Below are 55900 nucleotides of genomic sequence, written 5' to 3'. Positions count from 1 at the left end.
GGCGATGCCCGCGACCGGTTCGCCGTTGCGGAGCATCCGCTCGGCCTGCGCCATCCGGACCCGGGTCACATACCGGGCCGGGGTGTCGCCGACCGTCTCGCGGAACTGCTCGGAGAACTGCGAGCGGGACGCGCGCGCGACGCGGGCGAGGGCGGCGACCGTCCACCGCGACCCGGGGCTCTCGTGGATCGCGGCGAGGGCGTCGCCGACGTTCGGATCCTGCGCCGCGGCCAGCCAGGCGCGCGCCGTGCCGCAGCCGTGTTCGAGCCAGAAGCGCACCGCCGCGGAGATGACCACGTCGGTGAGCCCGGCCAGCACGGTGCCCGAGCCCGGACGGGCGTCGGATGCCTCGCGGTGCATCGTATCGAGCAGGCTCGAGAACCCGGGCTCAGTCCGACCGAACCCACGAGCGGCCAGCACGGGTGGCATCGCCCGGGTCATGGTCGGGTGGGGAACCACCAGCTCGATCGTCGCGCTGAGCAGGCGAGCGTCGGCGGAGGCGGTCAATCGCGTCGGTCCACCCTGAGGCAGGAGCGCGATGTCCCCGCGGTCGAGGTCGACCACCTCGTCTCCCCGCTCGAGTTCGACGGTGCCGGAGAGGACGACGTGGAGCCGGGTCGTCTCGTGTCGGTCGCGTCGGGTCGCGCCCGCGGCGAGATCGTGTCGGGTGGTCTCGATCACCGACCACCTGAGGTGCTCGAGGAACCGCCCGATCGTGGCGTCGTCGTCGACCCGGACCATGGCCCGTGGCGACGACGTGATCATGCGCATGTGAGGTGCAATCGCCTCGAGGCGCCGATCATTCCCCGATGACGGCGTGCACGTCAGCCCGCGAGCAGCAACGGCTCGGAGACCAAGCGCTCCCGAGCCTGACGGCGGGCGCCGGCGACGGCCGCCTCACCGCCCTGCTGCGAGGCCATGATCGTGGGGATCGACTCGAGGGCGCCGCCGCCGATGGTCGGCCGGTTGTCGCGGAACGAGGTCTCGATGTCGCCGACCAGTGCCGCCCAGTAGCCGCCGACGACGATGTACGCGGGGTCGAGGGTCGGTGCGACGAGCTGCAGCGACCGACCGATCCAGAGCGCCGCGTCGAGCCATGACCAACGGGCGCGGTCATCGGCGGCGTCGACCAGCACGACGAGCTCGTCGAGTGCGGCGAGACGGCCGTGGGCGGCCGCGAACTCGGTGAGGCCCGCCCGCTCGAGCACGATCTCGGGGGAGGCGACGGTGGCGAGGCATCCGCGCTGCCCGCACGTGCAGCGCACGCCGCCCGGCACGATCGGCAGGTGCGCGAACGTCGCCGCGAGGCCGTGGGCGCCGCGCATCGGCCGACCGCCGATGACGGCGGAGGCGACGATTCCGGTGTCGCCGGCGATGTAGAACAGGTCGCGGGAGGCGGCTCCGGCAAGTTCGACGGATGCCGAGGCCACCGCAGCGGGCACGAGCGTGATCGGCATGGGCAGTGCGGCCTCGACCTCGGCCAGGCCGGGCGTGCGGGCGCGCAGTTCGCCGAGCACGTCGACCGGTTCGATGCCGAGCCGTTCGTCGGTGAGCACGATCGAGGGGGTTCCGGCGACGGCGCCGTCGACGAGCACGGTGACGTCGGCGATCGCCCGCTCCGCCCGTTCGGCGCGGGCGACGGCGCGGCCCAGGACGACGGAGAGGAGTTCGAGCGGGCTCGGAGCGACGTCGGTCTCGCCGTCGGGTGCGGCCTCCTGGCGGAGCGGTGCGGTGAAGCGGGCCAGCTCGACGCCGCCGAGCGTGGCGAGCGTCGCGACCGCGTCGTCGGGTCCGAGGTGGGCGGTGACGAGCACGTGGTCGGCTGCGGCGAGCGTCAGCGGTGCGGTGCGGTGATCGCCCGAGGCATCCGCTGCTTCAGGTCGCAGCACCCCGGCGTCGAGCAGTCGCGAGGTGAGCCCGGCGATGGCGCCGCGACCGAGGCCCGTCGCGGCGGCGAGCTCGCTGCGGGTCGCCGGACCGTGGTCGACCAGGTGGTCGACGAGCCGCGCCGATTGCTCGCGGTGCACCTCGTCGAGCGGGCCGGTCGTGGTGGGAACTGAGGTCTCGCCGGCCGTAGTCATGTGAGAAGCATGCGTGCAACGGGGCCTCCGGGTCACGTACCCCATTCGGGGTACACGACCCGAAGGCCCCGTTCCGGTCCTCGACTCAGATGTCGAGAATCGGACGCACGCTCGCGTAGCCGTCGGTCACGACGGTCGACGGGGTGTCGTAGACCCGCGTCTCGCGCGTGGACTCGGTGTATCGCGGCCAGCCCGGTTCGCCCGTCGTGATGAAGGAGACGGCGCCGCCGTGCACCTCGTCGGCGAGCCGCTGCGGCGGGTTCGGGCCGGCGAGCGGTTCGATCGCGATCGAATCGAGGCAGTCGAAGAAGAACGGTACGTCGAGGCAGTGCTCGGCGAAGCCGAACGTGCCCGACGGCCACGAGAACCGGTACACCCAGGTCGGTGCATCCCCGCGCTGGGCGACGGTCTTCAGCAGCGCGGTGCGGAACATGCGGTCGGTCAGGAACCGGCCGCCGATGCGTGCCGTGCCCTTGGCCGCGACATCGGCGTTCGCCGTGAGGTACGCCTTCATCGTCGCCTTCGGCATGCCGAGCTTCTTCAGGATGACGGACTTCGGGATCCACCGCATCTTCTTCTCGGCGTCGGCGAAGATCATCGAGAACTCGTCGTCGGTCGCGCCGAGCACGAGCGGCTTGTCGGCGCCGACGCCGGCGGCGAACGACTCGTTCGTCGGGCGCAGCAGGAGTTCGCCGTCGATGGTCGGGCCGAGGCCGAGCCCCTCGTCGATGAAGCTCGTGAACGAAGCGGGCGTCATCTCGGTCGCCTTCTTCTGCGCCTCGAGGATCACGTCCTCGCCCAGCGAGCCGAACCCGGCGCGAGTGGGCGCGACGCCGAGCGTCGCGGCCAGCTCCCGACCGAACTTCTCGGCGCGTTCGGGCGTGACATCGGCGGTCGCGCCCGAGATGGAGTAGACCGCGTGGAAGAGGTGCTGCGCCGCCTCCATGCCGAGCAGGGTCTGCACGGCGCCGCCGCCGGCGGACTGGCCGGCGATGGTGACGCGCGAGGGGTCGCCGCCGAACCGGGCGATGTTCTCCTGCACCCACTCGAGCGCGAGCAACCAGTCGCGGATGCCGCGGTTCGACGGTGCGTCCGCGATCCAGCCGAAGCCGTCGAAGCCGAGGCGGTACGAGAGCGTCACGGTCACGACGCCGTCGCGGTTGAAGCGCCCGCCGTCGTACCAGAGGCTCGCGGGGGAGCCGGCGAAGTAGCCTCCGCCGTGGATCCAGACCAGCACCGGCAGCCCGCCCCCGGCGTCCGCCGTCTCGGGCGACGGCGTGAACACGTTGACGTTCAGCGTCGACTCGCCGGGCACGCTCGGCTCGGGGATGAGCGTCACGCCGGGGTCGCCGCGCTGCGCGGTCGCGCCGAACTCGAGTGCGTCGCGCACGCCCTCCCACGGCGCCTTCGGCACCGGGGCGGCGAACCGGAGTTCGCCGACGGGCGCCTCGGCGAAGGGGATGCCGAGGAACGCAGCGGATGCCTCGGCCGTGCCGGGCTCGCCGCGCCACGCGCCGCGGACGCTGCCGGCGCGGGTGGCGACCTCGACGAGGGTGTCGGTACCGGTCTGGGTCATGCTGTTCTCCTAACGAACGCTCTTGATGGGGATGAGGGCGACGCCGGCCAGGATGACGCAGATCATCCCGAAGACGAACAGGGCGGGATAGCCGCCGAGCGACCCGATGAGGATACCGGCGACGGCGGGGCTCATGGCCTGCGGGATGTTGGTCGCGACGTTGAGGATGCCGAGGTCCTTGCCCGCGGCGCTTCCCCCTCCGGGCAGCACCTCGGTCATGAGGGCCGTGTCGCAGGCCATGTAGAGACCGAAGCCGAAGCCGTTGATGAGGCCCATGATGAGCATGCCCGTGACGTTCGGCATGATGAGCGGGAACGCCAGGCCGACGACCATGATCCCGGATGCCGCGTAGATGAAGACCTTGCGACGGCCGAGCCTGTCGCTCAGCCAACCGCTGAACGCGATCGCGATGAGGGTCGTGACAGCGCCGGCGATGCTCAGCAGGACCGTCGTGTCGACGGCTTCCTTCTCGGTGAGCCCGATGTAGTCGGTCAGCAGGTAGAGCTGGAAGGCGAAGATGACGAAGTAGCCGAGGATGAACAGGAACCGGGCCGCGAACGCCCACGCGAAGTCGGGGTGCTTGCGCGGGTTGATCCAGAATCCGGAGAAGAACGCCTTCCAGCTCCACGGCGCCACGACGGCGTCCTTCGACGAGAAGTCGCGGTTGAAGAGCACGAAGAGCAGCGCCACGACGAGCACGGTGATGCCGAAGACGGTGTAGCCGACGCCGACGCTGTCGGCGAACGTGCCGGCGAGGATCACGCCGGCGACGCCGCCGAGCATCGTGCCGATTCCCATCATCGAGGACGCGATGCCGCGGCGGTCGCGGGGGAAGCGATCGGGGACGATCGCCGTGAGCGGCCCCTGCAGTGCGTTGAGCGAGAACTGGATGACGACCCAGAAGATGCAGATCCAGGCGATCGAGGTGAGGCTGCCGAGTCCGGTGAGGAAGATCGCGCCGATCGCGGCGCCGATGATCATCCAGGGGGCGCGCCGACCGAGCTTCGATCGGGTGCGGTCGCTGAACGCCCCCACGAGGGGCTGGGCGAACAGCACGAACACGAAGGACACGGTCGAGACGATCGCGAGGTTGGCGACCTTCGCGTCGGGGTCGATGCGGCCGACCTGCAGCGGGAGCAGGATCGAGATGAGACCCGAGTAGGTCGCGAACAGCACGAGCGACGTGATCGCGATCGAGGGGAGCAGACGACGGGTCGCCGGCGGGCTCTGCGGTGGCTCGCCCGGTACGGGGCCGGTGGCGGAGATCGCGCCGGTGGGTGCGACGAGGATGGCGGGGTCGCCTGCGGCGGGGGGCTGGGTAGACAAGACGGGGCTCCTCTTCATCGAGAACTGCCGGAATGTGGCACTCACTCGCGCGAAAACCGAATGGCGCTCGGCAATGAGTATGCGCCGTTTCGTCGAAGAATTCAACCGTTGAACTCAGTGACCGCCGCGATGGCCGCTGCTGCCGTGCTCGTCCCGGGCCCCGGCGAACATCGCGGTGTCAGAGGCCCAGGCGCTCCGGATCGGCGATGAGGCGGTCGCGAGCCGCCCGGACCGCGCCGAGCAGGGCGGCGTCGTCGCCGAGGCGACCCGCCACGAGCGGGGGGATCGCCATGCCCCCGACGGACGCGGGGATGTTCGGGCGGTTCGCCCGGTACACGACCTCGATCGACGCGGCGTGGCTCGCCCAGAAGCCGCCGATGACGATGAGCTCGGGGTCCGTCGCGAGCGAGAGGATCTGCAGCGTGCGTGCGATCCACGGCAGCGCCTCGCGCCAGGCGCCCGCGGCGAGGGGCTCGCCGGCAGTGATGCGGGCGGAGAGCTCGTCGAGCGCCGCCGAGAGCCCGCGCTCGGCGACGAGGTCGCCGAGGCCGGCGAGGGCGAGCAGGCGGTCGGGGCCCGCGACCGTGACGAGGCATCCGTGCTGTCCGCATTCGCACAGCACTCCGTCGGGCACGACGGGCAGGTGCCCGAGCGAGCCGCCGACGCCGTGCGCGCCCTCGAGCGCGAGGCCGTTCGAGACGATGGCGCCGCCGATGCCCGAGTTGCTCTTCAGGTACAGCAGTGCGTCGGTGCCGGGAACCAGGGCGCGTTCGGCGAGTGCGGCGAGCCAGCCGTCGGAGACGAGGCTCATGGGCACTTCAGCGCCGAGCTGGGGCAGGCGCGCCCGGAGCTCGCCGAGGACGTCGACCACGCCCCAGCCGAGGTCGGTGTCGGCGAGCACGACCGGCGGCTCGCCGCCCACCGGTGCGAACATCACGATGGGCAGCTCGGTGACCCGTCGCCCGACGGCCCGCGCGTGCTCGAGGGCCTCGGCGACGACCAGGGCGAGCACGTCGAGCACGCGCTCGGGGTCGCCCATCGGGCGCCCGTGCTGCTCGACGATGCGGAACAGCTCCTCGCCCGCGACGCTCGTCACGAGCGCGGTCGCCGCGTCGGCGTCGAGCTGCGCGACGACGATGGCGACGGCGGCCGCGTCGAGTTCGAGGCGCGTGACCGGGCGGCCCGCCGCGCCGGGTTCCGGTGCCTGCTCGCGCAGCACGCCGGCTCCGGTGAGTGCGGCGACGAGCGCGGTCACCGCGCCCCGGGTGAGCCCGGTCGCCTCGGCGATCTCGCTGCGAGCGCTCGGCCCGGAACCCACGATGTGCTCGAGCACGAGGCTGAGGTTGTGCCGGCGTACGTCGCCGGAGACGAGCGAGCGGGGCAGGCGCGGCATCCGCTCAGGCCTTGCGCGTCACGAGCTGCCAGAGGTAGGCGACGTGCTCGGCCATGTCGATCGAGGGGTCGAGCATCCACTGGGTCTGCAGGCCGTCGGCGGCGGCGAGGAACAGGTTCCCCACGCGCTCGATGTCGATGTCGGCGGCGATGCGGCCCGCGGCCTGCTCGTCGCGCAGCATGCCGCCGAAGAGTGCCCGGAACTGCACATACCGCTCGACGAAGAACTCGTGGGCCGGGTGCTCGGGGTCGCCGGCCTCGGTCGAGAGCTGGGCGTAGAGCTGTACGAGTCCGGGCACCTCGCTGTTGTGCCGGATCACGCCGAAGAAGGCCTCGATCGGCTGCGCGATCTCGACGTCGAACGCGGCCGAGTCGACCTCGTCGCGCTTGCGGAGGATCTCCTGGAAGAGCTCCTCCTTCGACGAGAAGTAGTGCAGCAGTCCGGCCTGGCTGAGACCGACGGCGTCGGCGAGCTCGCGCACGCTCGTGCGGCGGTAGCCGTTGCGAGCGATCACGTCGAGCGCGGTCGTGAGGATCTCCTCGCGTTTCGCGACGCCCTTCGCGTACGAACCTCTTCGTGCCATATCTGCATGGTAGTCGCTTGCAGATGAAAACCGAGCGATGTATGGTTTTGCCACTCGCCTCGACGACGAGGCCCCGAAAGGATTCCCCCGAGATGACAATGGCGTCGAACCAGCACCCCCCGACCGAGATCCGCGCCGAAGAGCCCGAAGAGGCGCTCGCCTTCTTCGAGGAGGCCGCAGGCAACGAGGATCCGCCCACGCCGATCAAGGGCGTCCGCCGGCTCCTCGGCTGGATCATCCCCGCGAACCTCGGCATCTTCCTCATCTGGGGAGCCGTGCCGGGCATCCTGCTGCCCGCCCAGGTCGCCGCGCAGTTCGGCGAGGCCGACAAGATCGGCAACCTCGCGATCGTCATGACGATCGGCGCGTTCTTCTCGATGATCGCCCAGCCGATCGCCGGCCAGATCTCCGACCGCACGCGTTCGCGGTTCGGCCGTCGAGCACCGTGGATCTTCATGGGCTCGCTCGCAGGAGGCCTCGCCCTCGTCGGCCTCGCCTTCGCGAACAGCCTCGTCGGCGTCGTCATCGCCTGGACGCTCGTGCAGATCACGTACAACTTCGCGCAGGGCCCGCTCAGCGCCGTCATGCCCGATCGCGTACCCGTCAAGCGCCGTGGCACCTTCGCCACGCTCTCGGGCATCGGCCTCATGGTCGGCGCGCTCGGCGGCCAGATCGTCGGTTCGATCTTCTACGGCAGCATCGCCGCCGGGTACGTGACGTTCGCCGCGTTCTCGCTCGTCATGCTCACGCTGTTCATCGTCTTCAACCCCGACTACTCCTCGAAGGACCTCGAGCCCGAGCCGTTCAAGTTCGGCGACTTCCTGCGCACGTTCTGGGTCAGCCCGATCAAGCACCCCGACTTCTTCTGGGCGTTCACCGGCAGGCTCCTCCTCTACACGGGCTACTTCGCCGTCACCGGGTACCAGCTCTACCTCCTCACCGACTACTTCGGTGTCGCGCGGCCGCAGGACGTCATCCCCATGCTCGGGCTCATCAGCCTCGCCGGCATCCTGATCGCGACGATCATCTCCGGGCCGCTCTCCGACAAGCTCGGTCGCCGCAAGATCTTCGTCTTCGTGTCGTCCGCAGTGACCGGATTGGCATTCCTCCTGCCGTGGGTCTGGCCCGACCTCACCGCCTGGATGATCATGACCTTCATCGCCGGTCTCGGCTTCGGCATGTTCCAGGCCGTCGACACCGCACTCATGAGCGAGGTGCTGCCGTCGGCGAAGTCCTTCGCGAAGGACCTCGGCGTCGTGAACATCGCGGCGACCCTGCCGCAGACCCTCGCACCCGGCGTCGCCGGCGCGATCGTCATCGCATTCGGGTTCGAGGGCCTCTTCCCCGTCGCGATCGTGCTCTCGATCCTCGGCGCGTTCGCCGTCTGGCCGATCAAGGCGGTGAAGTGATGTCGGATGCCGCCGCCGCTTCGACCTCGATCGACGCGACCGCTCCCGTGGCGGGCGGGCCGGGGGCATCCGCTGCCCGCAGGCCCCGCTGGCTGCTCGTGACCGGCCTCATCGGCATGGCGCTGTTCGTGATCTTCGGGTTCGCGGTGGCCGCGAACCCCGCGAGCCCGTTCACCCAGGCCGTCGACGACGCCTGGCGCTCCCTCGTCGGGCTCGCGCCCGGCACGGGCGGCGAAGCCTGGGCGCTGCCGATGCTCTTCCAGCACCTCGGCCAGATCCCCGGCGCGGTGCTGACGCTGCTGCTCATCCCGATCTGGCTGTTCGTGATCCGCCGCTGGCGCTCGGCGCTGTTCTTCCTCGCCGCCGAGATCGTCGGCAACTTCGGCGTCTCGCAGCTCACGAAGAACCTCGTCGACCGGCCGCGTCCGGCCGACGACCTCGCGAACGGGCTCTTCGGGCCGCTGTTCGAGGTCGACCACGGCTCGTTCCCCTCGGGGCACGCCGTCAGCACCGGCATCCTGCTCGTCGCGGTCGCGGCCCTGTTCCCGCCCGCGAAGCGACTCGTCTGGTGGATCATCGGCGCGCTGCTCGTGGTCGGCATGATCTGGCAGCGCACCCTCATCAACGCGCACTGGCTCTCGGACGCGCTGTTCGGGATCATCGGCGGGGCCTCCGCGACCCTCATCCTCTGGTGGGCGTTCGCGAACCTGCTGCAGCAGGACTACGGAAAGCCACTCTTCCGGCGGAGTACCGACGCACCGGCAATCGAAGGAGCATCATGACGGACATCCTGAACACCACCGGCATCGGCCTCGAAGCGCCCGCCGCCGACATCGTGGCGGAGCTCACGCTCGACGAGAAGGCGGCGCTCACGAGCGGCGCGAGCTTCTGGACGACGCAGGGCATCGAGCGCGCGGGCATCCCGTCGATCGTGCTCACCGACGGCCCGCACGGCGTGCGCCTGCAGAAGGGCAGCGCCGACCACCTCGGCATCGGCGACAGCGTGCCGGCCACGTGCTTCCCGCCGGCCGTGGCGCTCGGCTCGACCTTCGACCCCGAGCTGCTCGAGCGCGTCGGCACCGCCCTCGGCGAGGAGGCCCGCGCCGAAGGCGTCGGCGTGCTGCTCGGCCCGGGCGTCAACATCAAGCGATCGCCGCTCTGCGGCCGCAACTTCGAATACCTCTCCGAGGACCCGATCGTCTCGGGCGTGCTCGGCGCAGCCCTCGTGAACGGCCTGCAGTCGCAGGGCGTCGGCGGTTCGCTGAAGCACTTCGCAGCGAACAACCAGGAGCACGAGCGCATGTCGTCGTCGAGCGACGTCGACCCGCGACCGCTGCGCGAGATCTACTTGCGCGGCTTCCAGCGCGTCGTCGAAGACGCCCAGCCGTGGACCGTCATGTGCTCGTACAACCGACTGAACGGCGTGTACACGAGCGAGGACCCGTGGCTGCTGAACACCGTGCTGCGCGACGACTGGGGCTTCGAGGGCCTCGTCGTCAGCGACTGGGGAGCCGTCAACGACCGCGTCGTGGGCCTGCCCGCAGGACTCGACCTCGAGATGCCGTCGTCCGACGGCCGCTCGGCCGCGAAGCTCGTCGCCGCCGTCGCCGACGGCTCGCTCGACGAGTCGGCGCTCGACCTCGGCGCACGTCGCGTCGTGGAGCTCGTGCAGAAGGCCGTGGCCGGCGCATCGGGCGCCGGATACGACGTCGACGCGCACCACGCCCTCGCCCGCGAGGCCGCGGGTCGCGGCGCGGTGCTCCTGAAGAACGACGACGCGATCCTGCCGCTCGACGGCGGGGCCTCCGTCGCCGTGATCGGCGCGTTCGCCGAGAAGCCGCGCTACCAGGGCGCCGGTTCCTCGCTCATCAACCCGACGCGGCTCGACAACGCACTCGACGGCATCGTCTCGTATGCGGGCCGGGAGAACGTGGCGTTCGCCGCCGGCTTCACGACCGACGGTTCCGACGGCGGCGACCTCGTCGGCCCCGCAGCCGAGCTCGCCGCGTCGAAGGACGTCGTGGTGCTCTTCCTCGGCCTGCCGGGCTCGTACGAGTCCGAGGGCTTCGACCGCGAGGACCTGCACCTCCCGGCCGAGCAGCTCGCGCTGCTCGAGGCCGTCGTCGCGGCGAACCCGCGCACCGTCGTCGTGCTCGCCAACGGCGGCGTCGTCGAACTGCCGTTCGCCGATGACGTTCCCGCGGTCCTCGAGGGCTGGCTCGGCGGGCAGGCGGGCGGATCGGCCATCGCCGACGTGCTCTACGGCGCCGTCAACCCGTCGGGTCGCCTCGCGGAGACCATCCCCGTGAAGCTCGCGGACACCCCCGCGTACCTGAACTTCCCGGGCGACTTCGGCCACGTGCGCTACGGCGAGGGCCTCTTCGTGGGCTACCGCTGGTACGACGCCCGCGACGCCGAGGTGCGCTATCCGTTCGGACACGGCCTGTCGTACACGACGTTCGAGTACTCCGAGCTGTCGGTGGCAACGGATGGGTCGGGGCTCGCCGTGCGCCTCACGGTGACGAACACCGGCGACCGTGCCGGCCGCGAGGTCGTGCAGGTCTACACGGGCCTCGCCGCCTCGGGCGTGCAGCGCGCGCCACGCGAGATCAAGGCGTTCGCGAACGTCGCCCTCGACGCCGGGGAGTCGCGTGAGGTCGAGATCGCGGTGCGCGGCGAGGACCTCGCGTACTGGGACATCCGCGTCGACCGCTGGGTCGTCGAGCCCGGCGCGTACAGCGTCGAGGTGGGAGCGTCGAGCCGCGACATCCGCCTGGACGCCGTCGTCGAGGTCGAGGGCGAGGCCGTGCGCCTGCCGCTCTCGCTCGAGTCGTCGATCGCCGAGCTCGCTGCGGACCCGATCGCGGGCCCGATCGTGATGCAGGCGATGGGTTCGTTCGCGTCGGGCATGGCCGACACCGACATCTTCGACGAGGGCGGCCTCGACAAGATGATGGCGTCGTTCCCCATCGGCAAGCTCGCGGGCTTCCCGGGCGTGCCCGTGACGCCCGAGCAGATCCAGCAGCTGATCGACCTGTCGAACTCGCAGCGCGCATAGTCGACCGCATCGACCACGAACGGCCGTCCCCTCGGGGCGGCCGTTCGTCGTGTCAGGCGGGCGGCGCGATGGGCGATCGCTCAGGGTCGGCGGCGAGGATGGGCCGATGACCGTGATCGCGCCCCCCGAACCCGCCGCCGGCTCCCCGCGGCCGAGACCCGCGCGGCGTCGCCGGGTCGGGCTCGCTCGGGCCACCGCGATGCTCGGCGCGGCGCTCGCGCTCGTGCTGGTGTTCCACACGATGGTGCCGGATGTCGCGGGCCTCGGCCTCGTCGTCGACACGGCCCTGCCGTGGTTCGGGCTCGCGGTGCCGCTGCTGCTCGTCGGCGCGTTCGTCGCGAGGAGCCGGGCGGCGATCGCCGCCGCCGTGCTCGCGGCGCTCGTCTGGTGCATCATGTTCGTGCCGTCGGTCGTTCCGCTGTCGTGGACGGCGGCGCAGGCATCGGACTCGCAGCTCACCGTGGCGAGCCAGAACGTCGAGGCGGGTTCGGGCACGGCTGCGGACTCCGCTTCGACGCTGGCCGCCACCGGAGCTGAAGTGGTCGCGCTGCAGGAGATGGACGCCGAGTCCCGCGAGGCGGCCGGCTCGGTGCTCGACGAGGTCTACCCGCACCGCTACGGCGTCGGCACGGTCGGCGTCTGGAGCGTCTTCCCGATCGAGAACGCCCAGATGCTCGACCTCGGGCTCGGCTGGAAGCGCGGGCTGGCCGCCGACCTCGAGACGCCGAGCGGGCCCGTGAGCATCTACGTCGTGCACGCGGCATCCGCTCGACCGGCAGCGCACGATGAGCGCGACGCCATGCTCACGAACCTCGCCGACCACCTCGATCGCGACGAGAACGCCCGCGTGGTCGCGATCGGCGACTTCAATGCGGGTTCGTCGGATCGGGCGCTCGGCGACGTCGCCGCGCAGCTCTCGGAGGCGGGCCAGAGCGAGGGCGGATTCGGGTTCACGTGGCCGGCCGCCGCGCCGGTGGTGCGACTCGACCACGTGTTCCAGCGGGGCATGGCGGTGGTGTCGAACACGACCGTGGCTGCCGGGAGCAGCGACCATCTCGCCGTCGTCGCGACGTTGAACCTGCAGTAGCAGGGCGGTGACGGCCTACTCGGTCGGCAGCAGGCCGGCGACGAGCGCGTCGACGACCTCGTCGGTCGAGGTGTCGGGGTCGAGCGGCGTCGTGAGTCGATCGAGCAGCAGGCCGTCGATCGCGTAGTGGAACAGGGCGATCTCGCGTCGGCCGCCGGGCAGGCCCGCTGCCGTGTTGAACGCGACGTCGCCGTCGAATCCCGCGCGCTGCCATGCGCCGAGCACGGCGGCGAGCTCGGGGCGCCGGCTGCTCTCGAGGCGAAGCTCGAAGAGTGCGAGCGTCACCTCGCGTTCGGCGGTGAGTCGTCGCACGATGTCGCGCAGGTAGTCGGCGAAGAGGGCGGGGCTCGGCGTCTCGACGGCTCGCCGTTCGAGGTCGGCCTCGGTGGGGGCGAGGCGCTCGCCGATGCGTTCGACCAGCCCGGCGATGAGCGACTCCCTGCTGCGGAAGTAGTTCGACGTCGTGCCGGTCGGCGCGCCTGCGGCCTCGTCGATCGCCCGATGGGTGAGCCCGCGGGAGCCCTCCCGGGCGAGCACGCCCAAGCCCGCGTCGGCGAGCGATCGTCGTCGTTCATCGTTCTTGGCCATGCTTCATGCTAGCGGAACCACTACAGGTGATGTAGTCTTCCAATCACTACAACCGTTGTGATTGGAGCATCTTGCGAGAACTCGTCTACTACGCCGCCGTCAGCATCGACGGCTACATCGCCGGCCCCGCCGGCGAGTTCGACGCCTTCCCGGTCGAGGGCGATCACATGCATCACCTCAACGCGCGATTCGCCGACGCCGTGCCGACGCACATCGCGGACGCGCTCGGCATCGAACGCGACGGCGCGACCTTCGACACCGTCCTGATGGGCTGGAACACCTATGCGGTGGGCCTGCCGATGGCGCCGAGCCCGTACCGGCACCTGCGGCAGTTCGTGTTCTCGCGAACACGCAGCGAGGCCGACATCCCGGGGGAGCACCCGAGCCTCGCACTCACGGATGAGGACCCGGTCGAGGTCGTGCGCCGACTGAAGGCCGAGCCCGGCGCGTCGATCTGGCTCTGCGGCGGCGGATCGCTCGCCACCGTGCTCGCCGACGAGATCGACCGTCTCGTGCTGAAGCGCAATCCGCTCCTCTTCGGCGACGGCATCCCGCTTTTCGCACCGGGTGCGTACCGCCCGCAGGCCTTCACGGAGGTCGGCACGACGGCGTTCGACTCGGGAGTCGTGGTGTCGGAGTACGTGCGGAACCGCTGACGGGCGCAACCCGTTGACGGGCGGCACCGACGCGCGTAGACCGGTCGTGACGTGGTTCGCCCGGCTCGCTTCGAGGGCGTGCCGGGCGAACACCGGAGGGAGACGACATGACCGGGGGAATCCGCATGAGAGGCGACCGTCGGCGCCGCGCCGCCATGGCGGTCGCGGCGGCGAAGGCGGCCGAGCGCGAGGCGCAGAAGCTCGCGCGGGCGGTCTCGCCCGCGGCGCGCGCAGATCTCCAGGCGGTGGCCGCCTCGGCGCACGAGGCCATTCGCAAGGCGGGTCGTGACGTCGAGCGACGACCCCGTCGAGCGCGGCGGCGCGCGAGACGTGCCGAGGCCCGCCTCGAGCGCGCAGCGCTCGCGATCCCGACCGGGACGCGCAGAGGTGCCGGCGGCGGGCGTGCGGGAACACCCCCGGCGGACGCCGCGAAGGCGCGTGCCAAGTTGATCAAGCGTCGCCGCGCCGAGGCCAAGCAGGCGCAGCAGATGGCGAAGATCGTCGCGGCGCACGTGGCGGTCGCCGCAGCCACGACGCCCACCGATGCCGAGCATCGCGAGAAGGCGGCGAAGCGCAGCACACGGCGGAGTGCGCCGCAGGCGCCGCAGGGGAGTGCACCGCAGGGCGGTGCACCGCCTGCCGCGCCCGGATCTTGAAATCACCTGCGCCCGGGCGGTAGACCTGTCGGGTGCCCTTCGATGACGAACTCGCCGCGTACCGAACCCAGACCGTCTGCAGCGACCCCGGGCGCATGGCCGAGTGGATCGGGGAGCGGCCCGGCGACCTCGCCGAGCTTCGTCGCCTCGTCTCGGGCCTGCTGTTCCACTACCGGGCGAACGGCGACCCGACCCGGCACGGATTCGGCGGCGACCGGTTCGCCGAGATCGACCTCCGCTACGCGGAGGAGCAGTTCGCACGCCTCGCCGAACTGAACACCGGACCGCTCGAGGTGCAGCGCACGCCGACCGAGCGCATCCTCGGCTGCTGCCGAGACTTCACCCTGCTGTTCGTCTCGCTCGCGCGCCGCGCCGGCATCCCCGCCAGGTCGCGGGTGGGCTTCGCGGGCTACTTCGACGACGGCTGGTGGATCGACCACGTCGTCGCAGAGGTCTGGGACGCCGACGCAGAGCGCTGGCGACTCGTCGAACCGCAGCTGCGGGAGGGGTTCGTCGACTCGGCGACGGGTGCACCGCTCGACCTGATCGACGTGCCGCGCGACCGCTTCCTCACGGGCGACGAGGTCTGGCTCGCGGCCCGCACCGGGCGCATCGACCCCGAGCGCTGCGTCGTGGCATCGGAGCTCGAGCTGCCGGCGCTGCGGTCGTGGCCGTACCTCGCGCACAACCTCGTGCTCGACCTCGTCTCCAGGGCGGGGCATGAAGCGCTGCTCTGGGAGACCTGGGGCGTGCTCGACGACTTCATGCACGAGGCTCCGGATGCCGCGATCACCGCCGATCTCGATCGGATCGCCGCCCGGCTCGCCGATCCGGCGACCACGATCGACGAGGTGCGCGCGCTTGCCGCGGACCCGCGCTTCGCGGTGCCGGAGGCCGTCACGAACCACTCGCCCCTCGACGGTTCGACGAGGCGGGTGGTGCTCCGCACCCGCTGACCGCAGCCTGGGCCCTCGTCGACGTGACGGGACCGGATCGCGAGGGAGCGCGCCCTTGTGGGGGCTGCGGCGCGGGGTTACCGTGATTCCGACGACGGGTGCCGGCGCGCCGTCGGGTGCGAGCCGCGCAGCCTCGGGTTGGACGGGCCATGACCACCTCCGCTCCGCTCGATCAGGGTCGAGCAGCGTTCGCCGAACACCGCTGGGGTGCAGCGTTCGAGCTGCTGACGCGCGTCGACGACGAGCGAGGACTCGCCCCGACCGACCTCGAGCGGCTCTCGACGACGACGCTGCTCCTCGGTCGCGACGCCGAGGGCATCGACTGCGCCACGCGAGCGCACGAGGCCTACCTCGAGGTCGACGATGCCGCCGGCGCCGCGCGCATCGCGACCTGGATCGGCATCTACCTCATGGGCAAGGGCGACGACGCCCTCGGCAACGGCTGGCTCGCCCGCGCGCGGCGGATCGCCGACACGACCGAGACGGGTGCCGAATCGTCGGCGGCGCTCCTGCTCGTCGCCGCAGCCCTCGACGACCTCTATGCCGGGGAGCCCGCTCGGGCCGCGCGCACCTTCGTCGAGGCGCTCGCGATCGCCGAACGCGTGCGCGATCGGGATGCGACCGCGCTGGCGCAACTCGGGCAGGGCCAGGCGCAACTGATGCTCGGCGATGCGGCCCACGGGCTCGCGCTCCTCGACGAGGCGATGGTCGCCGTCACCGCGGGCGAGATCTCGCCCGTGGCATCCGGCGTCGTGTACTGCTCGGTCATCAACACCTGCCACCTGGCCTTCGACGTGCGCAGGGCCCAGCAGTGGACGATCGCGCTGGACCGCTGGTGCGGCGACCGGCCGGAGATGGTGATGTTCAGCGGCCAATGCCAGGTGCATCGCGCCGAGCTCTACCGACTGCACGGTGCATGGGGCGACGCCATCACGGCGGCGCGGGTGGCCCAGGACCGGGCGCGACTCGGCGACTGGACCGGGTCGTTCGGCGCCTGGTACCAGGAGGGCGAGGTGCATCGCCTGCGCGGCGAGTTCGACGAGGCCGAGCGCGCGTTCCACCGCGCCGCCGAGGCCGGGTATCCGGCGCAGCCCGGACTGGCATTGCTGCGACTCGCGCAGGGCAGGGCGCGTCTCGCGCGGTCGAGCCTCGAAGACGCGGTGGCCGCGGCGGACCCGGCCACCCGGCGGTCGCTGCTCGCCCCGCTCGTCGAGATCGACCTCGCCGTGGGCGACCACCCGGGGGCGCGGCAGGTCGCCGACGAACTCGCGGCGGCCGCCGCCGACGAGGACGTCCCGATGCTGCGGGCGGTCGCCGCGGGATGCGAAGCGGCCGTGCGCTTCGCAGAGGGTGATGCCCTCGGCGCGCTCCCCGCGCTCCGCGCCGCCTGGGCGTCGTGGCACGAGCTCGACGCGCCGTACGAGGCTGCCCGATGCCGCGTGCTCGCCGCGCAGGCGGCGCACGCGCTCGGCGACGACGCGGCCGCCGCGATGGACCTGGAGGCGGCACGCGAGGTGTTCGCCGCGCTCGGCGCCGTCCCCGATGTGCTGCGCGTGGACGCGCTCGCACGCCGATCGTCACATGCCGGGTCGACGCCGCTGACCGCTCGGGAGGTCGAGGTCGTCCGCCTGGTGGCGGAGGGCAAGACGAATCGCGCCATCGCGGGTCAGCTCTACCTCAGTGAGAAGACGGTCGACCGGCACCTCAGCAACGTGTTCGCGAAGCTCGGCGTCTCGTCGCGCGCCGCTGCCACGGCGTACGCCTACGAGCACACCCTGATCCCGCGGTAGCGACGGGTCGGGCGGGGGTGCTCCATTCAGCAGCCGCGAATGGGTGATTCTCCCGATGCCGCGGGCGGGCGTGCTCCGTACCGTCGGTTCCATGGATCTCGCCGTGTTCGCCGGCGTCGTGTCGACCGGTCTCTTCGCCATGAGCTACCTGCCCATGCTGGTGAAGGCCGCGCGCACGAAGGATCTCGCGTCGTACAGTCTCGGCAACCTCGCGATCACGAACGTGGGCAACGCGGTGCACTCGGCCTACGTGTTCAGCCTGCCGTTCGGACCGATCTGGGTCCTGCACGGCTTCTACCTGGTCGCCTCGGCGCTCATGCTGGTGTGGTTCCTGCGCTACCGCGGAGGCCGGCGCGGCGAACCGGGGCGGCAGCGGGGCTCCCTCGGCCATGCGGCGGAACGGGTGGACGAGGCCGTCGGCCCGCCCCGCCGCATGGTGCCGGGAGCTACTTCGTGACGGTCCGCCGGGCCGCGGGCTTCGCGGCGGCCGCCTTCGTCGTTGAGCCCGTGGCCCGCGGTGCGCGCACCGTCTTGGGCTTGGCCTCGACCGCCTGCTCCGCGGCATCCGTCATGGGCTTCGGCAGCGCCGTGAAGCGCGAGAGCTGCGTGACGTGCTGCGGGCCGAGCTCGTCGAGCGTCGACACCTCGAGCAGCTTCATCGTGCGGGCGATCTGGCCGCCGAGGATTGAGATCGTCTTGTCGACGCCCTCGCGCCCGCCCGCCATGAGTCCGTAGAGGTAGGCGCGACCGATGAGCGTGAAGCGGGCGCCGAGCGCGACGGATGCCACGATGTCGGCGCCCGACATGATGCCGGTGTCGAGGTGCACCTCCATCTCGGAGCCGACCTCGCGCACGACGTGCGGCAGCAGGTGGAAGGGGATCGGCGCGCGGTCGAGCTGGCGGCCGCCGTGGTTGGAGAGCACGATGCCGTCGACGCCCTTGCCCGCGAGGATCTGCGCGTCCTGCACGGTCTGCACGCCCTTGACGACGATCTTGCCGGGCCACATGGCGCGGATCGTCTCGAGGTCGTCGAACGAGATCGTCGGGTCGAACATGCCGTCGATGAGCTCGCCGACGGTGCCGCCGGTCGACGAGAGCGAGGCGAACTCGAGCTTCGGGGTCGTGAGGAAGTTGATCCACCACTCGGGGCGGGGGATCGCGTTGACGACGGTCGCGGGGGTCAGCTGCGGCGGGATCGAGAAGCCGTTGCGGGTGTCGCGGAGGCGAGCGCCGGCGACGGGGGTGTCGACGGTGAAGAAGAGGGTGTCGAAGCCCGCGGCGGCGGCGCGGCGCACGAGCTCGTACGACTTCTCGCGGTCGCGCATCACGTACAGCTGGAACCAGTTGCGGCCGGTGGGGTTCGCCGCCTTCACGTCTTCGATCGACGTCGTGCCCATGGTCGACAGGGTGAACGGGATGCCGGCGGCGCCCGCTGCGCCGGCGCCGGCCGTCTCGCCCTCGGTCTGCATCATGCGCGTGAAGCCCGTGGGGGCGATGCCGAACGGCAGCGCTGTCGGGCCGCCGAGCACCTCGCGGCTCATGTCGACCTCGGGGACGTTCCGGAGGATCGCCGGGTGGAACTCGATGTCCTCGAACGCCTGGCGGGCGCGGGCGAGCGAGATCTCGCCCTCGGCGGCGCCCTCGGTGTAGTCGAACGGCGCCTTCGGGGTGCGACGCTTCGCGATGTCCCGCAGGTCGGCGATCGTGAGCGCCTTGTCGAGGCGGCGCTGCTTCGCGTTCAGCGTCGGCGCCTTGAAGCGCATGAGCTCTGCGAGCTCCTTGGGGTTCGGGAACTGGCGCTGGACCATGGGCGTGCTGCTCTCTTTCGTGACGACGAGGTGACGAGGATCGACCTTCCCGGTGTCGAGAGGGTCGATTCACGTCATCTCAGTGAGGGATCGACGAACGTCTCGGCGTAGTAGCCCGAGATGTGGTCGTGGGTTCTGGCGCGGGCGGATGCGGCATCCGCTCGCTGGATGGCCTCGACGATGCCGCGGTGCTCGCTGCGCAGTCGAGCGGAGGTCGCGTGCCAATCGGCGATGGTGGCGACGCCTTCGAGGGCGTACCCCTCGATGCCGCTCCGGAGCCCCGCCATCGTCGCGGTGATCACCTGGTTGCCGGATGCCTCGGCGAGGGCGAGGTGGAATGCGGCGTCGAGGGCGAGGAACTCGGTGGGCGCGAGATCGGGGGAGTCCATGGCATCGAGCAAGAGCTCGGCGGGAGCGAGGTCGGGTGCGCCGGTCGCGTTCGCGGTCGCGGTCGCATCGGCGTCCGAGGCCGCAGCGGCGTCGGCGAGGTCGCCGGCGACCGAGGTCTCGAGGATGAGGCGCGTGCGCACGATGTCGGCGACCGGGAACCCGCTCGCCGCGACCTGCAGGCGCATGAGCGCCGACATGCCGCCGCCGGGCGTCGCGATGATGATCGCCCCCGAGCTCGGACCAGAGCCCGCGGCGGTTCGGATGAGGCCGAGCACCTCGAGCACGCGCAGCGCCTCGCGCACGCTCGAGCGGCCGACGCCGAGTTCGGCCGAGAGGGCGCGCTCGCCGGGCAGGCGATCGCCGGGGCGCAGGGCGCCTTCGAGGAGTTGCGTCTCGATGTGCTCGAGCACGGTGCGCCAGGCGCGCGGGGTGTCGGATGTCTCAGCGCCCATGCCGATCGTCCTCTCCGCGTGCCTGTGGTCTGACCACAGTAGCATGTGTGGTCAGACCACAGGGAGGCAGTCGATGCGCGGTGCGGCTACGGCACGATGATCGCTCGGCCGCGCAGCGAGCCGTCGTGCAGCCGTCGGTACGCCTCGGGGGCCTCGTCGATCGGGAACACCTCGGTCTCCACCTTCACGAGCCCGGCGCGGGCCAGGTCGAACACCTCGAAGAGCTCCGCGCGCGATCCCCAGTACGGCGCCCGCACGGTCGAGTCGTAGGGGGCGCCGAGCATGCCGACCGGCAGCATGCCCGCACCGACGCCGACGATCACGTGGTCGCTCTCGACCCCTGCGACGCTGCGGCCGAGGTCGATCGTCGGCTGGATCGCGACGAAGTCGAACACCGCGGTCACCGGTCGTCCGCCCGTGGCCTCGCGGATCCGCTCCGCGGCGTCCGCGTCGGAGGCGAAGGCGTGATGCGCCCCGACCTCGCGGGCGAGTGCGAGCTTCTCCTCGCCCAGGTCGAGCGCGATGACTGTCGACGGGGTGATGGCCCGCAGGATCTGGATCGCGACGTGGCCGAGCCCGCCCGCGCCGATGACGACGGCGGTCGTGCCGGGTACGAGCTTCGGCAGCGACATCTTGATCGCGTGATACGGCGTGAGCCCTGCGTCGGTGAGCGCGACGTTCTGCACCGGGTCGAGGTCGCCGAGCGGCAGCAGGTGCCGATCGCTTCGCACGATCATGTACTCGGCCATCGCGCCGGGGGCGCCGAGCCCGGGAGGGGCGATGCCGAGTTCGGCCGCGCGCTCGCAGTAGTTCTCCTTGCCCTGGGCGCAGTGGTAGCAGCGGCCGCAGCCCTGCGGGCCGTAGACCGCGACCGAGTCGCCGATCGCCACGCCGGTGACGCCGTCGCCGAGCTTGTCGACGATGCCGGCTCCCTCGTGGCCGAGCGTGAGCGGTAGGCCGTAGGTGTACTGCTCCTCGGTCAGGCCCATCACGAAGCTGTCGGAGTGGCACGCACCGGCGGCGGTCACCTTCAACCGCACCTCACCCGGTCCGGGTTCGGGAACGTCGATCTCGACGACCTCCGGTGATCCGCCGATGGTCCGATACTGCACCGCTTTCATGGCACCCTCCCGTTCGCGTCCGGCGTCCAGTACGTCGGACGACTCCAGTCTTCTCCCCGGGGCTGAACGGTGCCGGTGAAGGACGGCGAGCGGATGCCGCGGGGTCAGTCCTTCGTCGGCCTGATGCGCACGCGGCCCCGGCCCGTCTCATCGAGTTCGACCACGCCGCCACGCGACTTCAGGAAATCGGTGAACGAGGCGAAGCCGAGTCGACGCTCCTGGAAGCTCGGGTCCATGCGCATCATCTGGTTCTTCACGGTGCTCGACGACTGCCATTCCTCGTCGTTCTTCGCGTGGAGCAGCTCGAGCGCCTTCAGCAGGAGTCGGCTCGGGTTGCGGGGGCTGCCCGGAGTGGTGTCGTCGGCCGGAGCGTGGTCGGTCGGCGCGACGAACTGCAGGGCGCGCGCAGAGGCGCGCTTCGCGGGAGGCTCGGGCGCCTCCGCCGTCTCCTTCGCCGGGGCCGGCTCGGCGGCGGCCTCTGCGACCGACTTCGTCGTCGCGCGACGGCGCCGGGTCGGAGCGGGGGCGGAGTCCGCGGCCGGCTCGGTCGCGGCGTCGGTCGACTCAGCGGCCGCGTCGCCCTTCGCCGGTGCGGCGGTCTTCGCACGGGTTCGCCGGCCCGTCGTCGGGGTCGTGGCCTCGGTCGCCTCCGCCGCGGCATCCGCTGCCTCTTCGTCGGAGACCGCCGCGTCCGTCGCGAGCAGGGTGTCGTAGTCGGCGTACTCGTCGCAGGCCGCGGTGAGCGCGCGGCTGGTGCCGCCCGCGACGCCGATGCCGACGACGTAGCGACCGAGCCGCTTGGCCTTCTGCGCGAGTGCCACGTAGTCGGAGTCGCCGGCGACGATCACGATGTGCGTGAGGTCGTCGATGCGGAACATGTCCTCCACGGCATCGACGGCAAGGCGGATGTCGGCGCCGTTCTTCGTCGCCGAGAGCGGGAAGAGCTGCACGAGGTCGACCGCTCGGTCGATGAGCTGCCCGCGGTAGCTCGCGTTGACGGGCGTCGACCAGTCGGCGTAGGCGCGCGCGATGGCGATGGTGCCGAACGTCGCCGCGAAGTCGAGCACGGCGTCGAGGTCGACGGTCGCCGCGGCGAGCTTCTTGGCCGTCTCCGATCCGGCGACGGGTGCTTTGCTCGTCGAGGTGTCCTTGCGGTACGCGCTGACCCTGCGCGAGCCGCCGTCGCCGTGCAGTTGGTCGTAGCGCGAGATGACGATGTTGTCGAAATCGAAGTACAGGGCCACACGGGGTTCTGCCGAGACGGGCATGAAGACCTTCCATCGAGGGTGTGCCTCCGATGCTACGCCCGTGGGCTGTGCGCGGTCCGGAGGCACCCCTCTCGTCACACGGGGCAACCGGGGAATACCGGCATCCGCTCGTCGTTGGGGTTCCTGTCGGCGGCGGGCGCTCGCGCGATCGCAGCCGGCGAACCGACCACCGTCCCGACCCTCGAGGAGTCAGCATGACCGAACCCGCCCAGACCGCCGACCGCGCCCGCATCGGTGCCTCCGACCTCGAGATCGCACCGCTCTCGCTCGGCACGAACGTCTTCGGCTGGACCGCCGACCGCGACGCGACGTTCGCCGTGCTCGACGCGTTCACGGTCGGCGGCGGCGACTTCCTCGACACGGCCGACGGCTACTCGGCGTGGGTGCCCGGCAACACGGGCGGCGACAGCGAGCGCCTCATCGGCGAGTGGATCGCGTCGCGCGGTTCGCGCGACGACGTCGTCATCGCTACGAAGGTGAGCACGCACCCCGACTTCACGGGTCTCTCGGCCGCGAACATCCGGGCCGCGGCGGATGCCTCGCTCCAGCGCCTCGGCACCGACGTGATCGACCTCTACTACGCCCACTTCGACGACGCCGACGTGCCGCTCGAGGAGACCGTCGGCGCGTTCTCGGAGCTCGTCGACGCCGGCAAGGTGCGGGCGATCGGCATCTCGAACTACACGCCCGAGCGCATCGACGAGTGGTTCCGGGTGACCGAGGCGAACGGCCTGCACCGCGCGGTCGCACTGCAGCCCCACTACAACCTCGTCGAGCGGGACTTCGAGTCGAACGGCCTGCGCGAGCGCGCCGAACGCGAGGGGCTCGCGGTCTTCCCCTACTTCTCGCTCGCGAAGGGCTTCCTCGCCGGCAAGTACCGCACCGAGGCGGATGTCACCGCCGAGGGCGCGAGCGTTCGCGCCGGCGGCGCGGCGCCGTACATCGGCGAACGGGGTGCCCGGGTGCTCGCGGCGCTCGACGAGGTCGCGGCCGGCCACGGGGCATCCGTCGCCTCCGTGTCGCTCGCATGGCTCCGTCAGCAGCCGACCGTCGTCGCCCCGATCGCCAGCGCGCGCACCGTCGAGCAGCTGGGCGACCTGCTCGCCTCCATCACGTTGGAGCTGAGCGGCGAGGAGCTCGGGGCCCTCGCAGCGGCATCCGCGTGAGGCCGGCGCGGCGACACGGCCGGCCTCCGGCCGAGTCGCCGCGATTCGCCCGGCGGCGCGTGCCATGATCTGGTGACGTCGCCGTCCGAGGCGACCTCGGAGGGGGTCGGCATGCGCGCGCACTGGTGGAGGCTCGACCCCGGAGGCGCCGTCGTCGGCCTGCTGGCCGCCGCGCTCTCGATGACTCCGTCGCTGCTGCCCAGGCCGGCGCTCTTCCAGGGCGCGATCACGGCGCTCGCGTTCCTCATCGGGTACGGCGTCGGGGTCGGCCTCTGGTGGATCGTGCGCCGCTTCGTCCGCTGGCGTCCGAAGCCCGAACACCGCCGCATCGCCTGGTGGGCGTACCTGGGGGTCGCCGTGGCACTCGCGATCGTGCTGGCCTTCGCCTCGATCGGATGGCAGAACGAGGTGCGCCGAACGGTCGAGCTGCCCGAGATCGACGGCTTCGACGGCCTGTTGTTCGTCGTCGGATTCGTGCCGGTCGTCGTCATCGGCATCGCCCTCGCTCGCGCCGAGCGACGACTCGGCACCCGGTTGTCCGCCCGACTCGGACGCGGCTGGGGCGTGACCGCGACGGTGGCGATCGTCGTCGCCTCGACCGTCGCGCTCGTCTCGGTCGTGATGTTCGGCCTCGACCGGCTCTACCTCGCGAACAACGGCCCGGCGGCCCCGTGGGTCACCGAGCCGATGAGCGCCTTCCGCTCGGCGGGCCCCGACTCCGAGGTCGAGTGGGATCTCGTGGGCCGGCACGGCACCGCCTTCCTCGGCGGCGGTCCGAAGGCCGCCGACATCGAGGAGCTCACCGGCAGGCCCGCGCTCGAGCCGGTGCGCGTCTACGTCGGGCAGGCGAACGCGCCGACCGTCGAGGAGCGCGCGGCCATCGCGGTGCGCGAACTGGAGCGCACCGGCGCGTTCGAGCGCGACGTGCTCGTCGTCGCCACGACGACCGGGTCCGGGTGGCTGGAGCCCCAGGCCGTCGACGCCGTCGAGTACCTCCACGGCGGCGACACCGCGATCGTGTCGATGCAGTACGCGTACACGCCGAGCTGGGTGTCGTTCGTGTTCGATCCCGATGCGCCGGTCGAGTCATCCGTCGCCCTGTTCGAGGCCGTGCGGGCGAAGTGGGAGACCCTGCCCGAGGCGAGTCGCCCGCAGCTCGTGGTGTACGGCCTGAGCCTCGGCGCGCACGGGACGCAGGAGGCGTTCGACGGCCTGGACGACCTGCGCGCGAACACCGACGGCGCGCTCCTCGTCGGCAGCCCGAACGGCGCGACGATGTGGCGCGAGCTCACCGACGGGCGCGATGCCGGCAGCCCGCAGTGGCAGCCCGTCGTCGACGGCGGACGCGAGGTGCGCTGGTTGTCGGTGCCCGGCGACTTCCACGCGCTCGGTCCGGACTGGGCGGGGCCACGCGTCGCGTACCTGCAGCATGCGAACGATCCCGTCACCTGGCTCGGCCTCGAGCTGATCTGGGCGGAGCCCGACTGGCTGACGCCCGGGGAGCGCGCCGACGAGGTCAGCGACTCGATGCGCTGGATCCCGGCCGTGACGGCGCTCCAGGTCGTCATCGACATGTTCATGGGCGAGAGCGTGCCCGCCAGCCACGGGCACAACTACGGCGACGTGGTGCTCGACGGCTGGCAGGCGGTCACGGGTGACGGCGGCCTCGACGCCGCCGCGATGGCGCGCATCCAGGGCGTGCTCGAGGGGTACGCGGAGGTGCAGCCCGTCGGCAGCGTCAGCGAATAGTCGTGCGACGGAGGCGGTTCGACCGTTAGGCTGCGATCGTCGGGTCCCGTGGCGGATTCGAGGCTCGGGGGAGCCGGTCCGATGGGGGAGGAACGCCATGCGCGTTGTCCGAGGTGCTGCCGTCGCGGCAGCGGTGATCATGGCCGTGGCACTCGCCGGTTGCGCGCCGGAACCGGAACCGTACGCACCCCGCGTCTCCGCCGACGGCCCGCCGCCCGGTGATGCGGTCGAAGGGGCCGAGGGGGGTCTCGATGACGCACTCGAGGCCCTGACGGGCGACATCGAGAAGATCCTCGAGGAGTCGGGCGTGCCGGGCGCCGCCGTCGCCGTCGTGCACGGCGAGGAGCTGCTGTACGCCGAGGGGTTCGGCGTGCGCGAGGTCGGCGAGGACGAGCCCATCGACGAGTCGACGGTGTTCCAGATCGCCTCGATGTCCAAGCCGATCGCAGCGACCGTGGTCGCCTCGCAGCTCGGCGACGAGCTCGCCTGGGACACTCCCGCCGCAGAGCACCTGCCCGGGTTCGCGCTCGCGGAGCCGTGGGTCACCGAGCACGTGACGGTCGGCGACCTCTTCGCCCACCGCTCGGGACTGCCCATGGCCGCCGGCGACTCCCTCGAGGACATCGGGTACGACCGCGACTACATTCTGGGCCACCTCGGCCTGGTGCCCCTCGACCCGTTCCGCACGACGTACAACTACGCGAACTTCGGGCTCACCGCGGGGGCGGAAGCGGTCGCGAACGCCGTCGGCACCGAGTGGGAGACCCTGTCGGAGGAGGCCCTCTACGAACCGCTCGGCATGGATTCGACGAGCTCGCGCTACGAGGACTTCCTGGGCCGAGAGAACCGGGCGACGCTGCACGCGCTCGAGGACGGCGAGTTCCAGCCCCTCTACGAGCGCGACGCCGACGCCCAGACGCCCGCGGGAGGCGTCAGCTCGAACGTGCTCGACCTTGCGAAATGGATGTCGCTGCTGCTCGGCGAGGGGACCTTCGCCGGCGATGAGCTCGTGCCTGCGGCGGAGCTGCTCCCGGCGCTCACGCCCGAGATCGTCTCGGGCCACGCCGGCGCACCCGACCTGCGCGCCGGGTTCTACGGCTACGGGTTCAACACCGGTACCGATCCGACGGGGCACACGACCGCCTCGCACTCGGGGGCGTTCTGCCTGGGCGCCGCGACGAACTTCCAGATCGTGCCGAGCCTCGGCCTCGGCGTCGTGGCGCTCACGAACGGCGGTCCGATCGGCGTGCCCGAGGCGATCGTCAGCACGTTCCTCGATCGCGTGCAGTTCGGCGAGGTGCACCGCGACTGGCTGGCCGACTACGGGCAGGCGTTCGCGCACTACTACGAGCCCGCGGGCGATCTCGCGGGCGAGGAGCAGCCGACGGATGCCGCGGCCCCGGGATCGCTCGACGAGTACGCGGGCACGTGGACGAACCCGTACTACGGCGATGCCGTCGTCGCGGTGGAGGGCGACGCGCTCGTGGCCAGGCTCGGTCCGGACGGCGGATACGAGCTCGAGCTCGAGCCGTGGAACGGCGACGAGTTCGCCTTCGTGCCGACCGGCGAGAACGCGCCCTGGGGGTCGAAGTCCTCGGCGACATTCACCGTCGGCGGTGGGGCCGACACGATGCGGCTGCAGTTCTTCGACGCCGACGGCCTCGGAACCTGGACCCGCTGACCCGTCGTCGACGACTCAGGCCCCGGCGGCCACCGCGTTGTGCAGCTCGTCGGAGCTCACGCCGAAGCGGCCGATGCCGCCGGCGATGTCGGTCAACAGCACGAAGCACACGCCGAGCGACGGCGTGATCCAGAACTCGGTGCCGGCCCAGCCGCCGTGGCCGTACGTGTCGCTCGCGAGCAGGCCCGGCGCCGAGTGCCGCACGTTCCACGTGAAGCCCCAGTCCTGGCCGCGGGCGGCGGGGTAGGGCTCGAGCTTCGGCAGCCCGGCCGTGAGCGGGCGCAACATCGCCGACGTCGTCACTCGCGAGACGAGCGATCCGTCGTCGCGGAGCAGCGCGCTGCCCACGGCGAGCAGGTCGTCGGCACGGCCGAGGAGGCCGGCGCCCGGATGCCGCTGCGAGGAGAACCTCGCGTAGTCGAGCCCCCGCTCGGCGGCCTCGACGGGGTCGTGGCGGCTGGCGTCGGCGTCGAACGTGAAGCCCGTCGCACCGACACGTTCGCCGACCGTCGCGACGGCTCGCTCCCACGGGGCGCCGGAGGCGTGCTCGATGAGCGCGGCGACGCCCTCGAACGCGATCGTCGAGTATCGGCTGACGGTGCCCGCGGCGAAGTCGCGCCCAGGTTCGAGCAGCCCGCGTCGGAGTCCCTGCGGGTGGTCCATCGCCGGCTCGACGATGCCCGAGGTGTGGCTGACCAGGTGGCGCAGGCGCACGACGTCGTCGCGGCCGGCGCCGAACTCGGGCACCGCGTCGGTGAGCGGGGTGTCGGGCGTGAGTCGGCCCTGCTCGATGAGCTGCAGGGCCGCGAGCCCGACGATCGGCTTCGTCACCGAGAAGAGCGGGTAGTGGTCGTCGACGGATGCCGCGCCGAACGCCTCGAGCGCCACGGTGCCCTCGGCCGTGGCGATGCCGAGCACGGCCGAGGGCAGCGGGCCCCGCTCGACGTTGCGCCTGGCCCAGTCGAAGGCGTGGTCGAAGATCGGCATGGTGGTCCTTCCGGGGGTGTTCGGGTGGAGTTCGGGTGCAGGGGCGGGCGGTCGTCGCGGCCGACGGGCCGAGCGCTCAGCTGCGCAGCACGACGTTGCGGGGCTCATCGCCCCGCAGCATCCGCTCGACCTGGTCGCGCACGAGCCGCGCCATGCGCGGCATCATCGCCGTCGAGGCGCCGCCGACATGGGGCGAGACGAGCACGTTCGGCAGGGCGAAGAGCGGGTGCCCGTCGGGCAGGGGCTCGGGTTCGGTGACGTCGAGGGCGAACCGCAGCCGACCGCGCGTGGCGTGGTCGATGATCGCATCGGTGTCGGCCACGCGGCCGCGGGCGATGTTCACGACGAGCGCGCCGTCGGGCAGTGCGCTGAGGAAGGCGTCGTCGACGAGGTCGGTCGTGGCCTCCGTCAGCGGGACGCCGACGATCACGATCTCGGCGTCGGGCAGCAGGGCGGGGAGCTCGTCGATGCCGTGGATGCGGCCGCGCTCGTCGGCGCGGGCGCGGCTCGCGACGCGCGTGACCTCGACCTCGAACGGTAGCAGGCGATCCTCGATGGCCTTGCCGACGCCGCCGTACCCGACGATCAGCACGCGGCGGTCGGCGAGGCTCGCGTGCCTGGCCGGCGCCCATCGCCCCTCGCTCGCCGCGCGCACGAAGTCGGGGATGCCCCGCTGGGCCGCGAGCACGAGGGCGAGCGTCAGCTCGGCGGTCGAGGTCTCGTGCACGGATGCCGCGTTCGCGTAGACGTGGCCCGGCGGCAGCGCCGCCGCGACATCGTCGTATCCGATGGACTGCGACTGCACGAGGCGGGTCGTCACGCCCTCGAGGGCGCCGAGCTTGGCCGATGCGCCCATGTACGGCGGAACGACGAGGTCGACGTGCTCGGCCGGGGCGGGGCCGGTGAGGTCCCACAGCACGACGTCGACGCCCTCGGGCAGGGGGCCGATCGCATCGCGCAGGGTGGCGCCGGGCAGGGACACGAGGAGGGCGGGCGCGTCGGTCATGCTGCGATCCTTCCAGAGCGGAGCGGAGGACTGGTAACGTCCCGCCCATGGACGACGACGGGGCGGGGCCGGCTGCCGGCACGGCGAGACCCGGCCATCGGAGCAAGCGCGACCGCTTCGCCGAGCGACCGGTCGAAGAGCGCGCGGAGGCGCTGAAGGAACGGGTCTACGCGACCTTCACGGGCCTCGCGATCGTGCTCGTGCAGCATGCGAACGCCGAGCACCTCACGGCGCAGCAGGCGACGCTCGCACTGCTCGTCGGCATCGTCGGCATCACCGCCGCCGGCTTCGTCGCAGACGTCGTCTCGCATCTCGCCGTGCACGCGGCATTCCCCGAGGGGGCCGAGTTCCGCAAGATGCTGCGGGTCTCGGGCGAGGCGCTGGCGTCGGCGTCGGTGCCGCTCATCCTGCTCGTGCTGGCGTGGTTCGACGTCATCGAGCTCGCGGCCGCGCTTCGGGCGGCGAGCATCGTCTACGTCGCGACGCTCGCCGCGATCGGCTACCTCGCGGTGCGCCGTACCCGACTGCTGTGGTGGCAGCAGGGCATCGCGCTCGTCATCCTCGTCGGTCTCGGCTTCGCGGTGATCGCGCTCCAGCAGCTCGCGCACGCGCACTGATCCATCCTCGAATCGGAGCGGACTCGGCGTCAGCGGGTGACCGGCTCGTATCGGCGCGGTGCGAACGCCCGCGCCACGAGTGCGCGCAGCGCCTCGAGGTCACCGTGCACGAAGCCCTGCGCGCGGGCCTGCACGAGCACGTTGCCGATCGCGGTCGCCTCGACGGGGCCGGCGAGCACCGGGATGCCGGCACGGTCGGCGGTGCGCTGGCAGAGCAGTTCGTTGAGCGCTCCGCCGCCGACCACGTGGATCGTCTCGACGTCGACGCCCGAGAGCAGCGATGCGGTGCGCACGGCGCCGGCGAACGCCTCGGCGAGGCTCTCGACGATCGACCGTGCGAACTCGGCGCGGTTCGCGGGCGCGGCGACCCCCCGCTCCGCGCACCACTCGGCGATGCGGCCGGGAAGATCGCCCGGCGCGAGGAAGCGCGGGTCGTCGGCGTCGAAGACGGCGACGGGCCCGGTGACCGATGCCGCCGCCGCCAGGAGCTCGGCGAGGTCGATGCGTGCACCGTCGCGCTCCCACCAGCGCACCGACTCCGACAGCAGCCAGAGGCCCATGACGTTGTGCAGGAACCGCACGCGGCCGTCGACGCCGCCCTCGTTCGTGAAGTTCGCCGCGCGCGCGGCATCCGTCGTCACCGGCTGCTCGAGCTCGACGCCGACGAGTCCCCACGTGCCGCACGAGATGTAGGCGGCCGACTCCGCGCGCATGGGCACCGCGACGACCGCCGAGGCGGTGTCGTGCGAGCCGACGGCGACGACCTCGATGCCCGCGGGGGCGCCGAGCTCCGCGGCGACGGCGGCGCGCAGCGGGCCGAACGACTCCCCGGGGCTCACGAGCGGTGCGAACACGGATGCCGGGAGCCCGAGCCGCTCGATGAGCTCGTCGTCCCATTCGCCCGACTCGACGCCGACGAGCCCCGTGGTCGAGGCGTTCGTGCGTTCGGCGAGGCGCGCGCCGGTGAGCTGGAATCCGATCAGGTCTGGCACGAGCAGGAGCGAGTCGGCGACGCCGAGACATCCGTCGGGCGCATCCCGCTCGGCGGCGAGCTGGTAGACCGTGTTGAAGGGCAGGAACTGCAGGCCGTTGCGTCGGTAGAGCTCGTCGAACGGCACGACGGCGTGCACGGCCTCGACGCCGCGGTCGCTCCGCCCGTCGCGGTAGTGGAACGGCTCGCCGAGCATGCGGTCGCCCCGGAGCAGGCCGTAGTCGACCGCCCACGAGTCGATGCCGATCGAGGCCGTCGACGGGTCGCGCCGGAACGCCTCGGCGAGGCCGGCGCCCAGGTCGCGGGAGAGGCCCGTGACGTCCCAGTGCAGGCCGGAGGCGAGGCGCACCGGTCCGTTCGCGAAGCGCGCCACGTGGTCGAGCGCGAGCGTGCCTGCACGGCCGTCGACATGGCCGAGGATGACGCGACCGCTCGTCGCCCCGAGGTCGACGGCCGCGACGGTGCCCGCGCCCTCCGCGCTCATCGCAGGAAGGCGGCGGCGACGCCTGCGTCGACCGGGATGTGCAGCCCGGTGGTGTGGCTGAGCTCCGGTCCGGTGAGCACGATGACCGCGTTCGCGACGTGCTCGGGCAGCACCTCGCGCTTGAGGATCGTGCGCTGGGCGTAGAACCTGCCGAGGTCCTCCTCCTCGATGCCGTAGGTCTTCGCGCGGTTGGCGCCCCACCCGCTGGCGAAGATGCCCGAGCCGCGCACGACGCCGTCGGGGTTGATGCCGTTGACCTTGATGCCGTACTCGCCGAGCTCGACGGCGAGGAGGCGCACCTGGTGGGCCTGGTCGGCCTTCGTCGCCGAGTAGGCGATGTTGTTCGGACCCGCGAAGACCGAGTTCTTCGAGGAGATGTAGACGATGTCGCCGCCGAGGCCCTGGTCGATGAGCACGCGTGCGGCGGCCTTCGACACGAGGAACGAGCCCTTGGCCATGACGTCGTGCTGCAGGTCCCAGTCGGCCTCGGTCGTCTCGAGGAGCGGCTTCGAGAGTGAGAGGCCCGCGTTGTTGACGACGAGGTCGAGGCCGCCGAAGGCGAGCACCGCCTCGTCGATCGCGGCCTGCACGGCCGCGCCGTCGGTCACGTTCGCCGCGACGCCGATCGCGACATCGGTGCCGCCGAGCTCGGCGGCGGCGGCCTGCGCCTTCTCGAGGTCGAGGTCGGCGATGACGACGCACGCGCCCTCGGCCGCGAGCCGCGTGGCGATGGCCTTGCCGATGCCCGACGCTGCGCCCGTCACGAGCGCGATGCGGCCGGCGTGCGGCTTCGGCTTCGGCATCCGCTGGAGCTTGGCCTCCTCGAGGGCCCAGTACTCGATCGCGAACTTCTCGGCGTCGCCGATGGGGGAGTAGGTCGAGAGCGCCTCGGCGCCGCGCATGACGTTGATCGCATTGACGTAGAATTCGCCCGCCACGCGAGCGGTCTGCTTGTTCGCGCCGTAGCTGAACATGCCGACACCGGGCACGAGCACGATGAGCGGGTCGGCGCCGCGGATCGCGGGGCTCGAGGCATCCGCGTGCGCGTCGTAGTACGCCTGGTAGTCGGCTCGGTACGCCTCGTGCAGCTCCGTGAGACGCGCGACCGAATCCTCGATGCTCGCCGAGGCCGGCAGGTCGAGCAGCATGGGCTTGACCTTGGTGCGCAGGAAGTGGTCGGGGCAGCTCGTGCCGAGCGCGGCGAGCGCGCCCGACTTCGAGCGGGCGAGGAAGTCGAGCACCTCGGGCGCGTCGGTGAAGTGGCCGACCATGGGCCTGTCGTGGCTCGCGATGCCGCGCACCGTTGCGGCGAGGGCGGCGGCCTTCGCACGGCGCTCGGTCTCCTCGAGCGGCTCGTACGCGGGCACGACGGCACCGAACGGCTCGGCCGCGCCGTGCTCCGCGATGTACGCGGCGGCGGTGTCGATGATCCAGAGGGAGTTCGCCTCGGCCTCTTCCGAGGTGTCGCCCCACGCCGTGATGCCGTGCCCGCCGAGGATGCAGCCGATCGCTGCGGGGTTCGCCGCCTTGATCGCGGCGATGTCGAGTCCGAGCTGGAAGCCGGGGCGGCGCCACGGTACCCACACGACCTTGTCGCCGAAGATCTTCGCCGTCAGCTCCTCGCCGTCGGCCGCGGTCGCGATCGCGATGCCGGAGTCGGGGTGCAGGTGATCGACGTGGGCCGCGTCGACGAGGCCGTGCATGGCCGTGTCGATCGACGGGGCCGCGCCGCCCTTGCCGTGCAGCGTGTAGTCGAACGCGGCGACCATCTCGTCTTCGCGCTCGAGGCCCGGGTAGACGCCCTCGAGCGCGCGCAGGCGATCGAGGCGCAGCACCGCGAGGCCCTGCTCGGTGAGCGTGCCGAGGTCGCCGCCCGAACCCTTGACCCACATGAGCTCGACGGGCTCGCCCGTGACCGGGTCGGTCTCGGTGCCCTTGGCCGAGGTGTTGCCGCCCGCGTAGTTCGTGTTCTTCGGGTCGGCGCCGAGGCGGTTCGACCGCGCGATGAGGTCTGCTGCTGCCTGGTTCGTCATGAGGAGGTTCCTTCGGTGGTGCGGAGGGTGGTCGTCGGGAGGGTCAGGCGCCCCAGCTGGCCTGCACGCCGCCGACGCGGTCGGCGGCGATCTGCTGAAGGTAGCCGGATGCCGCGAAGGCGGCCATGGGGTCGGCGGGCAGGCCCCGCGACTCGCGCCATTCGGCGAGGGCCGGGCGCACGTCGGTGTAGAAGGCGTCCATGAAGATGCGGTTGGCCTCGAGCACGTCGCCCGACACCTGCGCGGCGCGGAGCGCCTCGGTGTCGACGAGGAGGGCGCGCGCCGTCATCTCCTGCACGTTCAGCACCGAGCGGATCTGGCCCGGCACCTTGTCCTCGACGTTGTGGCACTGGTCGAGCATGAACGCGACGTCGGGATTGTTCAGGCCGCCGCCGCGGATGACCTCGAAGAGGATGCGGAACAGCTGGTAGGGGTCGGCCGCGCCGACGATGAGGTCGTCGTCGGCGTAGAAGCGCGAGTTGAAGTCGAACGAGCCGAGCTTCCCGAGCCGGAGCAGCTGCATGACGATGAACTCGATGTTCGTGCCGGGAGCGTGGTGGCCGGTGTCGAGGCAGACCATGGCCTTGTCGCCGAGCGCGGAGACCTGGGCGTAGGAGGTGCCCCAGTCGGGAACATCGGTGTGGTAGAACGCCGGCTCGAAGAACTTGTACTCGAGCACGAGGCGCTGCTCGTCGCCGAGGCGGGCGTAGATCTCCTGCAGCGACTCGTGCAGGCGGTCCTGGCGGCCGCGCAGGTCGGCCTGGCCCGGGTAGTTCGAGCCCTCGGCGAGCCAGATCTTCAGGTCGCGCGAGCCGGTCGCGTGCATGATGTCGATGCACTCGAGGTGGTGGTCGATCGCCTTGCGCCGCACGCCGGCGTCTTCGTGGGTGAGGGCGCCGAACTTGTAGTCGTCGTCCTGGAAGGTGTTCGAGTTGACCGTTCCGAGTTCGACGCCGTGCTCCTCGGCGTGGGCGCGGAGGGCCGAGTAGTCGTCGACCTTGTCCCACGGGATGTGGAGGGCGACGACCGGGGCGAGCGCGGTGAACTTCTGCACCTGCGCGGCATCCGCGATCTTCTCGAAGGGGTCGCGGGGGGTGCCCGGCGTCGCGAAGACCTTGAAGCGGGTGCCCGAGTTGCCGAACGCCCAGCTCGGGAGTTCGATCGACTGCTGCTCGAGCTGGCCGAGGACGTCGGTGGGGAGGATGCTCACGATGGCTCTTTCCGGTTCTGGTGCGTGTTCAGTCGTGCGTCGCCGAGTGCTCTGAGTCGAGCGCGGCGAGTTGGTCTTCGAGGTGGAACACCTCGGGAAGTCGTGGGGCGGACTGGTCGGGGCGTCCGCCGAGGGAGATGAAGAACCCGGCCATGTCGGCCTCCCACGTTGCGGTGCGGGGATCGAGTTCGAGGGCCGCCTGCGACGCGGCGTCGTCATCGGTCTCGTAGTAGCCGATGAGCAGGCCGTCGTCCCGCAGGAAGAGCGAGTAGTTGCGACGACCGGATGCCTCGATGGCGCGCAGCATCTCGGGCCAGACGGCCTCGTGGCGGGCGCGGTACTCGTCGAGGCGAGCGGGGTCGACCTGCAGCTGGAAGCAGATGCGCACGGTGGCGTTCGCCTCGCTCATGGCCTGCTCCGTCCTTCGGTGGATCTGCGGTACTTCCGCGTAATGAATCGTTTCAATGCTAGGACCGGGGCACGGATTCCGCAACTGCCCGCGCGGTGCGAATCCGGCTCCTTCGTTCGGCTCGGCGCGATGCCGGGAACGGGTTGGGGCCCTGCGCGTCGACAAGCGCGCGCAGAGCCCCGCGATCGACTAGAAGTCGAAGTCGCCGATGTTCTCCGCGTCGAACACGTAGGGGTCGCCGAGGAGCACGACGCCGTCGGCGCCGACCGTGTACTCGCCGAGCTTGCCCGCGTCGAAGGTGTCACCCTCGGCGCCCGTGATATCGCCCTCGATGAGCGCCTTCGATGCGAAGGCGGCCAGGTAGCCGAGGTCGGCCGGGTTCCACAGGGCGAACGCCGTGACGGTGCCGTCCTCGACGTACTCGCGCATCTGGTTCGGGGTGCCGAGGCCGGTCAGCGCGACCTTGCCCTGGTACTCCGAGGTCTGGAGGTAGCGCGCGGCGGCCGCGATGCCGACCGTGGTCGGCGAGACGATGCCCTTGAGGTTCGGGTGGGTCTGCAGCAGCGCCGCGGTCTTGTCGAACGAGGTCTGGTCGTCGTCGTCGCCGTAGACGACCTCGACGAGCTCGATGTCGGGGTGGTTCGCAGCGAGCTCCTCCTTCATGAGCTCGATCCAGGCGTTCTGGTTCGTGGCGTTGGCCGAGGCCGACAGCACGGCGATCTCGCCCGCGTCGCCGATCTGCTCGGCGATGAGGTCGACCTGCACCTTGGCGATGCCCTCGGAGTCGGCCTGGTTCACGAACAGGTCGCGGCAGTCCGCGTTGGTGTCGGAGTCGAACGTGACGACCTTGACGCCGGCGTCGCGCGCCTCGTTGAGGGCGTCGCAGATCGCCTTCGGGTCGTTCGCGGAGACCGCGATCGCGCCGACGCCCTGCTGGGTGAGCGTGTTGATGTAGCTGACCTGGCCGTCGGGCGTCGCCTCGGCGGGGCCGACCTCGGCGAAGGTGCCGCCGAACTCCTCGATGGCCTCCTCGCCGCCCGCGTTCGACGTGTCGAAGTACGGGTTGCCGAGGTTCTTCGGCAGGAAGGTGATCGACAGGTTGCCGCCGTCGCCCTCCGCGCCATCGGAGCCGGAGTCACCGGCTGCGCAGCCGGTCGCGACGAGGGCGACGCTCACCGCGAGCGCGGCGAGGGCGGCTGCCCGGGTCTTCTTCTGAAACAACATCGTTGTTCGTCCCTTCATATGGATGGCGTCGATGACCTGGTCGCATCGACGATGGTGCGGTCTGGTTACCCTGCTGTGGAGACCTCGACGCGCGGTTTCCCTCCTGGGGCCTGGCGCCGCGTTCGCAGCCAGGCCAGGAAGCTCGACGACACCACCGAGATCACGAGCAGCGCCCCGGTGATGATGTTGATGACGTCGGAGGTGACGTTGGCGAGCCGCAGCGCGCTCGCGAGCACTCCGATCAGCAGCACGCCGGCGATGACGCCGTGCAGCGCGCCGCGGCCGCCGAACACGCTGACTCCGCCGAGCACGACGGCCGCGATGACCTGCAGCTCCATGCCGGTCGCGTTGTCACCGCGGGCGCTGCCGAAGCGCAGCGTGTAGTAGATGCCGGCGAGCGCCGAGACGAGGCCCGCGAGCACGAACAGGATGAACTTCGTGCGCCCCACGTCGACGCCCGAGAAGGCGGCGGTCTCCTTCGAGAGGCCAATCGCGTAGATGCCGCGACCGAACGGGGTGAAGTGCAGCAGCACCGCGAAGACCACGAGCAGCACCAGGAACGGGATGATCACGAGCGGGATGCCGGTGGTGCCGAGCTTCGCCTTCGCGAGGTCCGTCCAGAACTCCGGGAAGTCGGTCACCGCGGTCGTGCCGAGGAGGCCCACGGCGAGACCGCGGAACAGTGCGAGCGTTCCGATCGTGACGGCGAGCGACGGCAGGCCGACCACCGTGACGAGGAATCCGTTGATCGCGCCGCCGACGCCGCCCACGAGGAGCGCGATGAGGGCCGCGATCTCGAACGGCATGCCGCCCTGGGTCAGCACGCCGGTGACGACGCTCGAGAGTCCGACGACGCTCGCGACCGAGAGGTCGATCTCGCCGGTGATCATGATGAGCGTCATCGGCAGGGCGATCAGGAGGATCGGCGTGACGTCGAGGATCAGGTAGGTCAGCGTGATCGGCTGCCCGAAGCCCCGCACCGTCATCGATGCGACGATCACGACGACGATGAGGAGGGCGATGATGGCCATCTCGCGAGTGAGCAGCACGCGCTTCCACAGCGGCTGGTCGTAGTCGCGGTACCGCCGCACCGATGCCGGAGCGGGCGTGGTCTGGGTGATGCTCGACATCAGCTGTCGTCCCTTGCCTCGATGAGCTTGCGTTTCGCGCGCACCGCGAGCACGCGGTCGAGCACGATGGCGCCGATGATGAGCACGCCGACGACGGCGCGCTGCCAGAAGTCGGGGATGCCGAGGATCGGCAGTGCCCGGTTGATCGTGAGCAGGAGCACCGCGCCGATGGCCGCGCCCCAGACCGAGCCGACGCCGCCGACGATCGCGACGCCGCCGATGACGGCTGCGCCCACCGCGTCGAGCTCCCAGCCCGAGCCGGCCTGCGAGTTGATCGTGCCGTAGCGAGCCGCGTAGAGCACGCCGCCGAGGCCGGCGAGGGCGCCCGAGAGCACGAACGCGGTGAGCAGGCGCCGGGTGACCCGGAGTCCGTAGAGCTCGGCCGCGGCCGGGTCGGAGCCGATCGCGTAGAACTCGCGGCCGCCGCGGGTGTTCTTCATGTACCAGCCGGCGATGACGAGCACGACGAGCGCGATGATCGTCAGGATCGGGATCGTCAGGAACTGCTCTGTGCCGAGTGCGAGGAACGGCTTCGGCAGGTCGGAGGCGTTGATGCGGTCGCTGCCCGTCCAGAGCACGTTGATGCCGCGGTACGCGTAGAGCGTGCCGAGTGTGATGACCATGGCCGGCACCTTGGCGAACGCCACGAGGGCGCCGTTGATGAGGCCGAGCACGCCGCCGAACGCGACCGCGATGACGAAGACCACGATGATGGGTATGCCGGGGATGTCGATGAACAGCCGACCGGTGAGGTAGGCCGTCAGGCCGAGCACCGAGCCGACCGAGAGGTCGACGTTGCGGGTGATGAGCACGATCGCCTGGCCGACCGCCACGAGCACGAGGATCGACGGGGTGAGCAGGAGGTCGCGCCATCCGTCTGCGCTGAAGAGGAAGTTCGGGTTCGCGGCAGTTGCTGCGATCACGACGATCACGAGGGCGAGGAGGATCCCGAGTTCACGGGCCTTGCCGATCGCGCCGAGGCGTTTCGTCACGTTGGAGGCGGGGGTCGGGGTGGTGGTCGCGGTGCTCACGAGTGCTGCTCCTCGGCGTGGGTCGCGGCGAACATGACGTTCTCGGATGTCGCGTCGGCTCGGTCGATCTCGGCGGTGATGCGCCCCTCGCGCATGACGAGCACGCGGTCGGCCATGCCGAGCACCTCGGGCAGTTCGGACGAGATCATGAGGATGCCCATGCCCTGCCCGGCGAGCTCGGAGAGCAGGCGGTGCACCTCGGCCTTGGTGCCGACGTCGATGCCGCGGGTCGGCTCGTCGATGATGAGTACGGTGGGCTCGGTCGCGAGCCACTTGCCGAGCACGACCTTCTGCTGGTTGCCGCCCGAGAGGGTTCCCGCGACGGTGCTGAGCGCGTTCGTCTTGACCTCGAGCCGGCTCGCCCAGACTCGGGCCGCGCGGTTCTCGAAGCCCGAGGTGATGATGCCGAACCTCGCGAGCTGCGAGCGGATGGCGAGGGTCGTGTTGCGCGAGACGCTCGAGTCGAGCACGAGCCCCTGCTTGCGGCGGTCCTCGGGAACGAGGGCGAGGCCGAGGCGCATCGCAGCGGTCGGGCTCTTGGCGGGCACGGGCCTGCCGTTCAGCCGCACGGAACCGGCCTGGTAGTGGTCGACGCCGAAGATCGCACGGGCGACCTCGCTGCGCCCGGCGCCGACGAGCCCGGCGAGGCCGACGATCTCGCCGGCGCGCACGGTGAGGGAGATGTCGTGGAAGATGCCGGCGCTCGTGAGGCCCTCGACCTCGAGCAGTGGTGCGCCGATCGTGGTCTCCTGCTTCGGGAAGAGCTCGGTGACGTCGCGGCCGACCATCTGGCGCACGATCTCGTCGACGTTCGTGTCGGAGATGCGGCTCGTGGAGATGTACGCGCCGTCGCGCATGACGGTGACGGTGTCGCAGAGGTCGAAGACCTCGTCGAAGCGGTGCGAGATGAAGATGATGGCCCGGCCCTCGTCGCGCAGGCTCCGCGCGATCTGGAAGAGGCGGTCGACCTCGACACCCGAGAGCGCTGCGGTCGGCTCGTCCATGATCAGGACCTTCGCGTCGAGCGAGATGGCCTTCGCGATCTCGATGACCTGCTGGTCGGCGATCGAGAGGCCGTCGGCCGGGCGGTCGGGGTCGATCCTGACGCCGAGGCGCTGGAAGAGGCCGTCGACCTCGGTGCGCATGGCCTTGCGGTCGATGCGGCCGAACCGGCCGACGGGCTGGCGGCCCATGAAGACGTTCTCGGTGACCGAGAGGTCGGGGAAGAGCGTCGGCTCCTGGTAGATGACGGCGATGCCCGCGGCCTTCGAGTCGGCCGTCGAGGTGAAGTCGACCTCGGTGCCCTCGAGGCGGAACACGCCGGCGTCGCGGCGGTAGAGACCGGCGACGATCTTCACGAGCGTGGACTTGCCTGCGCCGTTCTCGCCGACGAGGGCGTGGATCGAACCGGCGTCCACCTCGATGGTGCCGGAGCGGAGGGCTACGACGGAGCCGAACGACTTCTGGATGTCGCGGAGTTCGAGCGCCGGAGCGGGCTCGGGAGCGCCGGGGGGAATCGTCATTGATCTGGACCTAAACTGCGGGGGCGGACCCCACGTGGTTGAATCGTTTTAATTCAGGTGAACGTGAGCAATTTACGGCGACCGCGGAGCGATGTCAAGTCACGGAACGAGCCGGTGGTACGTTTCACTGCAGAGTTCGCCGACGAGCAGGGGAGAGGCAGGGACGATGGCGGTGAGTGTCCGAGATGTCGCGGCGGCGGCATCCGTTTCGGTGGGCACCGTCTCGAACGTGCTGAACCGCCCCGACAAGGTGGCGCCCGCCACGGTCGCCCGCGTCACCGCGGCCATCGAGGAGCTCGGCTTCATCCGCAACGACGCCGCCCGGCAGTTGCGCGCCGGCCACAGCCGGTCGATCGGCCTCGTCGTGCTCGACGTGCGCAACCCGTTCTTCACCGACGTCGCGCGCGGCGCAGAGGACCGAGCCGCCGAAGACGGCATGACGATCCTGCTCGGCAACAGCGACGAGAACGCCGATCGCGAACGCGCCTACCTCGACCTCTTCGAGGAGCAGCGGGTCGCCGGCGTGCTCATCTCGCCGCTGGCCGACGACCTTCCGCGGCTGCAGCGCCTCCGCGACCGCGGCACGACGGTCGTGCTCGTCGACCGCGAGGTGCCCGACCAGAGCTTCTCCTCCGTCGCCGTCGACGACGTCGTCGGCGGGTCCCTCGCCGTGCGCCATCTCATCGGCGCAGGCCGGCGCCGCATCGCATTCGTCGGCGGGCCGGCGAGCATCCGCCAGGTCGCCGATCGGCTTGAGGGCGCGCGCCGGGCCGTCGCCGAGGCCGAGGGCGTCACGCTCGAGATCATCGCGACCGAGTCGCTCACCGTGCTCGCCGGGCGTGCCGCCGGTGCGGGCATCCGGGAGCGCGCGGCATCCGATCGCCCCGACGCGATCTTCGCCGCCAACGACCTGCTCGCGATGGGAGTGCTGCAGGCGCTCATGATGCAGGGCGGCATCGACGTGCCCGGCGAGATCGCGCTCATCGGCTACGACGACATCGACTTCGCATCGGCGGCGGTCGTGCCGCTCTCGTCGATCCGCCAGCCGGCGGCCCTCATCGGCTACACCGCGGTCGACCTCATGCTGAAGGAGGCCGGCGGCGAGTCCGCGCAGGAGCGAGTGGTGTTCCAGCCCGAGCTCGTCGTGCGCGAATCGACCGGCGGCTGAGCCGAGGGTCCCGGTCGGTCGCCGACACGTCACACGTCCGGAGTCTTCCTCGACACTGGGTAGTGTGGAAAAGGCCGCGCGCGACATGCACCACGTGGCATCCGTTCGACAGGAGGGCGCGCGTTGCCGAACCGCAGCACGATCGAAGACATCTACGCCGACACGTTGCGCCGCAACCCCGGCGAGGTCGAGTTCCACCAGGCCGTGCGCGAGGTCTTCGACTCGCTCGGGCGCGTGCTCGACAAGAACCCGAAGTACGTGCAGGCCTCGATCCTCGAGCGCATCTGCGAACCCGAGCGCCAGATCATCTTCCGGGTGCCGTGGGTCGACGACGCCGGCCAGGTGCGCATCAACCGCGGGTTCCGCGTGCAGTTCAACTCGGCGCTCGGCCCGTACAAGGGCGGGCTGCGGTTCCACCCGACCGTGCTGCTCGGCACCGTCAAGTTCCTCGGCTTCGAACAGGTCTTCAAGAACGCGCTCACGGGCATGCCCATCGGCGGCGGCAAGGGCGGCAGCGACTTCGACCCGAAGGGTCGCTCCGACGGCGAGATCATGCGCTTCTGCCAGTCGTTCATGACCGAGGCCTACCGCCACATCGGCGAGTACACGGATGTCCCGGCCGGCGACATCGGCGTCGGTGCGCGTGAGATCGGCTACCTGTTCGGCCAGTACAAGCGCATCACCAACCGCTACGAGTCGGGCGTGCTCACGGGCAAGGGCGTCACCTGGGGCGGCTCGCTCGTGCGCACCGAGGCGACGGGCTACGGCGCCGTCTACTTCACCGAGCACATGCTCGCCACTCGCGGCCGGTCGTTCGACGGCGCCCGCGTGCTCGTCTCGGGCTCGGGCAACGTCGCCGTCTACGCGATCGAGAAGGTGCAGGCGCTCGGCGGCATCGTCGTCGGCGCGTCCGACTCCTCGGGCGCGATCCACGACCCCGACGGCATCGACCTCGAGCTGCTCCGCGACATCAAGGAGCGTCGCCGCGAGCGCATCTCGGTCTACGCCGATGAGCGCGGCGGCCGGGCGAAGTTCCTGCCCGGGGCATCCGTCTGGGACATCGAGAGCGCCGAGCGCATCGACGTCGCCCTGCCGTGCGCGACGCAGAACGAGCTCTCCGAGGCGCAGGCCGTGAAGCTCGTCGCCGCGGGCGTCGTCGCGGTCGCCGAAGGCGCGAACATGCCGACGACGCCCGGCGCGATCCGCGTGCTGCGCGAGGCTGGCGTGCTCTTCGGCCCCGGCAAGGCCGCGAACGCCGGCGGCGTCGCGACCTCCGCGCTCGAGATGCAGCAGAACGCGTCGCGCGACTCGTGGGGCTTCGAGCACACCGAGGAGCGCCTGTCGGAGATCATGGCGGGCATCCACGAGCGCACCGCGGCGACCGCCGACGAGTACGGCGTGCCCGGCGACTACGTGGTCGGCGCGAACATCGCCGGATTCACGCGGGTCGCCGATGCGATGCTCGCCCTCGGCGTGATCTGACGCACCTCTTCACCGCTGCGCCGCGAGGTCGCGAAGTGACGAGAATCGACCGCCGGGCCGCAGACCAGCGACGATTCGCGTCACTTCACGGGCGTGTCGGTGCGGTGCGGCGGCTTCGGCAGCCTGATGGGCGAGGTGAGCGCCACCTCTTCGGAGAAGTCGGCGGGCACGAGGCGGTCGTTCGGCACACGCGGCACGAGCTCGCGGTCGCGGTCGTCGCCCGATCGACGTTCGTTCCCGGCCGTGCGCGAACGATCGGCCTCTCGATCCAGGCCGAACTCGCGTTCGATCTCGCGCTCGAGCTGGTCGACCTGCAGGGTCGGCACGGCCTGCGTGGTCACGGCCGCGATCGCAGCGGTCGGGGCATCCGAGAACCGCACGGCCGGTCGCCAGGCGTACTGCGGATGCCTCGTGAGCCGCATTCCCCGTGACACCACGAGCCAGCCGAGGCCGATGAGTGCGGCGACCATCGCGGCGACGGCCGCGAGCCCGAGCGCCCAGCGCGGACCCATGCCGTCGGCGACGGCGCCCACGATGGGAGCGCCGATGGGCGTGCCGCCCGCGAGGATCGCCATGTACAGCGCCATCACCCGGCCGCGCAGCTCGGGCTCGGTCGTGGTCTGCACGTAGCCGTTCGCGGTCGTGAGGATCGTCACGGCGCCGAGGCCGATGAGGATCGTCGAGGCGGCGAAGGTCCAGTAGCTGGGCATGAGCGCGGCGGTGAGCGTCGCGAAGCCGAGGAACGCGCAGGCGAGGATGACCACGCGGATGCGCGCGCGCTCGCGCCGAGCGGCGAGGAGCGCCCCGGTCAGCGAGCCGATCGCGAGGATCGACGAGAGGAGCCCGTACTCACCGGCGCCGCGGCCGAACTCGACGGCCATCGTCGAGGAGAAGATCGGGAAGTTCATGCCGAACGCCCCGATGAGGAAGACCATGACGAACACGACCACGAGGTCGGGCCGCCCCGCGACGTAGCGGAAGCCCGCGACGAACTGGCCCTTCGCACGAGGCGCTCGTGGGGAGCGCTTCAATTGCCGGCCCTTCAGCATCGCGAGCGCACCGAGCACCGCGAGGAAGGTGAACGCGTTGATGATGAAGACCCAGCCGGAGCCGACCAGCACGATGAGGAAGCCCGCGACGGCGGGGCCGATCATGCGGGCGGTGTTGAACGACGCCGAGTTCAGGGCGACCGCGTTCGACATGTCGGAGTTCGAGACGAGGTCGGAGACGAAGGTCTGCCGCGCCGGGTTGTCGATGGCGTTCACGAGGCCGAGCGCGAGGGCGAAGAGGTAGAGGTGCCAGAGTTCGGCGTGGCCGAAGACGAGCAGGAGGCCGAGGGCGAGGCCGAGCAGCATGAGCAGGGTCTGCGTGACCATGAGGATCTTGCGGCGGTCGAAGCGATCGGCGATGAGGCCGGTGATCGGCACGAGCAGCAGCTGCGGTGCGAACTGCAGGGCCATGGTGATGCCGACGGCGAAGGCGTCGTTGTCGGTGAGCTCGGTGAGCACCACCCAGTTCTGCGCGGTGGCCTGCATCCACGCGCCGACGTTGGAGACGAGGGCGCCGACGAACCAGATTCGATAGTTGCGGTGGGCGAGGGATCTGAACATTGCACTCACTGGTCGGTGAGCCTCCTGAGGATGGTCGTGGCCTCGGCGAGCGTCTCGCGTTCGGCGGGGGTGAGTGCGGCGAAGCGCTTGGCGAGCCAGGCGTCGCGGCGGCGGCGGGTCTCGAGCACCACGGTCTCGCCCGCGGCGGTGGCGGAGACGATGACCTTGCGTCCGTCATCGGGCGAGGTCGCCCGGGTGGCGTAGCCGGCGTCGACGAGGCAGTTCACCGTTCGGTTCATCGACGGCGCGGTGACCCGCTCGAGTTCGGCGAGCCGACCGATCGTGAGCGGACCCTCGGTCGAGATCCAGCCGAGGGTCGAGAACTGCGAGCCGCTGAGCTCGGTGTCGGTGCGCTCCTGCCTGAGTCGGCGGGAGAGGCGCATGATCGCGATGCGCAGTTCGGTGCTCTGCTCGGCGAGCGTGCGGCGCCGGCCGGCGGGTGCTCGCGTGGCCGCTGCAGGGGTCGATCGATCGGCCGAAGCAGGGCGCGCGACATCCGTCATATTGCTTAGTGTAACAAATTAGCCTTGCTAATGATTCCAGTGGCTCACATGCGCCGCGGCGCGGTGATGCCCAACAGGTCGAGGCCGCGCACGAGGACCGCCTCGGTCTGGCGGCAGAGTCGGAGGCGAGCGTCTCGCTGGGTCGGGGACGCCGTGAGGATCGGCACGGCGTCGTAGAACGCGGCGAACCGCTTCGCGACCTGGTGGAGCAGCGCGCAGAGCCGGTGCGGTTCGAAGGCCTCGCCCGCGGCCCGCGCGGTCGCGTCGAACTCGAGCAGCAGCAGGGCCAGCGCCCGCGCCTCGGGGGTGTCGAGGACGATCGTCGCGTTCGGGTCGTGGCCCGCCGCCCGAGGGTGCGAGAAGACGGCGCGCACCCGGGTCACCGCGTACTGCAGGTACGGACCCGTGTTGCCGACGGGGGCGAGCATCCGGTCGAGGTCGAACATGTATCCGGTGTCGTGCGGCACTGCGAGGTCGGCGTACTTGATCGCGCCGATCGCGACCGCGCGTGCCGCACGCTCGCGCTCGTCGTCGTCCTCGATCGCGTGCTCGCGATCGGTGGCCTCGGCCGCTCGCCGGTACGCCTCGTCGACGAGGCCGGCCAGGGTGAAGCCGTCGCCGCTCCGGGTGCGGAGCAGCTTGTTGTCCGCACCCACGACGTTGCCGATCCTGACGTGGACGGTCTCGGTCGACGACGGGAGCCAGCCGGCCTCGCGGGCGACCGCCCAGACCATCTCCAGGTGCGTCGCCTGCGGCTCGCCGATCACGTACACCGCCTGATCCGCGCGCAGCACGGCGGCGCGGTACCGGATGGTGGCGAGGTCGGTCGTCGCGTAGCCGTAGCCGCCGTCCCTCTTCCGGATGATCAGAGGGGCCGGAGCGCCGTCGCGTCCGATGAACCCCTCGGGGAAGGCGCACAGGGCGCCGTCGCTCACGCGGGCGAGCCCGAGGGCTTCGACGTCGGCGCAGATGCCGGCGAGTTCGTCGTTGTAGGAGCTCTCTCCGGCGAGGTCCTCGTCGGTCAGCGACACGTCGAGGCTGCCGTACACCTTCCGGAAGTAGGCCTTCGACGCGTCGACGAGCTCGGTCCACAGCGCGAGCGTCGGCGCATCGCCCGCCTGCAGGAGCACGACGCGGCGACGGGCCCGCTCGGCGAACGCGGGGGAGGCGTCGAACTTCGCGCGCGCAGCCCGGTAGAAGGCGTTGGGGTCCTCGGCCATCCGGTCGAGCTCCGCGCTCCCGCGCCCGAGATCGAGGGAGTGCTCGATGAGCATGCCGAACGGCGTGCCCCAATCGCCGATGTGGTTCTGGCGGATCACCGTGTGCCCGCTCCACTCCAGCATCCGCGCGAGCGCGTCGCCGACGACGGTCGTGCGCAGGTGGCCGACGTGCATCTCCTTCGCCACGTTCGGCGACGAGTAGTCGATCACGATGCGCCGGCCGGTCGCGTCGTGTCGCTCGGCGATCGAGAGGGAGGAGAGCTGCTCGGCGATCCAGTCGGTCGAGAGCTCGAGGTTCAGGTATCCGGGGCCGGCCGTCTCCGCGTGCGCGATCGGCCCGTCCGTGGGGATCCGATCGACGACCCGTTGAGCGAGATCCCGCGGACGCAGGCCGTGCACGGGGCCGAGCGAGAGTGCGGCGTTGCTCTGCAGGTCGGTGAACTGCGACGGCCGGATCACCGGGTCGACGCCGGCAGGGTCGAGACCGAGCACCTCGGCGATCGCGTGCGCCACGGTGCCGGCGACGGTCGTCGCCGGACTCTCGATGCGCGTCGTCACGACGCTGCGCGGAACCGGATCGGGAAGCGGATCGGGCCGGTGTTCCCCGAGACGGGCAGCCATTCGCCCGGCCCGTCGGCGGCGGCACCCGGCATGCGCCGCGCGAGCAGGGGGAGCGCGGCGCTCATGTCGGTGCGCGCGACGAAGTGGCCGATGCAGTGGTGCACGCCGCCGCCGAAGCCGGCGTGCAGCGGGCGGTCCTCGACCAGCAGGTCGAAGTCGGATGCCTCGCCCATGGCGCGCGGATCGGTGCCGATCGCGTGCGAGAGCACCTGCACGATGCCGCCCTTCGGCACCAGCAGGCCGTGCAGGTCGACGTCGTCGATCGCCTCGCGGGTGACCCAGGTCACGGTCGGGTTGACCCGCATCACCTCTTCGACCGCGCGACCGCCGAGCTCGGGACGGGCGGCGAGCAGGGCCCACTGGTCGGGGTGGGCGAGGAAGGTCTGCATCGCGAGCCCGAGCTGGTTGCGCGTCGTCTCCATGCCGGCGAAGGCGAGGAAGACCAGGGCGACGCTGAGCTCGCGCCGGCTCAGCGCGTCGTCGCTCTCGTGGGCCGTCAGGAGGGTGGTCACGAGGTCGTCGCGCGGGTTCGCCGCCCGGTCGGCGATGACCTCCTCGATGTACTCGGTGAGCCCCTCGAGCGCGGCCTCGATGCGCGGCAGGTCGCTCTTCACGTTGACGCCGAACGACTTGCCGAGGTCGTCGGCCCAGTGCGCGACCTGCGGCCACTGCTCGTCGGGCAGGCCGAGCAGCAGGCAGAAGATGCGCGAGGCGTACGGCTCGGCGAACTCCGAGACGAACTCGACCCGGCCGCGCGGGGCGAAGGCGTCGATGAGCTCGTTCGCAAGGGCCTGGAACTGCGGCCGCATCGCCTCGATCGTCCGGCTCCGGAACGCCGGGCCGAGCAGGCGCCGCAGGCGCAGGTTGTCGTCGCCCTCGATGCTCAGCAGGGTCTCGCCCCACCACTGCTGCCATGGCCCGTCGTGGATGCCGTTCTGCGCCGGCCAGCGCGCGTTGCCCTGCTGGAATCGGCGGTCCTTCAAGACGGCCGTGCCCTCCTCGTAGCGGAGGATCGCCCATCCGTAGGGCGTCTCGGCGTACCAGCCCGCGTCGCGGGCTTCGAGCACCGGCTCCGACGTGACGTCGAAGGCGGGGTCGGCGAGGTCGAGGTGCTGAACGGCATCGGTCACAGGCCCGAGCCTAGTCAGCGGGGGTTCATCGACCATCGGCGTCGACGGCCTGCCATGATGTCGGCATGGCGACCTTCACCGACGAGCACGGGGTCAGGATCCACTACGAGTCGTGGCGGGTGCCCGACGCGACCGCGGTGATCCAGCTCGCCCACGGAGTCGGCGAGCACATCGGCAGGTACACCGAGCTCATCGAGGCGCTGAACGCGGCCGGCTACTCGGTCTGGGCCGACGACCATCGCGGTCACGGGCAGACCGGCTTCGAGCAGCACGGGGGCGACCTGACGCGCATGGGCCGCCTCGGCCCCGGCGGACTCCGGGCGACGATCGATGCGGTCGAGCGGTTCACGGACGTCATCCGCGAGGCCGAGGGCTCCGAGCTGCCGCTCGTGCTGCTCGGTCACTCGTGGGGCTCGCTCATGTCGCAGATCATCGTGAACCGCAGCGCCGAGAAGTACGACGGCGTCGTGCTCACCGGAACGGCGTACCGCACGCTCTTCGACATGAACGGCGGCGACCTGAACGCCCGCCACAAGCACCTCGGCCCGACTCCCGTCGAGTGGCTGAGCCGCGACCCCGCGGTCGCCCCGGCCTTCATGACGGACCCGTACACGACCGACGTCCCGCTGCGGAAGCTCTTCGGCACGATCGACTCGCTGCGCCTGCTCGGCCGCCCGGCCCGGCACCTGCCCGCCGATCTGCCGCTGCTCATCATGGTCGGCTCCGACGACTCGCTCGGCGGCGAACTGAGCGCAGTGAAGCTCGCGAACGCCTACGTGCACCGCTCGGGTCTCGTCGACGTCGAGCTCATCGTCTACGAGGGCGCGCGGCACGAGGTCTTCAACGAGACGAACCGCGCCGAGGTGCGCGCCGACCTCATCGGATGGCTCGACGAGCGGTTCGCGACGGACTGATGGGCGGCTAGATCGCGGCGCGCCCCGGCGGCACGTCGAAGCCGAGCAGCCTGATGCGCGGATGGCTCGTGAGCTGCGATTCCGTCGCCCACGGGTAGACGATCGTGGTGATGCTGCAATTGCCGAGCACCGGCAGCAGGTCGCGGTAGCCGTCGGGATCCATGCCGGCGAGCTCGCAGAAGAGCAGTCTGATGAGCGTCGCGTGCGCCACGATGAGCACGCGGCCGTCGGGGAACTCCTCGACGAGGTCGTCGAAGACCGGCAGCGCGCGGGCGATGCCGTCGCGGCCGCGCTCGCCGCCCGGGAACGGGTTCGAGGCGGGCGCGCGGCAGAACGCCGCCCATTCCTCGGGGAACCGCTCGGCGAGTTCGTCGGGCGTGAGCCCTTCGCCGTCGCCGAAGTCGATCTCCACGAGGCGGTCGTCGATGCGCAGGTCGAGGCCGGTCGTCTCGACGGATGGCGCGGCCGAACGCCGAGCGCGGGAGAGCGGTGACGCGACGATCGCGTCGAGCTGCGCGTCGACCGCCCAGGCGCCGAGCGCCGCGGCCTGGCCGAGACCGTGGCGCGTCAGCGGGACATCCGAATTGCCGGCGTAGCGGTGGTCGGCGTGCCACGTCGTCTCGCCGTGGCGTGCCAGGTAGAACGTCGTCATCTCGGGCCCCCTGCCGTTCACTCGATCGTAGGCTGACGCGGCGTCGCCCGGCATCCGTAGGCTGTACCGCATGCACGGTGAATACAAGGTGCCCGGTGGCAAGCTCGTGGTCGTCGATTTCGAGGTGCGCGACGGGGTGATCGTGAATCCGCGCGTCGCGGGCGACTTCTTCCTCGAACCCGACGAGGCGCTGGGCGACATCGACGCGGCGCTCGACGGGCTCTCCGCGGCATCCGATGCCAAGCAGATCGCCGCGGCGATCACCGCGGGCCTCCGCCACGACGCCGTCATGCTCGGCTTCTCGGCCGAGGCGATCGCGGTCGCCGTGCGGCGCGCGATGACGGATGCCACGAGCTGGGCCGACTACGAATGGGAGATCGTGCACGACGCGGCGGTGCCGCCGCGCACGCACCTCGCCCTCGACGAGGTGCTCGCGACCCGCGTCGGCGAGGGCCGGCGCAAGCCCACGCTGCGCTTCTGGGAGTGGGACGAGTCGGCCGTCGTCATCGGCAGCTTCCAATCGGTCAAGAACGAGGTCGACCCCGAGGGCGCCGAGAAGTACGGCTTCGACGTCGTGCGCCGCATCTCGGGCGGCGGCGCGATGATGATGGAGCGCGGCAACGTCGTGACGTACTCGCTCTACGTGCCGGGCGAGCTCGTGCAGGGCATGAGCTTCGCCGACTCCTACGCGTTCCTCGACGACTGGGTGCTCCAGGGCCTGCGTGCGATCGGCATCGAGGCGACGTACCAGCCGCTCAACGACATCGCGAGCCCGCTCGGCAAGATCGGCGGCGCCGCCCAGAAGCGACTCGGCTCGGGCGGCGTGCTGCATCACGTCACGATGTCGTACGACCTCGACAACGAGAAGATGCTCGAGGTGCTGCGCATCGGCCGCGAGAAGATCAGCGACAAGGGCATCGCCTCCGCCGCGAAGCGCGTCGACCCGCTGCGTTCGCAGACCGGGCTGTCTCGTGCCGCCGTCATCGAGAGCCTCAAGCAGACCTTCACCTCGCTCTACGGTGCGACCCCCGGAACGGTGAGCGCCGACGAGCTCGCAGAGGCCGAGGCGCTCGTCGAGTCGAAGTTCTCGACACGGGAGTGGCTCTACCGGGTGCCCTGACGCGTGCGAGGAAGGCTCAGCGAACCCGGTTAGACTCGCCGGGTGGAGTGGTGGATCTGGGTCGGCATCGCCGCGCTCGCCGGCGCCTTCGTGGCGTTCGCCGTGCGGCGCGGCTGGATCGACCTCTCCGACAAGACCAAGCGCGGCGGCGGTGGCGGCGGCGTCATGATGATCGGCGACGAGGTCTTCGCGCCGCGCAAGCACGAGGCGCAGGTCGAGCTCGATCGCCAGAGCCGCCTGCCGGTTCCCTCGCCGATTCCGGGTGACGGCGACAAGGGCATCGCCTTCGCCGACGACGGCACCGATTCCTCGCGGCCCGTGCCGGCACGCGCCGATCGCTTCCGCGGCACGATCCGCCTCGACGTCGAACGCGACTGAGCTGCACTCCGAGAACAGGAATCAGGCGCTGACACGCCGCTGGGACTCCTGTGTTCGAGGCAGTCGAGCCGTGCCGGCCTGTGTTCGCGACACGTGGCCCGGCGTGCGAACTGACAGACTCGTCGGGTGAGCTTCGACGAACCCGACCGCATCATCCATGCGGACAACCTCGCCGTGCTGCCGACCTTCCCCGACGGCCGGTTCACGCTCATCTACCTCGACCCGCCGTTCAACACGGGTCGTGCGCAGTCGCGGCAGTCGACCCGCCATGTGCGCGTCATGCCGACGGATGACCCCGACGCCGCGGGTGCGGCCGACTCAGTCGGCACCATCACCGGGTTCGCCGGCAAGCGCTACGAGCGCATCCGCGGCGACCTGCTGCGCTACGACGATCGCTTCGACGACTACTGGGGCTTCCTCGAGCCGCGGCTCATCGAGGCGTGGCGGCTGCTCGCCGACGACGGCACCCTCTACCTGCACCTCGACTACCGCGAGGCGCACTACGCGAAGGTGCTGCTCGATGCGCTCTTCGGTCGCGAGAGCTTCCTCAACGAGCTGATCTGGGCCTACGACTACGGCGCCAAGGCGAAGCGCAAGTGGCCGACGAAGCACGACACGATCCTCGTGTACGTGAAGAACCCGTCGGCGTACTGGTTCGATTCGAGCGCCGTCGATCGCGAGCCGTACATGGCCCCGGGGCTCGTGACGCCCGAGAAGGCCGAGCTCGGCAAGCTGCCGACCGACGTGTGGTGGCACACGATCGTCTCGCCGACGGGCCGCGAGAAGACCGGCTACCCCACGCAGAAGCCCGAGGGCATCCTCCGGCGCATCGTGCAGGCCTCGACCCGCGAGGGCGACTGGGTGCTCGACTTCTTCGCCGGCTCGGGAACGACCGGTGCGGTCGCGGCGACCCTCGGCCGGCGCTTCGTGCTCGTCGACGAGAATCCCGAGGCGATCGCCGTCATGAAGGGCCGGTTCACGGATGTCGCGGGGGTCGTGTTCGAGCAGGGGCCGACTGCCGCCTGACCGGCCGCCTGACCGACGGCCTGACCGACGGCCTGACCGACGTCGCGCCCGACGTCGTCGGAGGGATGGTGCTCGGCGGACTCAGCCCGACTGCCGCACCACGAGCTCGGTGGGCAGGATCGTCGCGGACTCGACGTCTTCGCCGGCGATGAGCCGCACGAGCTTGCGCGCCATCTCGGCGCCCATCTCGGAGGAGGGCTGCCGCACGGTCGTGAGCGGCGGCATCGCGGTGGCGGCGTAGCGGTCGTCGTCGAAGCCGACGACGGCGACGTCGCCCGGCACCGAGCGCCCGGCGTCCGCGAGCGCCGAGAGGGCGCCCATGGCCATCTGGTCGTTGGCGGCGAACACGCCGTCGATCTCGGGCGCCTGCTCGAGCAGCCGGCGCATCGCGGCAGCACCCGAGGCGGCCGTGAAGTCGCCGAAGTCGACGAGGTCGTCGGCGAGCCCGGCGCGCGCGACCACCGCGGTGAATCCGTGCAGGCGATCGACCCCGGGCGGCATGTCCTGCGGCCCGGCGATGGTGGCGAGACGGGTTCGTCCGGCGTCGACGAGATGCTGCGCCGCAGCGGCCGCGCCGTGCTCGTTGTCGACGTCGACGGTGTACCCGCTCGACTCCTCGGGGTCGAGCGGGCGCCCGCCGAACACGAGGGGCAACGATCGCGACAGGTGCGCGAAGGAGTGGTCGCCCGTGTGGTGCGAGACGACGAGCGCACCGTCGACGTTGCCCCCGAGCAGGTAGCGCCGGGTCTTGTCGGGGTCGAGCTCCGACTCGATGAGCATGTTCAGCGTGTACTCGGTGCCGGCCAGCGCCAGCGCGGCGCCCTGCACGATCGAGGCGAAGAACGGGTCGTCGAAGACGCGTGCCGCCGACTCGGGCACGATGAGGGCGATCGCCTGGGTGCGCCGGCTCGCGAGCGAGCGCGCGGCTCGGTTCGGCACGTAGTTCAGGGCGGTGATCGCCGCCTGAACCGCCTCGGTGACCTCGGGGCTCACCTTCGGTGAACCGTTGACGACTCGGGAGACCGTGGCGCGCGAGACGCCGGCGCGAGCCGCCACCATCTCGAGGGTCGGCGCGTGGCCGGCCGGAATGCTCCCCGTCATCGTGGGCCCCTTCCAGTGCTCCGGTTCACCCCACGATAGTCGTCGCCGCGAGTCGCCTCTTCGACTGCGCGATCAATGCCGCGAATGCGTGCGCGCTGTCCTTCGGCGTGCGCTCGAACGTGTCGTAGTCGACTCGCACGATGCCGAACCGCTTCTCGTACCCCCAGGCCCACTCGAAGTTGTCGAGCAGCGACCAGACGAAGTACCCGCGCACATCGGCGCCCTGCTCGATCGCCTCCGCGATGGCGTCGACGTGGTCGAGCACGTATCCGGTGCGCTCGACGTCGTGCACGGCGCCGTCGTCCGACACGTCGTCGTCGTAGGCGGCGCCGTTCTCCGTCACGTACAGCGGGGGCAGATTCGGGTATTCCGCCCCCAGCCGTACGAGCAGGCGGGTGAGACCCGCGGGGTTGACCTCCCAGTCCATCGCCGTGCGAGGCAGCCCCCGGGACGGCATCGAGACGTGCTCGCTGCCCGGGAACGGCGAACGGCCGGGGCGGTCGGTCGGGCGCAGCGACGGCGCGGCGCCGGCGGGCAGCGGATGCCCCGACACGTTGTCGTCGTGGTAGTGGTTCACGCCGAGGAAGTCGATCGGCTGCGCGATCTGCTCGAGGTCGCCGGGCAGCACCCGCGAGTCGAGGCCGAATTCGCGCACGTCGGCGAGCAGGTCGCTCGGGTACGAGCCGAGCAGCAGGGGCTCGAGGTACATCCGGTTCCACAGAGCGTCGATGCGCCGGGCGGCCTCGAGGTCGACGGGGTCGGCCGGATCGTTCGGCACCGCGTTCGTGAGGTTCAGCGTGATGCCGAGCCGGATGTCGCGCCCCGATGCATCCGCGAGGCCCCTGAGCCGCTCGACCGCGAGACCGTGTGCGAGGTGCTGGTGGTGCACGGCGGCCAGGCCCGCCTCGGGGTCGTTCAGGCCGGGGGCGTGCTCGCCGCCGACGTAGCCGATGAGCGACGAGCAGAGCGGTTCGTTGAACGTCGTCCAGTGCGTGACCCGGTCGCCGAGCGCCGCGTACACGGCGTCGGCGTACTCGGCGAACCGGAAGGCGGTGTCGCGATTCGCCCAGCCGCCCTGCTCCTGCAGCGCTTGCGGCAGGTCCCAGTGGTACAGCGTGAGCCACGGCAGGATCCCGGCGCCGAGCAGTTCGTCGACGAGTCGCGAGTAGAAGTCGAGTCCCTCGCGATTGACGGTGCGGCCGCCGGGCACGACCCGTGCCCAGCTCGTCGAGAACCGGTAGGAGTCGAGGCCCAGCGAGCGCATGAGCGCGACGTCCTCCGGCATGCGGTGGTAGTGGTCGACCGCGCGATCGGGGGTGTCGCCGCCGGCGACCGCCCCTGGCACGCGAGCGAACGCGTCCCAGATGGAGTCCTCCTTGCCGCCCTCGTGCGCGGCGCCCTCGATCTGCGCTGCGGCGGTCGCCGAGCCCCAGATGAAGTCGGCCGGCCAGTTCCGTCGGAACGACGCGTGATTCACGTTCAACCCTTCACAGCTCCTTGCATGATTCCCGAGATGAGTTGCTTGCCCGCGATGACGAACAGCACGAGCAGGGGGATGGTGGCCAGCACCGCTCCGGTGAGCACGATCGAGTAGTCGACGTAGTAGCCCGACTGCAGCTGGCTGAGGGCCGTCTGCAGGGTGGGGTTCGCGGGGCTCAGCACGATGAGCGGCCACAGGTAGTCGGTCCACGCCATCATGAAGGTGAAGAGGCCGAGGATCGCCATCGCCGGGCGCGCGGCGGGCAGCGCCACGTTCAGGAAGGTGCGGATCTGGTTCGCGCCGTCGACGCGTGCGGCCTCGATGAGCTCGTCGGGGATGACGTCGACGAGGTACTGGCGCATGAAGAATACGCCGAACGCGGTCACGAGGGTCGGCACGATGACGGCGCCGATGGTGCCCGTCCAGCCGAGCTCGCGCATCACCATGAAGAGCGGGATGATGCCGAGCTGCGTGGGGATCGCCATGGTCGCGATGACGAAGACCATGAGCCCGTCGCGGCCGCGGAACCGGAGCTTGGCGAACGCGTAGCCCGCCAGGGTCGAGAACGTCACGACCGAGAGCGTGATGATCGCCGAGATGACGATCGAGTTGCCGAGGGCGAGCCAGAACGGGATCGCGTCGAGCACCTTGGCCGCGTTCGTGAAGAAGTTGCCGCCCGGAAGGAGGGGGAGCGTCTCGCCGCGGGTGGCGTTCGTGCCGCTGCCGACGACGACCGACCACCAGAGCGGGTAGGCGCCGCCGATGATGAACGCCGCGAGCAGGCCGTAGGTGAGGAAGCCCGGTCGGCTGCCGATGCCGGCGGTGCCCATCGTGCGTCGGGGCCGGCGGCCGGGGGAGCCGCTGCCGTCGTCGGAGCGGGGTCGCGCCGGTCGATCGGGCTCGACGTCGTCGATGATCACGGCCGGGATGGGCTCGGGGGTCAGGGTGCTCATGCCGCTCCTCCTCGGGTGGCGCGCTCTCGTGCGCGGCGGGTGCGGCGGGCGGGTCTGTCGCCGCCGGTCGCGATGCGCCGGGAGATCAGGAAGTTGATGAGGCCGACACCGACGATGAGCAGGAACAGCAGCCACGCCACGGCGGCCGCTTCGCCGAAGTCGCGTCGGAAGAACGCGAGCTCCCACATGAAGAGCACGGTGGTCTGGAACTGGCGGTCGCTGCCGCCGATGCCGCCCGCGGTCGACACGTCGAAGAGCCGGGGCTCGGCGAAGATCTGCAGGCCGCCGATGGTCGCGGTGATGATGACGAAGATGAGCGTCGGGCGGATCGAGGGGATCGTGATGGAGAAGAAGCGGCGCACGGCTCCGGCGCCGTCGATCGCGGCGGACTCGTAGAGGTCGCGCGGCACCGACTGCATGGCCGCGAGCAGGATGAGGGCGTTGTAGCCGGTCCAGCGGAAGTTCACCATGGTGGCGATCGCGATGTGGCTGAGGAAGGTGTCGTGCTTCCACTGCTGATCGGGGACGCCGAAGACGTTGAGGATGTTGTTCACGAGGCCGTCGGCCTCGTTGAACGCGCTCGAGAAGATGATCGCGACGGCGACCGGGGTCACGATGTAGGGCAGCAGCACGCTCATGCGCCAGAAGGTCGGGGCGCGCAGGCCCTGGTCGAGCAGGTAGGCGACGACGAGCGCGATGACGAGCTGCGGGATCGACGACAGCAGGAAGATGCTGATGGTGTTGCCGATCGAGTTCCAGAACATGGAGTCGCCGAGGATCTCGACGAAGTTGTCGAAGCCGACGTACGCGCCCTGGCCCTTCAGGAGGTCCCACTCGTGCATCGAGACGACGAGCGTGTAGCCGAGCGGGAAGAGGCCGACGAGGGCGAAGAGGATGAAGAAGGGCGAGACGTAGAAGTACGGGCTCGCCTTGACGTCGAAGCGCGACAGGCGCTGGCGGAAGGTCAGTGCACCGGATGCCGCGGCTCGGCGCTCCGGGACGGCGGTCCCGTTCTCGGGGGGCCGGATGGTCGTGGTCATGCGTGTGTCCAGTCGTGGAAGGTGAGGGGGGAGGTGGAGGGCCCTCGGGCGGTGCGCCCGCTG

The 55900-nt window shown here is 71.0% G+C and carries 49 protein-coding genes (1 of these 49 cut by a window edge); 19 read left to right on the top strand and 30 right to left on the bottom strand.

Translation table 11 applies throughout. The features are described 5' to 3' along the window. The 6 genes from ACFTQE_RS04585 to ACFTQE_RS04560 form a co-directional block, all read right to left on the bottom strand. On the bottom strand, window positions 1-741 hold the 5' portion of the coding sequence (locus ACFTQE_RS04585; protein ID WP_376923956.1) for an AraC family transcriptional regulator. 108 nt of this gene lie to the left of the window's left edge; 741 of the gene's 849 nt are visible here — the first part of the coding sequence; the start codon lies at window positions 739-741; its stop codon lies beyond the left edge, outside the window. A gap of 83 nt (window positions 742-824) precedes the next feature. After that, window positions 825-2081, bottom strand: a complete 1257-nt coding sequence (locus ACFTQE_RS04580; RefSeq protein WP_376923955.1) for an ROK family protein — start codon at window positions 2079-2081, stop codon at window positions 825-827. Between the two features lie 85 nt (window positions 2082-2166). Further along, on the bottom strand, window positions 2167-3657 hold the full coding sequence (locus ACFTQE_RS04575; RefSeq protein WP_376923954.1) for a carboxylesterase/lipase family protein: 1491 nt from the start codon (window positions 3655-3657) through the stop codon (window positions 2167-2169). Window positions 3658-3666: 9 nt separating this feature from the next. Then, complete coding sequence (locus ACFTQE_RS04570; protein ID WP_376923953.1) at window positions 3667-4983, bottom strand: MFS transporter; 1317 nt, start codon at window positions 4981-4983, stop codon at window positions 3667-3669. Between the two features lie 178 nt (window positions 4984-5161). After that, window positions 5162-6376: an ROK family protein gene (locus ACFTQE_RS04565; RefSeq protein WP_376923952.1), complete on the bottom strand. Its 1215-nt coding sequence runs from the start codon at window positions 6374-6376 to the stop codon at window positions 5162-5164. A gap of 4 nt (window positions 6377-6380) precedes the next feature. Further along, window positions 6381-6959 (bottom strand): TetR/AcrR family transcriptional regulator, encoded by a 579-nt coding sequence (locus ACFTQE_RS04560; protein ID WP_376923951.1) that lies wholly within the window; start codon window positions 6957-6959, stop codon window positions 6381-6383. 92 nt (window positions 6960-7051) lie between these two features. Between ACFTQE_RS04560 and ACFTQE_RS04555 the strand changes: the two genes are divergently transcribed. From ACFTQE_RS04555 to ACFTQE_RS04540, 4 genes are all read left to right on the top strand, one after another. Continuing rightward, a complete protein-coding gene (locus ACFTQE_RS04555) occupies window positions 7052-8368 on the top strand; it encodes an MFS transporter (protein ID WP_376923950.1) in 1317 nt (438 codons plus the stop codon). Continuing rightward, complete coding sequence (locus tag ACFTQE_RS04550) at window positions 8368-9150, top strand: phosphatase PAP2 family protein (protein ID WP_376923949.1); 783 nt, start codon at window positions 8368-8370, stop codon at window positions 9148-9150. The genes ACFTQE_RS04555 and ACFTQE_RS04550 overlap by 1 nt, the downstream gene beginning before the upstream one ends. Next, window positions 9147-11426 (top strand): glycoside hydrolase family 3 C-terminal domain-containing protein, encoded by a 2280-nt coding sequence (locus ACFTQE_RS04545; RefSeq protein ID WP_376923948.1) that lies wholly within the window; start codon window positions 9147-9149, stop codon window positions 11424-11426. The genes ACFTQE_RS04550 and ACFTQE_RS04545 overlap by 4 nt, the downstream gene beginning before the upstream one ends. A gap of 106 nt (window positions 11427-11532) precedes the next feature. Then, the gene (locus tag ACFTQE_RS04540) at window positions 11533-12513 is read left to right on the top strand and encodes an endonuclease/exonuclease/phosphatase family protein (RefSeq protein ID WP_376923947.1); all 981 of its coding nucleotides are present in this window, start codon (window positions 11533-11535) and stop codon (window positions 12511-12513) included. Window positions 12514-12528: 15 nt separating this feature from the next. Here the strand turns inward: ACFTQE_RS04540 and ACFTQE_RS04535 are convergent, their stop codons facing one another. Continuing rightward, on the bottom strand, window positions 12529-13101 hold the full coding sequence (locus ACFTQE_RS04535) for a TetR/AcrR family transcriptional regulator (protein WP_376923946.1): 573 nt from the start codon (window positions 13099-13101) through the stop codon (window positions 12529-12531). 71 nt (window positions 13102-13172) lie between these two features. Between ACFTQE_RS04535 and ACFTQE_RS04530 the strand changes: the two genes are divergently transcribed. From ACFTQE_RS04530 to ACFTQE_RS04510, 5 genes are all read left to right on the top strand, one after another. Further along, on the top strand, window positions 13173-13757 hold the full coding sequence (locus tag ACFTQE_RS04530) for a dihydrofolate reductase family protein (protein WP_376923945.1): 585 nt from the start codon (window positions 13173-13175) through the stop codon (window positions 13755-13757). A gap of 107 nt (window positions 13758-13864) precedes the next feature. Further along, entirely contained in the window at window positions 13865-14413 is a 549-nt protein-coding gene (locus ACFTQE_RS04525) for a hypothetical protein (protein WP_376923944.1), read from the top strand. 32 nt (window positions 14414-14445) lie between these two features. Continuing rightward, window positions 14446-15369, top strand: coding sequence for a transglutaminase-like domain-containing protein (locus ACFTQE_RS04520; protein ID WP_376923943.1), 924 nt, complete (start codon window positions 14446-14448; stop codon window positions 15367-15369). A 149-nt stretch (window positions 15370-15518) separates the two neighbouring features. Continuing rightward, window positions 15519-17159: a LuxR C-terminal-related transcriptional regulator gene (locus tag ACFTQE_RS04515; RefSeq protein ID WP_376923942.1), complete on the top strand. Its 1641-nt coding sequence runs from the start codon at window positions 15519-15521 to the stop codon at window positions 17157-17159. 91 nt (window positions 17160-17250) lie between these two features. Further along, window positions 17251-17616: a hypothetical protein gene (locus tag ACFTQE_RS04510; protein ID WP_376923941.1), complete on the top strand. Its 366-nt coding sequence runs from the start codon at window positions 17251-17253 to the stop codon at window positions 17614-17616. Here ACFTQE_RS04510 and ACFTQE_RS04505 read toward each other — a convergent pair. The 4 genes from ACFTQE_RS04505 to ACFTQE_RS04490 form a co-directional block, all read right to left on the bottom strand. After that, entirely contained in the window at window positions 17606-18967 is a 1362-nt protein-coding gene (locus tag ACFTQE_RS04505) for an alpha-hydroxy-acid oxidizing protein (protein ID WP_376923940.1), read from the bottom strand. The two genes, ACFTQE_RS04510 and ACFTQE_RS04505, sit on opposite strands and share 11 nt — an antisense overlap. A gap of 74 nt (window positions 18968-19041) precedes the next feature. Beyond that, window positions 19042-19809, bottom strand: a complete 768-nt coding sequence (locus ACFTQE_RS04500; RefSeq protein WP_376923939.1) for a FadR/GntR family transcriptional regulator — start codon at window positions 19807-19809, stop codon at window positions 19042-19044. An 86-nt stretch (window positions 19810-19895) separates the two neighbouring features. Beyond that, a complete protein-coding gene (locus ACFTQE_RS04495; RefSeq protein ID WP_376923938.1) occupies window positions 19896-20930 on the bottom strand; it encodes an NAD(P)-dependent alcohol dehydrogenase in 1035 nt (344 codons plus the stop codon). 104 nt (window positions 20931-21034) lie between these two features. Then, the gene (locus ACFTQE_RS04490) at window positions 21035-22198 is read right to left on the bottom strand and encodes an NYN domain-containing protein (RefSeq protein WP_376923937.1); all 1164 of its coding nucleotides are present in this window, start codon (window positions 22196-22198) and stop codon (window positions 21035-21037) included. Between the two features lie 194 nt (window positions 22199-22392). Between ACFTQE_RS04490 and ACFTQE_RS04485 the strand changes: the two genes are divergently transcribed. From ACFTQE_RS04485 to ACFTQE_RS04475, 3 genes are all read left to right on the top strand, one after another. Continuing rightward, window positions 22393-23364 carry an aldo/keto reductase gene (locus ACFTQE_RS04485; RefSeq protein WP_376923936.1) on the top strand — a complete coding sequence of 324 codons (972 nt, stop codon included), beginning with the start codon at window positions 22393-22395 and terminating at the stop codon, window positions 23362-23364. 111 nt (window positions 23365-23475) lie between these two features. Beyond that, entirely contained in the window at window positions 23476-25113 is a 1638-nt protein-coding gene (locus ACFTQE_RS04480) for an alpha/beta hydrolase (protein ID WP_376923935.1), read from the top strand. 97 nt (window positions 25114-25210) lie between these two features. After that, window positions 25211-26794, top strand: coding sequence for a serine hydrolase (locus tag ACFTQE_RS04475; RefSeq protein ID WP_376923934.1), 1584 nt, complete (start codon window positions 25211-25213; stop codon window positions 26792-26794). Window positions 26795-26809: 15 nt separating this feature from the next. Here ACFTQE_RS04475 and ACFTQE_RS04470 read toward each other — a convergent pair whose 3' ends face one another. Together ACFTQE_RS04470 and ACFTQE_RS04465 are read right to left on the bottom strand one after the other, a co-directional pair. Next, a complete protein-coding gene (locus ACFTQE_RS04470) occupies window positions 26810-27781 on the bottom strand; it encodes a serine hydrolase domain-containing protein (RefSeq protein ID WP_376923933.1) in 972 nt (323 codons plus the stop codon). A gap of 76 nt (window positions 27782-27857) precedes the next feature. Further along, complete coding sequence (locus ACFTQE_RS04465) at window positions 27858-28787, bottom strand: 2-hydroxyacid dehydrogenase (RefSeq protein WP_376923932.1); 930 nt, start codon at window positions 28785-28787, stop codon at window positions 27858-27860. 47 nt (window positions 28788-28834) lie between these two features. Between ACFTQE_RS04465 and ACFTQE_RS04460 the strand changes: the two genes are divergently transcribed. Further along, a complete protein-coding gene (locus ACFTQE_RS04460) occupies window positions 28835-29404 on the top strand; it encodes a hypothetical protein (RefSeq protein WP_376923931.1) in 570 nt (189 codons plus the stop codon). 29 nt (window positions 29405-29433) lie between these two features. On the opposite strand, the gene ACFTQE_RS04455 is transcribed toward ACFTQE_RS04460, so the two are convergent. The 8 genes from ACFTQE_RS04455 to ACFTQE_RS04420 all read right to left on the bottom strand — a co-directional run bounded on the left by ACFTQE_RS04455 (window position 29434) and on the right by ACFTQE_RS04420 (window position 39439). Beyond that, window positions 29434-30879 carry a rhamnulokinase family protein gene (locus ACFTQE_RS04455; protein ID WP_376923930.1) on the bottom strand — a complete coding sequence of 482 codons (1446 nt, stop codon included), beginning with the start codon at window positions 30877-30879 and terminating at the stop codon, window positions 29434-29436. After that, the gene (locus ACFTQE_RS04450; protein ID WP_376923929.1) at window positions 30876-32912 is read right to left on the bottom strand and encodes a bifunctional aldolase/short-chain dehydrogenase; all 2037 of its coding nucleotides are present in this window, start codon (window positions 32910-32912) and stop codon (window positions 30876-30878) included. Before ACFTQE_RS04450 ends, ACFTQE_RS04455 begins: the two co-directional genes overlap by 4 nt. Before the next feature lie 43 nt (window positions 32913-32955). Then, on the bottom strand, window positions 32956-34122 hold the full coding sequence (gene rhaI / locus ACFTQE_RS04445) for an L-rhamnose isomerase (protein WP_376923928.1): 1167 nt from the start codon (window positions 34120-34122) through the stop codon (window positions 32956-32958). 28 nt (window positions 34123-34150) lie between these two features. Next, a complete protein-coding gene (locus tag ACFTQE_RS04440; protein WP_376923927.1) occupies window positions 34151-34531 on the bottom strand; it encodes an L-rhamnose mutarotase in 381 nt (126 codons plus the stop codon). Window positions 34532-34720: 189 nt separating this feature from the next. Beyond that, entirely contained in the window at window positions 34721-35755 is a 1035-nt protein-coding gene (rhaS, locus tag ACFTQE_RS04435; protein ID WP_376923926.1) for a rhamnose ABC transporter substrate-binding protein, read from the bottom strand. Window positions 35756-35820: 65 nt separating this feature from the next. Further along, the gene (locus ACFTQE_RS04430) at window positions 35821-36885 is read right to left on the bottom strand and encodes an ABC transporter permease (protein WP_376923925.1); all 1065 of its coding nucleotides are present in this window, start codon (window positions 36883-36885) and stop codon (window positions 35821-35823) included. Beyond that, window positions 36885-37916: an ABC transporter permease gene (locus ACFTQE_RS04425; protein ID WP_376923924.1), complete on the bottom strand. Its 1032-nt coding sequence runs from the start codon at window positions 37914-37916 to the stop codon at window positions 36885-36887. The genes ACFTQE_RS04430 and ACFTQE_RS04425 overlap by 1 nt, the downstream gene beginning before the upstream one ends. After that, window positions 37913-39439 (bottom strand): sugar ABC transporter ATP-binding protein, encoded by a 1527-nt coding sequence (locus ACFTQE_RS04420; protein ID WP_376923923.1) that lies wholly within the window; start codon window positions 39437-39439, stop codon window positions 37913-37915. The genes ACFTQE_RS04425 and ACFTQE_RS04420 overlap by 4 nt, the downstream gene beginning before the upstream one ends. 166 nt (window positions 39440-39605) lie before the next feature. Between ACFTQE_RS04420 and ACFTQE_RS04415 the strand changes: the two genes are divergently transcribed. Both ACFTQE_RS04415 and gdhA read left to right on the top strand, forming a co-directional pair. Beyond that, window positions 39606-40607: a LacI family DNA-binding transcriptional regulator gene (locus ACFTQE_RS04415; protein ID WP_376923922.1), complete on the top strand. Its 1002-nt coding sequence runs from the start codon at window positions 39606-39608 to the stop codon at window positions 40605-40607. A gap of 123 nt (window positions 40608-40730) precedes the next feature. Then, on the top strand, window positions 40731-42089 hold the full coding sequence (gene gdhA, locus ACFTQE_RS04410; RefSeq protein ID WP_376923921.1) for an NADP-specific glutamate dehydrogenase: 1359 nt from the start codon (window positions 40731-40733) through the stop codon (window positions 42087-42089). A gap of 80 nt (window positions 42090-42169) precedes the next feature. Here the strand turns inward: gdhA and ACFTQE_RS04405 are convergent, their stop codons facing one another. From ACFTQE_RS04405 to ACFTQE_RS04390, 4 genes are read right to left on the bottom strand one after another with little or no spacing between them, the layout of a single operon-like run. Next, window positions 42170-43699 (bottom strand): MFS transporter, encoded by a 1530-nt coding sequence (locus ACFTQE_RS04405; RefSeq protein WP_376923920.1) that lies wholly within the window; start codon window positions 43697-43699, stop codon window positions 42170-42172. Window positions 43700-43704: 5 nt separating this feature from the next. Beyond that, window positions 43705-44202 carry a MarR family winged helix-turn-helix transcriptional regulator gene (locus ACFTQE_RS04400; RefSeq protein WP_376923919.1) on the bottom strand — a complete coding sequence of 166 codons (498 nt, stop codon included), beginning with the start codon at window positions 44200-44202 and terminating at the stop codon, window positions 43705-43707. 44 nt (window positions 44203-44246) lie between these two features. Continuing rightward, window positions 44247-45980 carry an arginine--tRNA ligase gene (gene argS / locus ACFTQE_RS04395; RefSeq protein WP_376923918.1) on the bottom strand — a complete coding sequence of 578 codons (1734 nt, stop codon included), beginning with the start codon at window positions 45978-45980 and terminating at the stop codon, window positions 44247-44249. Continuing rightward, window positions 45977-47173, bottom strand: a complete 1197-nt coding sequence (locus tag ACFTQE_RS04390) for a cytochrome P450 (RefSeq protein WP_376923917.1) — start codon at window positions 47171-47173, stop codon at window positions 45977-45979. Before ACFTQE_RS04390 ends, argS begins: the two co-directional genes overlap by 4 nt. Before the next feature lie 65 nt (window positions 47174-47238). Here ACFTQE_RS04390 and ACFTQE_RS04385 point away from each other — a divergent pair, with 65 nt between their 5' ends. Then, window positions 47239-48087, top strand: coding sequence for an alpha/beta hydrolase (locus ACFTQE_RS04385; protein ID WP_376923916.1), 849 nt, complete (start codon window positions 47239-47241; stop codon window positions 48085-48087). Window positions 48088-48094: 7 nt separating this feature from the next. On the opposite strand, the gene ACFTQE_RS04380 is transcribed toward ACFTQE_RS04385, so the two are convergent. Beyond that, window positions 48095-48739 (bottom strand): histidine phosphatase family protein, encoded by a 645-nt coding sequence (locus ACFTQE_RS04380; protein WP_376923915.1) that lies wholly within the window; start codon window positions 48737-48739, stop codon window positions 48095-48097. Between the two features lie 70 nt (window positions 48740-48809). On the opposite strand from ACFTQE_RS04380, the gene ACFTQE_RS04375 reads away from it, so the two are divergent. From ACFTQE_RS04375 to ACFTQE_RS04365, 3 genes are all read left to right on the top strand, one after another. After that, window positions 48810-49859, top strand: a complete 1050-nt coding sequence (locus ACFTQE_RS04375) for a biotin/lipoate A/B protein ligase family protein (RefSeq protein ID WP_376923914.1) — start codon at window positions 48810-48812, stop codon at window positions 49857-49859. A 42-nt stretch (window positions 49860-49901) separates the two neighbouring features. After that, window positions 49902-50237, top strand: a complete 336-nt coding sequence (locus ACFTQE_RS04370) for a hypothetical protein (RefSeq protein ID WP_376923913.1) — start codon at window positions 49902-49904, stop codon at window positions 50235-50237. Window positions 50238-50363: 126 nt separating this feature from the next. Then, window positions 50364-51263, top strand: coding sequence for a DNA-methyltransferase (locus ACFTQE_RS04365; RefSeq protein WP_376923912.1), 900 nt, complete (start codon window positions 50364-50366; stop codon window positions 51261-51263). A gap of 81 nt (window positions 51264-51344) precedes the next feature. Here ACFTQE_RS04365 and ACFTQE_RS04360 read toward each other — a convergent pair whose 3' ends face one another. The 4 genes from ACFTQE_RS04360 to ACFTQE_RS04345 form a co-directional block, all read right to left on the bottom strand. Further along, entirely contained in the window at window positions 51345-52364 is a 1020-nt protein-coding gene (locus ACFTQE_RS04360; protein WP_376923911.1) for a LacI family DNA-binding transcriptional regulator, read from the bottom strand. 25 nt (window positions 52365-52389) lie between these two features. Continuing rightward, complete coding sequence (locus tag ACFTQE_RS04355) at window positions 52390-53841, bottom strand: glycoside hydrolase family 1 protein (RefSeq protein ID WP_376923910.1); 1452 nt, start codon at window positions 53839-53841, stop codon at window positions 52390-52392. A gap of 2 nt (window positions 53842-53843) precedes the next feature. Next, the gene (locus tag ACFTQE_RS04350; RefSeq protein WP_376923963.1) at window positions 53844-54674 is read right to left on the bottom strand and encodes a carbohydrate ABC transporter permease; all 831 of its coding nucleotides are present in this window, start codon (window positions 54672-54674) and stop codon (window positions 53844-53846) included. Between the two features lie 119 nt (window positions 54675-54793). Continuing rightward, window positions 54794-55837, bottom strand: a complete 1044-nt coding sequence (locus ACFTQE_RS04345) for a carbohydrate ABC transporter permease (protein ID WP_376923909.1) — start codon at window positions 55835-55837, stop codon at window positions 54794-54796. Window positions 55838-55900 lie beyond the last annotated feature (63 nt).

The sequence above is a fragment of the Agromyces sp. NPDC056965 genome (genome assembly GCF_042673425.1).
Classification (GTDB): domain Bacteria; phylum Actinomycetota; class Actinomycetes; order Actinomycetales; family Microbacteriaceae; genus Agromyces.
Note: the sequence above shows the minus strand (reverse complement) of the source record. Positions and strands in the feature narration are given on the sequence as shown.

What these genes read in the sequence shown, in the direction of transcription:
- ACFTQE_RS04495 (WP_376923938.1), bottom strand. Translation starts at nt 20,930, where the DNA reads ATGAAAGCGGTGCAGTATCGGACCATCGGCGGATCACCGGAGGTCGTC.
- ACFTQE_RS04375 (WP_376923914.1), top strand. Translation starts at nt 48,810, where the DNA reads ATGCACGGTGAATACAAGGTGCCCGGTGGCAAGCTCGTGGTCGTCGAT.
- ACFTQE_RS04480 (WP_376923935.1), top strand. Translation starts at nt 23,476, where the DNA reads ATGCGCGCGCACTGGTGGAGGCTCGACCCCGGAGGCGCCGTCGTCGGC.
- ACFTQE_RS04405 (WP_376923920.1), bottom strand. Translation starts at nt 43,699, where the DNA reads ATGTTCAGATCCCTCGCCCACCGCAACTATCGAATCTGGTTCGTCGGC.
- ACFTQE_RS04555 (WP_376923950.1), top strand. Translation starts at nt 7,052, where the DNA reads ATGACAATGGCGTCGAACCAGCACCCCCCGACCGAGATCCGCGCCGAA.
- ACFTQE_RS04385 (WP_376923916.1), top strand. Translation starts at nt 47,239, where the DNA reads ATGGCGACCTTCACCGACGAGCACGGGGTCAGGATCCACTACGAGTCG.
- ACFTQE_RS04470 (WP_376923933.1), bottom strand. Translation starts at nt 27,781, where the DNA reads ATGCCGATCTTCGACCACGCCTTCGACTGGGCCAGGCGCAACGTCGAG.
- ACFTQE_RS04420 (WP_376923923.1), bottom strand. Translation starts at nt 39,439, where the DNA reads ATGACGATTCCCCCCGGCGCTCCCGAGCCCGCTCCGGCGCTCGAACTC.
- ACFTQE_RS04550 (WP_376923949.1), top strand. Translation starts at nt 8,368, where the DNA reads ATGTCGGATGCCGCCGCCGCTTCGACCTCGATCGACGCGACCGCTCCC.
- rhaS (WP_376923926.1), bottom strand. Translation starts at nt 35,755, where the DNA reads ATGTTGTTTCAGAAGAAGACCCGGGCAGCCGCCCTCGCCGCGCTCGCG.
- ACFTQE_RS04545 (WP_376923948.1), top strand. Translation starts at nt 9,147, where the DNA reads ATGACGGACATCCTGAACACCACCGGCATCGGCCTCGAAGCGCCCGCC.
- ACFTQE_RS04540 (WP_376923947.1), top strand. Translation starts at nt 11,533, where the DNA reads ATGACCGTGATCGCGCCCCCCGAACCCGCCGCCGGCTCCCCGCGGCCG.
- ACFTQE_RS04460 (WP_376923931.1), top strand. Translation starts at nt 28,835, where the DNA reads ATGGACGACGACGGGGCGGGGCCGGCTGCCGGCACGGCGAGACCCGGC.
- ACFTQE_RS04485 (WP_376923936.1), top strand. Translation starts at nt 22,393, where the DNA reads ATGACCGAACCCGCCCAGACCGCCGACCGCGCCCGCATCGGTGCCTCC.
- ACFTQE_RS04490 (WP_376923937.1), bottom strand. Translation starts at nt 22,198, where the DNA reads ATGCCCGTCTCGGCAGAACCCCGTGTGGCCCTGTACTTCGATTTCGAC.
- ACFTQE_RS04535 (WP_376923946.1), bottom strand. Translation starts at nt 13,101, where the DNA reads ATGGCCAAGAACGATGAACGACGACGATCGCTCGCCGACGCGGGCTTG.
- ACFTQE_RS04475 (WP_376923934.1), top strand. Translation starts at nt 25,211, where the DNA reads ATGCGCGTTGTCCGAGGTGCTGCCGTCGCGGCAGCGGTGATCATGGCC.
- ACFTQE_RS04580 (WP_376923955.1), bottom strand. Translation starts at nt 2,081, where the DNA reads ATGACTACGGCCGGCGAGACCTCAGTTCCCACCACGACCGGCCCGCTC.
- ACFTQE_RS04510 (WP_376923941.1), top strand. Translation starts at nt 17,251, where the DNA reads ATGGATCTCGCCGTGTTCGCCGGCGTCGTGTCGACCGGTCTCTTCGCC.
- ACFTQE_RS04575 (WP_376923954.1), bottom strand. Translation starts at nt 3,657, where the DNA reads ATGACCCAGACCGGTACCGACACCCTCGTCGAGGTCGCCACCCGCGCC.
- ACFTQE_RS04515 (WP_376923942.1), top strand. Translation starts at nt 15,519, where the DNA reads ATGACCACCTCCGCTCCGCTCGATCAGGGTCGAGCAGCGTTCGCCGAA.
- ACFTQE_RS04465 (WP_376923932.1), bottom strand. Translation starts at nt 28,787, where the DNA reads ATGACCGACGCGCCCGCCCTCCTCGTGTCCCTGCCCGGCGCCACCCTG.
- ACFTQE_RS04400 (WP_376923919.1), bottom strand. Translation starts at nt 44,202, where the DNA reads ATGACGGATGTCGCGCGCCCTGCTTCGGCCGATCGATCGACCCCTGCA.
- ACFTQE_RS04455 (WP_376923930.1), bottom strand. Translation starts at nt 30,879, where the DNA reads ATGAGCGCGGAGGGCGCGGGCACCGTCGCGGCCGTCGACCTCGGGGCG.
- ACFTQE_RS04505 (WP_376923940.1), bottom strand. Translation starts at nt 18,967, where the DNA reads ATGGTCCAGCGCCAGTTCCCGAACCCCAAGGAGCTCGCAGAGCTCATG.
- ACFTQE_RS04350 (WP_376923963.1), bottom strand. Translation starts at nt 54,674, where the DNA reads ATGGGCACCGCCGGCATCGGCAGCCGACCGGGCTTCCTCACCTACGGC.
- ACFTQE_RS04430 (WP_376923925.1), bottom strand. Translation starts at nt 36,885, where the DNA reads ATGTCGAGCATCACCCAGACCACGCCCGCTCCGGCATCGGTGCGGCGG.
- ACFTQE_RS04500 (WP_376923939.1), bottom strand. Translation starts at nt 19,809, where the DNA reads ATGGGCGCTGAGACATCCGACACCCCGCGCGCCTGGCGCACCGTGCTC.
- ACFTQE_RS04440 (WP_376923927.1), bottom strand. Translation starts at nt 34,531, where the DNA reads ATGAGCGAGGCGAACGCCACCGTGCGCATCTGCTTCCAGCTGCAGGTC.
- ACFTQE_RS04360 (WP_376923911.1), bottom strand. Translation starts at nt 52,364, where the DNA reads ATGACGGGGAGCATTCCGGCCGGCCACGCGCCGACCCTCGAGATGGTG.
- ACFTQE_RS04565 (WP_376923952.1), bottom strand. Translation starts at nt 6,376, where the DNA reads ATGCCGCGCCTGCCCCGCTCGCTCGTCTCCGGCGACGTACGCCGGCAC.
- ACFTQE_RS04560 (WP_376923951.1), bottom strand. Translation starts at nt 6,959, where the DNA reads ATGGCACGAAGAGGTTCGTACGCGAAGGGCGTCGCGAAACGCGAGGAG.
- ACFTQE_RS04415 (WP_376923922.1), top strand. Translation starts at nt 39,606, where the DNA reads ATGGCGGTGAGTGTCCGAGATGTCGCGGCGGCGGCATCCGTTTCGGTG.
- ACFTQE_RS04345 (WP_376923909.1), bottom strand. Translation starts at nt 55,837, where the DNA reads ATGACCACGACCATCCGGCCCCCCGAGAACGGGACCGCCGTCCCGGAG.
- ACFTQE_RS04450 (WP_376923929.1), bottom strand. Translation starts at nt 32,912, where the DNA reads ATGACGAACCAGGCAGCAGCAGACCTCATCGCGCGGTCGAACCGCCTC.
- ACFTQE_RS04380 (WP_376923915.1), bottom strand. Translation starts at nt 48,739, where the DNA reads ATGACGACGTTCTACCTGGCACGCCACGGCGAGACGACGTGGCACGCC.
- ACFTQE_RS04525 (WP_376923944.1), top strand. Translation starts at nt 13,865, where the DNA reads ATGACCGGGGGAATCCGCATGAGAGGCGACCGTCGGCGCCGCGCCGCC.